This window comes from Rummeliibacillus stabekisii, from assembly GCF_007988965.1.
Taxonomy (GTDB): domain Bacteria; phylum Bacillota; class Bacilli; order Bacillales_A; family Planococcaceae; genus Rummeliibacillus; species Rummeliibacillus stabekisii.
Genome location: NZ_BJVD01000003.1, coordinates 1 through 57671, shown reverse-complemented (window position 1 = coordinate 57671; position 57671 = coordinate 1). Strand labels below are relative to the sequence as shown.

The following is a 57671-nucleotide window of genomic DNA, read 5'->3' as shown; positions in this document are numbered from 1 at the left end:
AGCTTTACATCAAATATTATCTGTCTTCGCGTGGCGCCAAATTAATTTGAGCAAAATCGAATCACGTCCATTAAAAACAGGCTTAGGTGATTACTTCTTTACTTTAGATGTATTGGAAGACGAAAATGCGCCAATGATGAGAGGTGCAATGGAGGAACTGGCTGCGCTAGATTGCACTGTGAAAACTTTAGGCAGCTACTTTACATATAAAAAGTAACAAAAAAAGTGTCCAGACATGATGGACACTTTTTTGTATCTCTAATTATTACTTAGAAGATAATTTTTTTGTTGTAAAAGGCTTTCGGCCAGGTCTAATTGCTCTTCTGTAGGAGCAGATATTGTATGCAGATGTGAACCGCCTGTTAATGCCGATAAGGGTGTAGCATTGGTCTCACGTGATTTTTGAAGGAATTGTTGCACCTCAAAACGATTTTTAACCATTATAGCCGCGGTGATTTCACCATATAATGGATGTTCTACTGTCACATCTTTCACAGTAATGCCTGCATCCACTAGCGTGTTCAACTCATCTTCTGTTTGGTCAGCTGTATGGTGAACTGCGATTTGGCGTTCAAATACTTGCTGCTTAGACTCTATGCTCATATAAAGATAGCCTTGGCTCGTAGCGATGATAGGCTCATTGCGGGCTTTTAATAAAGCAATGTCATTTACTATTACTTGCCGAGATACATTTGTTTTCTTGGCAAATTCTGTTCCAGTAATGGCTTGTCCAGTTGTTTTCAGTAAATCTAATAAATAAGCCCTGCGTTCTTCTCCTAATAATTTTTTCATACATAACACCTCAAAATAGCTTAAGTGTCTTTAGTGTACCATGAAATCAATTGTCGTATCTGTTTAATTGGCACTTGTATGTAGCAAAACTTATGTCGTCTTGCTGTGCTAAGCTCTCCTAGACACCTACTATCATAATCTTTGGTATAATAAATTTAGGAAAAGATAAAATACCTTTATTAAACTGTTAAAGGAGAAAAATGTATGTATTCAAATATTCTAAGACATCCAGGTCCAACACCTATACCGAAGAAAGTGCAGCTTGCAATGAGCCAAGATATTATTAGCCATCGAAGCGAAGAATTCGTTAAGCTATTTCGTGAGACTACTAATCGCGTAAAACCTATCTTTGGAACAAAACAAGAAATCTTACTGCTCCCATCTGGTGGTACTGCCGCATTAGAAGCAGCTGTTGTTAACACTGTTTCCCCTGGTGAGGAAGTTGTCGTAGTTAGTATCGGTGCCTTTGGTGATTATTTCGTTTCTATTTGCGAAAAACATGGGTTCCATGCGCATGTATTAAGAAAACCTTGGGGCGAAGCATGTACCGCTGAAGATCTTGCTACATTTTTAGAACCTTTATCAAATATTAAAGCTGTATTTGTCACTTATAATGAAACTTCGACAGGTATTTTAAATCCGGTTAAAGAACTGGCGAAAGTTGTACGTGAGAAATCAGATGCATTGTTTATCGTAGACGGAGTAAGCTGTATTGGCGGGGTTCCTGTCAAAATGGATCAATGGGGCATTGATATTTTAGTAACAGGATCACAAAAAGCAATGATGCTGCCGCCAGGTCTTGCCTTTGTTAGTGTCAGTGACAGAGCATGGAAAGTAATTGAAGAGAATAAAACCTCTGCTTATTACTTGAATTTATTAAGCTACCGAGAATGGGCACAAAAAGGAATGACGCCGAATACACCAGCAATTACATTGATTTATGGTCTTTCTGCAGCATGCGATTTGATTGAAGCAGAAGGCTTTGATCAAACAGTTGCTCGCCACGAACTTATGAAGGATATGGTACGTGCAGCTATGAAAGCTTTATCTATTGGGGTGTTAACTTCTGATGAATATGCTTCACCTACAATCACAGCTATTATGGCACCTGAAGGAATAAATCTTTCTCAATTCCTTGGACATTTAAAGAAACAATATCATCTTGATTTTGCTGGGGGACTAGGCGAACTACAAGGGAAAATCTTCCGTTTTGGTCATATGGGATACTGCTTCCCAAGTGATATTTTGCAAGCTATTTCTTTAATAGAAGCAGGTTTGCAAGATTTTAATTATTCTTTCGAACCGGCTGCAGGTATATCTGCAGCACAAAAAGTTTTTCTGGAAGCACAAAAAAAATAAAATAATCTTCAGCTATGAGATTATAAACCTGTTCCTGAATGTGGGAACAGGTTTTTTTGTTGTTCAGCTAAATAACTAAACTCCCTTTTTTAAGAAATTTCTTCTAGTTTGTCGATTTGTTGCATAGTGTAACATGAAAGGCCAATCAAATGACGAATTAAGTGTCCAATTCCCGATGCTTTTCATATGGTAAGGAGACGGAAGGAGGAAAAACGTGCGCGTTCATACTGTCAAAAAGGGCGATACATTGTGGAAAATTGCGAGGCAATACGGCATTTCCTTTGAAGAATTAAAACGATTAAACGCCCATCTAGCGAATCCTGACTATATTGTTCCTGGTATGGAGCTATTCCTGCCTGAACCAAAAAAAGAGGTGCCAAAAGAGCACCACACACCGCCGGTGAAAGAAATGCCGAGAGTAAAAGAGGTGCCACACCAACCAAAAGAGCTGCCGGTTGTCCCCCCGAAGGAACAAACGGTGTTGCCGCCAAAAGAGCACCATGTACCAAGACCAAAGGAACAACCAAAAGAGCATCATGTTCCAAAGCCAAAAGAACAACCGAAAGTAATGCCGCCAAAGCCGCCGATGCCTGTTAAAGAAAAAGAAGTTCCGGTTCCTATTCCAGTTCCGGTACCAGTACCTCCACCGGAGCCAGTGCCAAGGCCTCATCCACACCCGTTTGAAGAAAGTCGACCTGTAAGAGCTAGAGTGGAGATCATTGAGCAACATGAAGAACAATTCATCATTCAACCGAAAAGAGAGGTAGTGGAGTACAAACCAAGCTTACCTCCAGTACCGCCTGTAATGCCATACTTACCTCAACCCCCACTGCCTCCAAAATATGAAGGATGTAAGGAAGAGGTATATCAACCTTGCCACCCTATAATGCCAATGCCAATGCCAAAACCGTTCCCACATTTCTGCAGCAGTTGTGGTTGCGGAGGTAGCCATCCAATGATGCCAATGCCGATACAGCCGATTTGGCATGCCCCTGCACCCCATTGGATGGGCCCAATGCAGCCACAGTGGCAAATGCCGGAATCTACAAGAGAGTGTGAATCAACAACGTTTGATCAGCATGCAGTGCCAATGCCACCACAGAACATAAATGGCTGTAGCAGCTGTGGCGGAGGACAACAAGTGATGCCATGGCCAATGCCTGCACCGCAGTGGGGACCGCCAATGGCACAACCAATGCCACAGTGGCAAATGCCTGAAAAAACTCAAGAATGTGAATCATCTTCATTAGATACACCAAAACACCATGACTTCCATGGGCATGATTATTATGGTCAATTCCCGCAGCAAATGGAGCAAAGTGGCATGCCGCCAAATATGGCTCCTCAATATGACCAGCAGTGGCAGTTCGATCCTTATGCTATGCCTCAAGCCATGCCGTATTATCCAATGCCACCTCACCAATGGCATGGAGCTTGCAACTGTCCAGCTTGCTTATCGGCTCAAGGATACTCCTACCATCCATACTATGCGCCACAATTCCCGCAAGCGGGTTATGAGACCTATTAGTTGAACAATTTTCAGATAAAAAAAAGAATCAAAAAAAATGTTTGGCAATGTCAAGCGGGCAATAAAGAAGTAATGGTCAAAAAATATGAGCATATACTGGTTGCGAAAAAAGTGAAAGCGGTTCATGATACGCTTGCTGACATGGAATTTCCACATACGTTACCTAATACAAAGTTAGAAAATAATATTCTGACTCAACCATGGGTGAAAAACGCACGGCGATTTAACTATAAATCAAAAATAGATCGCAAAAAATCTCTTGAGCTCATTCACCAATTGCACAAAACGGGGAAGAATAATAATTGGTCTAAGGCTGATTATTATTTGCCCGCTTATGATTTGCAATTGAAATGGCAAGAACGCCTTCAGAAATTCATTATGCATATTCCACAAATCTCAATATACTTAGGCAACGAAAAATGTGACCAACTTGTTCTTTATGCAAGAAAAGCGCTCAAAGAACTGCAAAATGTAGAGCCTTTGACAAGCAAAAAAACAATTTTGCATGGGGACGTCGTTCACCATAACTTTTTAAAAGATGCCAAAGGGAAAGACTACATGATCGATTTTGACCTTTGTGCGTACGGCCACCCAGAAGAAGAGCTCATCATGTGGATGCATCGAGTTTTGCCGCATGTCCAATACAATTTAAAATCGCTCCTAAAAGAGCAGCCGTTATTATCAGACTTTCCTAAAAGCTATTTGCAAGCATTGCGTTATCCGAATGAGTTGTTGCGTGAATGGTTGTATGTAAAAACAGTCGAAAATGAAAAGCAACAAACGTTTGTGGAGGATTTATTACGCTTTACGGAAGTGGCGCTCTCTTCTTGGCCAAAATTATGGTATGATTGTGGTAGGTAAAATAATGATATTTTTATATTTTAAGATAGGTCTTTCAGGGCCTATCTTTTTTAAGGCGAAGGCGAACATGCATCCGCCGTTTAAAAGTGCTATAATGAATATCGTTACGCAAAAAGGAGAATGTTATGTACGACTACATAATTGGCACGGCTACACGTATTACCCCCGAATATATTGTCGTTGAACAGCAAGGGATTGGCTGGCAGTTATTTACGCCGAACCCGTTTGCTTTTCAAATGGACAAGGCCGATGTAAAGTTCTATACACATTTGCATGTTCGGGAAGATGCGCAGCTATTATTTGCCTTTCAATCACTAGAAGAGCGAGAGTTATTTCGAAAGCTGATTCAAGTGTCCGGTATTGGACCAAAAGGAGCGCTTGCCATATTAGCTAGTGGCAATCCACAACAAGTTATCCAGGCGATAGAACAAGAGGATGAGAAGTTCCTTGTTAAATTCCCTGGCGTTGGGAAGAAAACTGCTCGCCAAATGATACTTGATCTAAAAGGAAAGCTTGGCAGCCTGCTTGATAATATAGAATTAGCAAGTGCCCAAGATGAACTGCCGCTATTTGGTGTTCATCATAATAAGGATGAGTTAGAGGATGCTTTGCTAGCACTTGCAGCATTAGGTTATTCTGAAAAAGAATTAGCCAAAATTCGCATACCGCTTGAAAATAATGAGGGCTTAAATACAACAGAAGATTATATGAAACAAGCTTTGAAGTTACTGTTAAAACAACAATAACGGATAGGAGGTAAATAAAATGGAAGAACGAGTCGTATCAAGCGAAGCTACTGCGTTTGATGAAGGTTTGGAGTTGTCATTGCGCCCGCAAAATCTTGCGCAATATATTGGTCAGCAAAAGGTCAAAGACAACCTAAAAATCTTTATCGAAGCGGCAAAAATGCGAGAAGAAAGCTTAGACCATGTCTTGCTTTATGGACCTCCGGGGCTTGGGAAAACAACCTTAGCCGCTGTCATTGCGAATGAAATGGGTACAAATATCAAAATGACGAGCGGTCCAGCTATTGAACGTCCTGGCGACTTAGCAGCGATTTTGAGCTCCTTAGAACCTGGAGATGTGCTATTTATTGATGAGATTCATCGTTTGCCTCGAGCAATAGAAGAAGTTCTATATCCAGCAATGGAAGATTTTTGTTTGGATATTGTGGTCGGTAAAGGGCCAGAAGCAAGATCTATTAGGTTGGATTTGCCTCCTTTTACATTAGTTGGCGCTACCACTAGGGCAGGAGCGCTATCTGCTCCACTTAGAGACCGTTTTGGTGTATTATTACGATTAGACTACTATGATGAGTATTCTTTAGCAGAAATAGTGTGCAGAAGTGCAGAGCTCTTCGATGTCGTGATTGACCAAAATGCTGCAGGCGAATTAGCAAGGCGCTCAAGGGGTACCCCGCGAATTGCCAATCGCTTGTTAAAAAGGGTACGCGATTATGCCCAAGTGATCGGAGACGGGGTAATCTCTCACTTCCTATCACAAGATGCATTAGAACGTCTGCAAGTTGATCCACTGGGACTAGACCATATAGATCATAAATTGATTGTAACTATGATCGAAAGATTCCGTGGCGGGCCGGTCGGATTAGATACGATTGCGGCAAGTATAGGTGAGGAATCAACGACCATTGAAGACGTTTATGAACCTTATTTAATGCAGATTGGTTTTATTCAGCGTACACCAAGAGGACGAATCGTTACAGCTCTAGCCTATAGTCATTTCGGTTACGAAAAAACACAAGAATCTTAATATAAAGAAGGAAAGACAAATGAAATTAGAAGACTTTGATTATGAATTACCAGAAGAATTAATTGCCCAAGTACCACTTGAAGACCGTACTTCTAGCCGGTTGATGGTATTAGATCGTGAAACAGGCGAGGTATCACATCATCATTTCAGAGATATTGTCAATGAACTCCAAGAAGGAGACTGCTTAATCTTAAATGATACACGCGTGCTTCCTGCCCGTTTGATTGGTGTGAAAGAAGAAACAGGTGCCCATATTGAGGTATTATTGTTAAAACAAACGAGCGATGATGAGTGGGAAACATTAGTCAAACCTGCAAAACGCGTAAAAGTAGGAACTGTTCTTACTTTTGGCGAGGGTCTGTTAAAAGCTACTTGTACTGGTGAGTTGGCGCATGGTGGTCGAATGTTTAAATTTGAATATGAAGGCATTTTTATTGAAATCTTAGAAAAACTAGGAACAATGCCACTGCCGCCGTATATCCATGAAAAATTAGAAGACCAAGAGCGCTACCAAACGGTTTATTCAAAAGAGCTTGGATCAGCAGCAGCACCAACAGCAGGACTTCACTTTACAGAGGAACTATTGGAGGAAATCCGACAAAAAGGCGTGAAAGTTGCATTTTTGACATTGCATGTCGGCATAGGAACATTCCGTCCAGTAAGCGTCGAGAATATTGAGGAACACGATATGCACGCTGAATTCTATCACTTAACTGAAGAAACAGCCAGCATTATTAAGGAAACACAGGCTAATGGTGGTCGTGTAATCGCTGTCGGTACTACTTCTACTAGAACACTTGAAACAATCGCGCATCGCAATAATGGAAATATAGTCGCTGAGTCTGGTTGGACTACCATATTCATTTATCCAGGGTTTGAATATCTAGCTGTTGATGGTATGGTGACGAATTTTCATTTGCCAAAGTCTACATTGGTAATGATGATAAGTGCCCTTGCAGGGAGAGAAAATGTTCTGAACGCTTATAAAACTGCTGTAGAAAACAAATATCGTTTCTTCAGCTTTGGCGATGCCATGTTCATCCGACCTAAAAGAAAGAAAGAAAGGAAATTAAATTATGTCTCAAGCAATTCGATATGAGCTTATTAAAACAGATAAGCAAACAGGAGCACGTCTCGGCATCGTGCATACACCGCATGGTTCTTTTGAAACACCAGCATTTATGCCAGTAGGTACACAAGCGTCTGTCAAAACGATGGCGCCAGAAGAAGTAAAAGAAATGGGTGCCGGTATTATTTTGAGCAACACGTATCATTTATGGCTGCGTCCTGGCCATGAAATCATTCGTGAGGCTGGTGGCTTGCACAAATTTATGAATTGGGATCGCGCTATATTAACAGATTCTGGCGGCTTCCAAGTATTTAGCTTAAGCGATATCCGCCGCATTGAAGAAGAAGGCGTTCATTTCCGTAATCACTTAAATGGTGATAAGCTGTTCCTAAGTCCAGAAAAAGCAATGGAAATCCAAAATGCTCTAGGTTCTGATATTATGATGGCATTTGATGAATGTCCTCCGTATCCTGCAACTTTTGAGTATATGAAGAAATCTGTTGAACGTACATCACGTTGGGCTGAAAGATGTTTAGAAGCGCATGCAAGACCACAAGATCAGGGTTTATTCGGTATTGTTCAAGGTGGGGAATTTGAAGAACTTCGTAAGCAGTCTGCAAAGGATCTTGTGTCGCTTGATTTCCCTGGCTATGCAATTGGTGGATTATCCGTTGGGGAGCCAAAGGATATTATGAACCGCATGTTGGAATATACAACTCCGCTCTTACCAACAAACAAGCCGCGCTACCTAATGGGCGTGGGTTCTCCTGACTCATTGATAGATGGAGCTATTCGTGGGATTGATATGTTTGACTGTGTACTGCCAACACGTATTGCCCGTAATGGTACATGCATGACAAGCCAAGGAAGACTGGTCATAAAAAATGCTAAATTTGCTCGTGATTTTGGACCGCTTGATCCTAACTGTGATTGCTATACTTGCAAAAACTACTCACGTGCATATATACGGCATCTAATTAAAGCGGATGAGACATTCGGCATTCGTTTGACAAGTTACCACAATCTGTATTTCTTGCAAGATTTAATGCGCCAAGTGCGCCAAGCAATCCGTGAAGATCGCTTAGGCGATTTCCGTGAAGAATTCTTCGAACAATATGGTTTTAATAAACCAAATGCGAAAAACTTCTAAACCTAGTATAATGAAACAGAGAGACAAAAGGGGGATTTTTGGACATGCAATTACAAGCTTTTCTACCAATGATTATTATCTTCGTGCTTATGTATTTAATGTTGATTCGTCCTGCTCAAAAGCAGCGTAAAAACACTCAAAACATGCAAAGCAACTTGGCAAAAGGAAACAAAGTTGTAACAATTGGTGGGCTTCATGGTATCGTTGAAGCCATCGATGATGCTTCAGTCGTTCTAAAAGTAGAAGATGGCACAAAAATGCGTTTTGAACGTGCGGCCATCGGCAAAGTTTTAGATGATGCAGCTGCTGTAAAGTAGTCTCGTGTATAAAACGCGTAGCTATTGGAATGCTAATAATGTAAAAAAAAAGCCTTTATTTCTTTAGAAATAAAGGCTTTTTTATTTTATACGTCGAATAATAAACATATTCATCTTTTTTAAAGGAAGCGATTATTTGCCTAAAAAACAATGGAATACTAAAAAGAAAGCACAGCAAATGGGCTATGATGATACAATTCACGAAAGATTAGCAGCTAAGCAACGAATGGCCCAAAATAGATTTGGCAATAGAAAGCCGAAAATGCCGACTAAGCCAAAGTGGGTTCGCTCTTTAGGATATATTATTTTTATTATCTTGATAGCCGCTCTCATAGTGATAGCCTTCTATATATTTTTGAATGAATAATTTTACGGGGAATGCAAAGTATAAAGAATAAAAGGGGTCATAAGATTGAACGATTTAATGGTTGTTTCTTTTCGTATGTTCCTTCTTTACTTTATTCTTATCATTATAATTAAGCTAATGGGAAAACGTGAAGTTGGCGAATTAAGTATGATTGATTTAGTCGTATTTATATTATTAACAGAAGTAGCTGCATTTGCAGTGGAGGATAAGAAGAGAAACTTTTTCGAGTCGTTGCTGCCTATGATCGTTTTGCTTGTGCTGCAGGTGGTCATTTCCTTTATCTCTCTGAAGTTTAAAAATGTTCGAGATATCATTGATGGAGATCCCACTCTCATTATTCGAGATGGGGTGCTTCAGGAAAAGGAAATGAAAAAGCAGCGGTATAATTTAGATGATTTATTTCAGCAATTGCGAGAACAGCAAATAGGATCGATCCAGAGTGTGGCCTATGCCTTTTTAGAGTCATCAGGAAATTTAGCTGTATTTAAAAAAGGTGAGATGCATCCTATATTGCCGCTCATCGTTGATGGCGAAATACAGACAAAGCACCTCATCCTTATACAGAAAGATAAATTATGGCTTATAAAAAAATTAGAGGAAGCTGGATACAAAAATCCAAAGGATATATTCTATTGCTGTTTTGAAGATGATTCCCTTCATGTTCAATTAAAATCATAGTCTTCTGCGTATTGTTTTCGTTAAGTAGCGGAAATCGTTGACGCGGATTTGGTCAGCGAGCATTAAGACAACAAAAACTAAACCAAGCGTAATAGAACAATTCATCCAAAGATTCAATTGGTCTGTCGGCAGGATGTATTCTCGGAAAATAACTATCAACACAGATGCCCAATAAGGGATAATGACTAGCTTAAAACCTGTATCCACAAATTTCTTTTTTCGAATTGTTGCAATATGCAAAAATGAAGTAATGAGTACACCAAACCCAATGGCAATAATGGCGCCGGTTTCGGCTATTTGCGGCTGGGAAGCAAGCGCGAGCATGACAACCAGCTTTCCGATACCGCCATACACAGAGTTCATCATCGCTGCTTTAGCTTCATCTAAAGCCTGCAAGATAGAATTCAGTGGGCTTTGTATATAGTAAAAGAAAAAAATAGGTGCTAAAATTTTCATATAGCCTCTGTCTTCAGATAAATTAAAAAGTTTCACGGCTAAAGCATCTCCATAAAGATAAAAGAAAACAGCGCTAAAACAACCGACGATGGTCGACAACCTAAGCGCGATATGGACTCGTTCTCTCAATAGAGAATTCTTTCCTCTTGCTACAGCATCGCTGACAGCTGGAATCAGCACAACAGCTAAGGCTGCAGGAATAAAGGCAGGGAATAATAGTAATGGTATATGAACACCTGAAATAATGCCATATTGCTTCGTGGCAGCAGCAGCTGTTAAACCAGCTATTGTAAGGGCCTTTAAAAAGACAATTGGTTCTAAAAACCAAGTAAATGAACCAAAAAGGCGACTGCCTGTAGAAGGCAATGCAATGCCAAGTATTGGTTTTGGAGAAGAGTAGCCTTTCGATCCAACAATAATTCCTTTTCTCTTCGCATGGAGGTATTTCCAGTATAAGTAAAGTAATGCTACCGCCTCAGCAAGTCCAGTAATGACCATTGCGTAAGTGGCTGTGAGCGCAGGAGATTCTTGGTTTACCCCGTAAGGCAAAAGCCATGTGATCATGGCGATGCGGATAATTTGCTCAAGTGTTTGGCTCCATGCAGTTTCACCTATGCGAGCAAGTCCTTGGAATAAACCTTTTAAAAGTGCAGACGCCATAGATAGCGGCACGGTAAATAAAGAGACATATAATAGCATGGCCACTTTTGGGTCATGCAATAAATCTTTAGCGATATAAGGTACTGCAAACATGATGATGGGGAAGAAAAGCAAAATAGATAAATAACTTAACAGCCTAGAAGTACGCATCAACTTGCTGATTTCCAAACGCTTTCCCTTTGCTTCTAATTCAGCGACAATTTTAGCGATGGCAATGGGGATGCCGAGCTGTACTAGGGATAAGAAAAAGATAAATGCGGGATAGGCGGTCATATAAACGCCGACAGCTTCTTCGCCTGCAACGCGCATAAATTGCATACGATACAAAAAACCTAATAGTTTAGATAGTAGTACGGCGCCCATCAATAAAAAGGTGCCATGAAAAAATGATGTCATAAGTTCCCTTCTTTCTATCAATACATTCTGCAAAATAGTAAATTTAAACTTGTACGTTTAAAACTTGAAAGGGCGTGAGTAGTTTGGTAGTTCAATATGAAAAACTATTTAATAAAGTAATGCCTGTGTTAGCTATGAGGAAAGCTGATTTTCGTATGGAAGGTTTAAAAAGTATTACAGAGCAAGATATATGGCGTTATTTAGTATTGAAAAAGTGGAAAAAATATAGCGAAGCAGATTTAGCTTTGCATAAGGTAATTGCAGATATTTTTTCTTTAACTGCTGCTCAGTATATGACCTTTAGCCAAGTGGAAGAACTAAAAACCTCAAATTGGTTTGCCCCAATTAATGAGGATGAATTAAAACTATTAATTGGAAGATAGATAAATGGGGTTTTATGGTTTTTATGTTTCATTTATAATGTAGAAACAAAAAATTTTATTGATGATATTTTTCCTTTATCTGTATGTCAAAATAACATGGATATTGATAAAACTCCTTCTAAAATGACAGAAAGTATCGAAGATTGATTTGACAGGTAGGCAATCGTGTTTCATAATAAACGTGTTATACATTCAAATTGAGAAAACGAAACAATAGAAGGAAAATTACAGAGAATGCTGCTTAAGTGGCGAATCAATCGCGTAATTGTGCATTTGTTTTGAACTAGGACAAACTTTTATACAAAGTAGTAATGAACAATTTACACAACCATACATAACTTATGATTCGTTTACTTTGGTCAGTAATTTTACTGCAAGTGTTTCCGCATGACTGGGTACTTTGTGCCTTTCTCAAAACAGTAAATATAAGAGTTTTGTCAAAGAAAGTGGCCCACTCATGCCCGATTGGTTCAACTAATCAATCAGTAGAGATTAAACCTTTGCTGATTAAAGTTTCACTTTATTAGGAGGAAGTTTTAATGAAATTGAAAAGCCGAATCGTCGCGTTTCTACTGATTGTCGTTGTAATCGGCTCTCTTATGGGAACGACCGTAAAAGGCGTACTAAGTAACATTAACTTAGGCCTAGACTTGCAAGGTGGATTCGAGGTGCTTTATCAAGTTGAGCCGCTGAAAAAAGGACAAAAAATCACTGAAAGTGATGTAAAAGCAACTGCTGATGCGATCAGCAGACGTGTCAATGTCCTCGGCGTAAGTGAACCGAGCATCCAAATAGAAAGCGGCGACCGAATCCGCGTTCAATTAGCGGGCGTCAAGGACCAAGAGTCAGCGAGAGATGTTTTGTCAAATCAGGCAAACCTTACTTTCCGTGACGTGAATGATAAAGTATTGCTTGATGGGAATGACCTTCAACAAGGCGGAGCTAAGCCATCTTTTGATGAACAGGGCCGTCCAATGGTTACCCTAAAACTGAAAGATCCGGATAAATTCGGACAAGTGACAAGCAAAATTGCAGCAATGGGCACACCAAATAACTTATTAGTCATTTGGCTAGACTTTGAAGAAGGCAAATCTTCTTATAAGAAAGAAGCTGTCAAAGCAGATCCTCAATTCGTTTCTGCTCCACAAGTAACAAAGGAAATCAACTCTAAAGATGTCCAAATTACAGGGAGCTTTACTGTACAAGAAACGAAAGACTTAGCAGGTATTTTGAATGCCGGTGCTCTTCCAGCGAAGCTGAAAGAAATGTACTCCACTTCTGTGGGAGCACAGTTCGGTGATGAAGCGCTAAAAAGCACGGTAATGGCTAGTATCATTGGTGTAGCAGTTATCTTTATCTTTATGCTATTAGTTTACCGTTTACCAGGTTTAGTAGCAGACATAACGCTACTGATCTTTACATTTATCACATTAGTTATTTTTGATTGGATCAATGCTGTATTGACATTGCCGGGTATCGCAGCGTTAGTGCTCGGGATAGGTATGGCAGTTGATGCTAATATCCTTATGTATGAGCGGATTAAAGAAGAACTGCGTGTCGGCAAAACAGTCAAAGCCGCATTTAAATCAGGCTCTAAATCTTCATTTACAGCTATTTTCGATGCCAATATTACGACATTGCTTGCGGCCGGCGTATTATTCGTCTTAGGTGTAAGCTCTGTAAAAGGTTTTGCGACAACATTAATCATTTCTATTCTAGTCAGCTTCTTGACTGCAGTATGGGGGACACGTGTCCTCTTAGGACTACTGGTGAATAGTGGCTACTTAGATGGAAAAGTTCGATGGTTCGGCGTCAATCCAAAACGCGTCCATAAAATTGAAGAAGGCGTGGATACACTTGATTTAACAACACGTTTTGATCGTCTCGATTTTGTGCACAACCGCAATAAATTCTTTGCTTTGTCAGCAGTTTTAATCATCGCAGGGATGATTGTGTTAGGCATTTTCCGTTTGAATCTAGGTATTGACTTCTCTAGTGGTTCCCGTGTAGAAGTTCAATCAGAACATTCTCTCACAACGGATGGTGTGGAGTCTTATCTTAAAAAGGCTGGTTTTAAATCAGATGATGTCGTAATTTCCGGTAACAAAGATCGGGCTGTCATCCGTTATAAAGATGACTTCACAAAAGATGAAGTGAAACAGATGAAAGCGGACTTCAAGAAAGAATTTGGTCATGAGCCAGCAATCAGTACCGTGTCCCCTACAATCGGACAAGAACTGATTAAAAATGCGATCAAAGCATTAATTTATGCAGCGATTGGCATAATAATCTACGTTGCATTCCGATTTGAATGGCGAATGGGTGTTGGTGCGATTGTCTCGCTATTGCATGATGTATTCTTTATGGTGGCGATCTTTAGTTTATTCCGTATAGAAGTAGATATTACATTTATCGCAGCTGTACTGACTATTGTCGGTTATTCGATTAATGACACCATCGTTACATTTGACCGGATTCGTGAAAACTTACACCGTGTGAATAAAATTAAGAGTCCAGATGAGTTGGCGCATATTGTAAACAAATCACTTCGCCAAACATTAGGACGTTCTGTAAATACAGTATTAACTGTGATTATCGTTGTAGTTGCGTTAATGATTTTCGGCGCAAGCTCTATCACTACGTTCTCGATCGCTTTATTGATCGGTTTAATTACAGGTATTTACTCTTCCATCTACATCGCTGCACAAGTTTGGTATGTATTGAAAGTGCGTGAGATGAAGAAAAAAGGTAATGTAGATGTAGGCAAAAAGAAAAAACAATGGGGCACAGACGAGCCTGTTGTGTAAAATTTTAATCCATCCACTTGATGATGATCGTGTGGATGGATTTTTTTATATTTCTAAAAAATTTTTATAACGTTTTTACTGGAGTTGATTTATAATCGAGCTTGACGCTATACCTAAAACAGGAGACTACATAATGAAGAATAATAGATTGCTCATCAGTTTATTGACTACATTCGCGCTTTTAATTCTATGCTTTCCTTATTTAGCAAAGGCAAGCAATCCTACAACTCAACAAGCTATGATTATTTATCGCAACTCAGTTGGAGAAAAACAGGTTTTAACTGCAGCAAAACATGTAGAACAAAATTATCATCACTTACAGACAATTGCTGGCACTTTTAATAAAGCAGATATTAGGAGACTCAAAAAGAGCTCCTCAATTGTAAAAGTTGAAACAATAAAAAAAGATACACATCTCTTTTCAATGCCTGAGAAAAAACAAGGCAGTGAGATACCATCAGCACTTAATTGGAATATGTCTTTAATCCATGCAAGCAATGCATGGACGAATGGGCTTAGTGGCAAAAGTGTAAAGGTTGCACTCATAGATACAGGAGTGACTTCCAAAGTCAATTGGCCAAATGTTTACCGCTATTCATTCGTTCAGGATGTACGTTCAACTTTAATAGACGAAAGTTCTCCTTATGATAACGATGGCCATGGTACCTTCATCGCAGGCATTCTATTAGGTAATGCAAGAAATAACTTATTAGGTGTTGCGCCGGATATGTCACTATACAGTTTAAAGGTTTTTAAACCTGATGGAGCGCCCATTCAGGCAATATTAAAAGCGCTTGATTGGTCAATTGCACATAAAATAGATATTGTAAATCTATCACTTGGTATGAAAATGGATGATGCTATTTTAAGGAATGCTATTGCAAAAACATCAAAAGCAGGTATCATCTTAGTGGCAGCAGCGGGGAATGATGGCAATGGGGAAAATGTTGAATATCCCGCACGTTATAGCCAAGTTATTGCCGTCTCATCCATAGACAAGCAAAGCCGTATTTCATCTTTTTCGAACACGGGTACGCAGATAGAGTTTGCAGCACCTGGTAACAGTGTTTATTCTACTGATCTTCAAGGAAATAGAAGATTAGGTTCAGGCACATCATTTGCCACGCCACATGTGACTGGTTTTCTCGCATTACTGAAGCAACAATATCCCCGCGCGACCAGTAGTCAATTAAGGAAAGCTCTACGGGACTATACGATTGATTTGGGTGTAAAGGGGAAGGATCCTTTATATGGCTATGGATTGATTGATTTCAGTCATCCTCTGCCGAATGACGTACAGGATATACAGATAAGCAATATTACCAGCTCTTCTGCAGTAGCTGTAATTAAAGCAACTAAAAGTCTGAATAGCCAAAGTGGAAACTACCGTATTTACTTAAACGGAAGCTATGTAAAAACTATCAATACAGATCGCTATAAATTCACTAATTTGAAGAAAAAAACGACGTATAAAGTGGAAATCAAGACAAGAGGGAAAGATGGAAGGCTGTCGCCTGGAGTTGAAAAGACATTCCGTACGCAATCCTAACAAGTAATTTTGGTATTGGTATAAGAGCGGTAACTCTAGCATGTAGAGGTCTTATTTTGGCCATTCTGCTTTCAATCTATAAGCTTACTTCTGTATAATAGAATGATAGGGAGTGACGAAATGACAGCAACAGAGAAGAGATGGCGTATCAATCGCCCTGATGAACGACTTGTGGAAATGCTAGAAAAAGAGCTTCGTTTATCACCTATCTCAGCTAAAATATTAGTCGCACGCGGTTTTGACACTGTTGAATCTGCGCGTGCTTTTTTAATGGTCGATGAACATTCAGTACACGATCCTTACGATTTGTATGGTATGCACGATGCAGTAGATCGTATAAAACAAGCGATACAAAATAAAGAAAAAGTTTTAATATATGGAGACTATGACGCCGATGGCATTACAAGCACTACTGTTCTAAAAACGGCTTTAGTAGATTTGGGAGCTGATGTCCATCACATTATTCCTAATCGTTTTATTGATGGATATGGACCAAGTGAGCGATTGTTTCGACAAGCATATGAAGATGGATTTCAGCTGATTATTACTGTCGATAATGGAATCGCTGGCAATCATGAAGTGCAAGTCGCTAAAGAGTTGGGGATGGATATCATAGTGACAGATCACCATGAGCCTGGTGAAGAGTTGCCTAATGCAGATGTGATTATCCATCCGAGACATCCGGATGGCCATTATCCTTTTGGAGAGCTTGCTGGTGTTGGGGTAGCATTTAAAGTAGCACATGCTCTCTACGGTGAGTTGCCGCAACATCTCCTCCCCTTTGTCGCGATTGGTACAGTTGCCGATTTGGTGCCATTATTGGATGAAAATCGTTATTTAGTAAAAGCGGGAATAGAAGCGCTTCAACAATCTAAACAACCTGCTATTCAAGCACTTTGCCAAATTGCTGGTGTTAAAGCACAAGATATTGATGAAGAGACAATTGGTTTTGGTTTTGCACCACGGCTAAATGCATTAGGCAGACTCGGAGATGCTGCACCGGGGGTCGACTTCTTAATGACGCAGGATAAAGAAGAAGCGCAGTCTATGGCGAACTATTTAAATGAACAAAATAAAGAACGACAAGCAATCGTGGCGAACATTACCGAGCAGGCAATTGAAATGGTGGAGAATGATCCTGAGATTGGCGATGCAAAAGTACTAGTCCTAGCTGATGAAGGATGGAACCCAGGTGTTGTTGGTATAGTCGCATCAATGCTTGTAGAAAGATACTATAAACCGGCAATCATACTCTCAATAGATCTCGAAAAAGGGACTGCTAAAGGTTCTGCCCGCAGTATTGAAGGCTTCCATATGTATAAGGAGCTTGCGAAAAATAGCGAAATATTGCTAGCATTTGGCGGTCATCCAATGGCAGCAGGAATGACACTTGCTGTAGAAGAAATTGACGAGCTCCGCATCCGCCTTGATGAACAAGCGAGGGCAGGTTTAACAGATGAAGACTTTACTCCAGTCCTAAATATTGATATTCCGCTTGCTGTAGAGGAAATTGACGTTACTTCTATTGAAGATGTACGTCGTTTGTCTCCATTTGGTACTAGTTTTGCAAAGCCTGTCTATGCGATTGAAAATGCGACAATCCAGTCAATGCGCAAAATTGGAGCAGACGAGAATCATATCAAACTCCAAATCGCATCCAGGAATGGCGATTTAGATGCAGTTGGTTTTCATAAAGGATATTTGGCTGATGAATTGACGTATGGCATTAAAATAAATTTTGCAGGCGATTTGCAGATCAACGAGTGGAATGGCCGGAAAAAACCCCAGCTTATGCTTGCAGATGTCCAAACAGATGAATGGCAATTATTTGATCTACGGGGCATCCGCCAAGTTTCGAGATGGCTTCAAAGTATTCCTTTAGAAAAAGTTACATTTATCGCTTTTCAAAACAGAACCCTGCAGTATTTTGATTCCTTCATACCTGCTGAAATAATGATTTATGAAGAAAAAATGACTCCGCAGCAAATAGAAAGCTATGTTGTGCTGCTCGATTTACCAACAAACGCTTCACTGCTCGAAAAATTATTAGAAGAAGCAAATCCAAGACGTGTTTATGCCCATTTTTATATTCCAGAGTCACATTACTTTGATGCTATGCCAACAAGAGAACAATTTGTTTGGTACTATTCCTTCTTAAAGAAAAGGCGTACATTCCATCTGAGAGAGCATTTAATGGAATTGGCAAAACATAAAGGCTGGAGCCGTGATTCGTTAATTTTTATGACACAGGTGTTTTTTGAACTAGGATTTGTTACAATAGAAAATGGTCTCGCTCAAATTGTGGACAATCCACCGAAAAAGGATTTAACAAGCGCGAACATTTATCAAGAACGGCAGCAGCAAATGGAATTGGAACAAACTTTATTGTATGCGCCTTATAAGGATTTAAGAGAGTGGTTTGACTCGCGGATGAAGAGTCAAACAGTTTCTGAGGAGGAACATAGCAAATGGATTTAAAACAATATGTGACAATCGTAGAGAATTGGCCAAAAGAAGGCATCTCTTTTAAAGATATCACTACAATTATGGATAATGGTAAAGCATATAAATATGCAACTGACCAAATTGTCGACTATGCTAAAAAAGTGGGCGCTGAATTAATCGTAGGTCCAGAAGCTCGTGGCTTTATTACAGGATGCCCTGTTGCTTATGCACTTGAGATTGGTTTTGCTCCAGTTCGTAAACCGGGCAAATTGCCACGTGAAGTCATTTCAGCTGATTATGGCTTAGAGTATGGCAAGGATACTTTAACTATGCATAGCGATGCTGTAAAACCAGGCCAAAAAGTGCTGATTGTCGATGATTTATTAGCGACTGGCGGAACAGTGGAAGCTGCAATTCGCTTAGTAGAAGAATTAGGCGGCGTTGTGGTAGGCTGCGCATTCCTTATTGAACTAGAAGAACTTCATGGTCGCGATAAAATTGAAGGGTATGACGTCTTCACTTTAATGCAATATTAATTTTTTATTATAGCGAGTCTGTGGTCAAGTAGATTATAGACTCGCGAAATTTGTCGAAATATCAATATTTCGGGACTAATAGCCTTTACAAACAGGCTATTTTTTTTATACAATTAACTTTATACTCAATCGGCAAATTTATGAAATAAGGTGGGCAATCATGGCGAAAGATCAAGTGATGACAGTCGAAGAAGTTTTCGCAATACTCTCATCATATATGAATGATGAACATGTAGCATTTGTAAAAAAAGCATACGAAGTGGCAAAAGAAGCGCATAAAGAGCAATTTAGAAGCTCTGGTGAGCCATATATCCTGCACCCTGTGCAAGTTGCGGGCATTTTAGCTGATCTCCAAATGGATCCAGAGACGGTTGCAGCGGGCTTTTTACACGATGTCGTAGAAGATACATCTGTTACGCGCGAAAACCTTGTGGAAGAATTCAATGAAGAAGTCGCCATGCTTGTAGATGGCGTGACGAAATTAGGGAAAATCAAATATAAATCTAAAGCAGAACAGCAAGCTGAAAACCATCGCAAAATGTTTGTCGCTATGGCCCAAGATATCCGAGTAATTTTGATTAAATTAGCGGACAGACTACATAATATGAGAACGTTAAAACACTTACCTGTAGAGAAACAGCGCCGTATTTCAAAAGAAACACTCGAAATATTCGCTCCACTAGCACATCGCTTAGGGATTAGTGCGATTAAATGGGAGTTAGAGGATACAGCTTTGCGCTACTTGAATCCTCAGCAATATTATCGAATTGTCAACTTGATGAAAAGAAAACGCGTAGAACGTGAGAACTATTTACAATCAGTCATGGATGAAATCAACGATCAGTTAGGTGAAATCCATATCCATGCAGAACTTTCGGGCAGACCAAAGCATATTTACAGTATTTACCGGAAAATGTCTATGCAAAATAAACAATTCAATGAAATATACGATCTTTTAGCCGTGAGGGTAATTGTAGATAGTATTAAAGATTGTTACGCTGTCCTTGGTACAGTCCATACTCTCTGGAAACCTATGCCAGGAAGATTTAAAGATTATATAGCTATGCCAAAACAAAATCTTTATCAGTCGTTGCATACCACTGTGATTGGTCCATATGGCGATCCTCTTGAAGTCCAAATTCGCACGAAAGAAATGCATAAGATCGCAGAATTTGGGGTAGCTGCACACTGGGCTTACAAAGAAGGTAAAAATGTTGATCAAAGCAAATCGAATATTGACAATAAATTAACATGGTTCAGAGAAATTCTTGAATTCCAAAATGAATCATCGAACGCTGAAGAATTTATGGAATCGCTAAAATTTGATTTGTTTTCTGACATGGTTTATGTATTCTCGCCTAAGGGTGATGTAATCGAATTGCCTGCAGGTTCTGTTCCTATCGACTTTGCTTACCGTGTCCATTCAGAGATCGGTAATAAAACCATTGGTTCAAAAGTGAATGGTAAGATGGTGCCCCTAGATACGAAGTTGAATACAGGCGATATTGTTGAGATTATGACTTCAAAACAATCGTTTGGTCCAAGCCGTGACTGGTTGAACATAGCCCAATCATCTCAAGCGAAACATAAAATTAAGCAGTTCTTCAAAAAGCAATTACGCGAGGACAATGTGACTAAAGGGCGCGAAATGATTGAAAAAGAGATTGCTGAGCAAGACTATGATCCAAAAGAAATATTAACACCTGAAAACTTTAAACGCGTATGTGAAAGATTAAATTATGCCAGTGCAGAAGAGATATTTGCGGCAGTTGGATTCAATGGAATGACGGCTGTACAAGTAGTCAACCGCTTATCTGAACCATTGAGAAAGCAACGTAGTCAAGAAGAAACGCTGGAAAAAATCACAAAAGAAATGAAAGTGCCTCAAAAAGAAAAAGTAACCGAAACAGGTGTTATGGTAAAAGGTTTGGAAAATTTATTGATCCGTTTGTCTCGATGCTGCAATCCGGTGCCGGGTGATGATATTGTCGGTTTTATTACTAAAGGGCGAGGTGTTTCTGTGCATCGTGCAGATTGTCCTAATATTAAAGCTGAGGATCAAGAACGGTTGATTGATGTTGAATGGAGCAAAAACCTAGAATCAGAACAAAAACTATTTGATGTAGATATTGAAATATCAGGTTTTGATCGTGAAGGTTTACTGAATACAGTGATTCAAGTAGTTACTGAAACCAAAACGCCAATTATTGCTATTAGCGCACGTACTGATCGGAATAAGATTGCAACAATCAATATGACGTTGAAAATTCGCCATATCCATAACCTGTATAAAGTGGTAGAACGCATTAAACAAATTCCAGATATTTATCTAGTGCAACGTGTCATACATTAAAATTGGAGTGACGATTACATGAGAGTAGTAGTTCAACGAAGCAAAGAAGCCTCTGTTACAGTGGACGGAAAAGTAACAGGAAGCATCGAACAGGGCTTTGTTTTGTTAGTCGGCATTACACATGGAGATACGAAAGAGGATGCAGACTTTATTGCTAAAAAAATCGCTAAAATGCGCATTTTTGAAGATGAAAACGGCAAAATGAATCTTTCGATAAAAGAGTATGGTGGAGCAATTCTTTCCATTTCGCAATTTACTTTATATGCGGATACAAAGAAAGGAAATCGTCCAAGCTTTACAGATGCTGCCCGGCCTGAAGAAGCTCATCTTTTATGGGAGTATTTCAACAGCACTCTATTTGCTCTTGGCCTACATGTCGAAACTGGCATCTTCGGTGCTATGATGGATGTGAAGCTGACCAACAGTGGACCAACAACTATAATTATTGATTCAAAAACCCGATGATTTAAAATCCTCGGGTTTTTTTCTCTCTTCGGATAATGGTAGGTAGAGGAGGTGTAAAATACTTATTTAAAGTGAAAATGATGTTGAGATAGAACAATATTAGCCCCTAATTGAACCTCATCGAATCGATTAACTTCATAAAATGGTGTTTCTTCCTGGACAGTGATTCCCACGGAAAACATCGTCTGAAGCATAAAAAACTAAATGTTGTAAGCAAGTTCTTCATTCATTTTTTCATTTACTAAAATACTACAATCCTAGCAACTACTTTTTTGCTAAAAATCAACGAATAAAACCTAACACCAGAGTCAGCTAAACTGGCTTAAATATGATAAAATCTTGTATATACCATTACGGAAAGTTGTGAAGAAGATTGGAAAGCCAAACGTATGCAATTGTAGATTTAGAAACAACAGGTCATTCCTCACAACAAGGGGACCGAATCATTCAAATTGCCATAGTCTTGATGAAAGACTGGGAAATACTATCAACCTATACGACCTTCATCAATCCTGAGCAAAGAATTCCTTATTTTATTCAGGATTTGACACATATATCTGAAAAAGAAGTGAAAAATGCCCCTACTTTCGAAGAAAAAGCAGAAGAAATATATGAAATACTACAGGATACAGTGTTTGTTGCTCATAACACCGATTTTGATTTGCCTTTTTTACAAGCTGAGTTTAAAAGAGCAGGATTGCCAAATTGGGTTGGAAAGCATTTAGATACAGTAGAGCTGGCTAAAATTTTATTCCCAACAGCCTATAGCTTTAAACTTCAAGATTTAGCACTAGAGCTCGGGATAAGATTAGCTAATGCACATAGAGCGGATGATGATGCAGCCGCGACAGCATATTTATTAAAGGCATGTTGGCACAGGCTTTTAGCACTGCCTTTATTGACTCTTGAACAGCTTCATGAGCGTTCTTTTCAACTTAAATCTAATATTTCAAGATTGTTGTTAGATGCTATTCATATAAAAAGAACTCAACAGAGTGCTACTTCGGATCATCATTTTTATTATCGGCGTTTAGCGTTAAAGCAGCCGCCTAATGATGGAGAAGATAGACAGGAAATCATTGAATATCCAGTAACCTTTCAAGAAAAGAAGCAGCTTTTTGAAAAAGCATTTCAACACTTTGAAGTGAGAGAAGATCAGTTCAAAATGATGGATGAGGTGTGGGAAGCCCTCCTGAATAAAGAGGAAATTATGACAGAAGCCTCTACAGGAATTGGCAAAACACTCGCATATTTGATACCTTCCATTATTTATGCAAAAAAATATCATTGTACGATGGCAATTAGTACATACACATCTCATTTACTTGATCAATTATTGCAAGAAGAATTGCCGAAGGCCGAGTCAATATTACAGAATAAGGTGTCAGCTGTTATCGTAAAAGGGATGGATAATTATATTGATTTAGATCGTTTTTGCGATTTGCTTGAGGTAAAGGATGTTTCTTACGATGAGAATTTCACCAAATTACAATTGATTGTCTGGCTCCAAGACACAGAAACAGGAGATTTAGGAGAAGTAACACTAACAGGTGGCGGAAAATATTTCGTCGATAAAATAAGGCGGATGGAAACAACAGCGGAAAACAGGAGAAGAAAACCGTCTTTTGATTTTTATTTGCAAACACTCCATGCGTGCAAAAAAGCAGATTTAATCATTACAAATCATGCTATGGTGCTTGCTGATTTAAATCGGCCTGACCCAGTTTTTAAAAATGTGAATGGATGGATTTTGGATGAAGGCCATCAATTTATCCAAGCGGCGACAAATCGTGCGGAAAAAGTCTTTTCATACTCTAAATGGAAGCATTTATTTGGCCAGTTAGGTTCATCCGAATCAAGCGGTATTGAACATCCATTCTATCTTAATTTAGTGAGTAGTCATACAATATCAACAAGACAGCTAACAGCATTGGATGAGCAATTTAAAGATTTAACTTCGTTGTTTGATAAGTCGATTATGGCCATGTTAAGAGGGCTACCTTCAGAAAAAACAAAAAAAAGCCATCATAAACAAAGCTACTTACTATCACAGCTTAATTTACAGACGACTGTATTTAAAGAGTATAGCTATCGGTTGAATCAATGGCTTTCACTTGCCAACTACATGACCAATGCTTATTTGCGTTATCCTGATGAATTATCGACAAAGCAAAAGGTACATCTTGCTGATTGGCAATACCAATTGAATGAACTGCAAGTCTATCTAGCTGAATGGGACTCAATTTTCTTGCAACAGATTGAAAATGATGCTGCTTGGATGGAGCTAGACCTAAGAAACCTTCCCGGCAGTGTACATGTCTATAAAAGACCAGCAGAAGTGGAAGAGTCAGTAGCGGGAATTTTCCAATCCTTCCGCCAGACTGCTGGCATCATATGGGCATCAGGGACGTTAACGGTACCTAAAAATCCACGTTTTATTGCAGAGCAATTGGGTCTTGAAAAGACGGTTCCGCTACACCAATTCCAAGCTCCATCGTCTTATTATAGCGGTGCAAGTGTCTATGTTGTAGAGGATATGCCAGACATACAGAATGTATCTCAAACTGTTTATATTGAATCTGTAGCAGAAGCGATAGTCCAGACGGTGCTAGCAACAAATGGCAGATGTTTTGTATTATTTACATCACAAGACATGCTTCGAAAAACAGTTGACCTTATACAAGAAACTGGTACTCTGGATGACTATATGTTGTTTGCACAAGGTATGTCTTCGGGCAGCAGGATGCGACTTCTAAAGATGTTCCAGCGTTTCGAGCATTCAGTGCTGTTTGGAACTAATAGCTTCTGGGAAGGTGTAGATGTCCCTGGTGACGCACTTTCTGCTGTCATCGTTGTGCGGTTGCCTTTTTCTTCACCTGAAGATCCTTACTTTAAAGCGCGTGCCGCAAGAATTACCCAAAAAGGTGATAATTCGTTCTATAAATTATCACTCCCAGAAGCAATATTACGCTTCAAACAGGGTTTTGGAAGATTAATCCGATCATCTGAGGATAAAGGTGTTTTAATAGTGCTCGACAGGCGTATAGAAACCAAATCCTACGGTAAAGAATTTACAAATGCATTGCCAAATGTGCCTGTGAAAAAAGTAACGCTCGATGCTATGGTTTTAGAGTTGGAAAATTGGTATAATAGCTAGTTTGAAGTGGGTTTCTTGGAGCTGAAGGCTATGATTCATCTCCAAGAAGCAAGCTCGATATCCAAAATAAAATAAACAAAGAAATATAAGGTGATTGTATGAAAAATTGGATAAAATTCTTCGCTATATTTTTACCGCTATTAGCTCTCACAATTCTGGTGATTGTTGGATGGAAAGCATTTTCGCCTTTTTATCAAACAGAGAAAACTGCGAAAGCGGCAGTTTTGCATAAACAAGAACTGTCATCCGTCACGGAGTCGTATGTATACCATGGAAAAGAATCTTATGTGACGGTAATTGGTAAAGATAGCTCAGGAAAAAGAAAAGCACTGATTGTGTCACAAGAGAATAAGAAGGAAAAACCAACAGGAATTTATTTGAAAGATGGGATTTCCAAAAAAGACGCAATAGCTGAAGCATCTAAAAAAGGAGATGTGAAAGAAATTCTTCACGCCAAACTAGGTATCGAAAAGCCTGGAGTTGTTTGGGAAATTACCTACAAAAATAAGAAGGGTCAATTGAATTATGTGTATATCCTCTTTGAAGATGGTCGTTGGTGGAAACGTTTAACGAATCTATAGAAAAAATATAGATGATTAATATAATTGGACCTTTGATTGGGTAAAAAACAGGAGTTCTTAAAGAATTTATCCTTTTTACACGAAATTTGCTGAGAATTTGTATATAATGGTGTTATAGTATTGACGCTTCACATTTCCTTTGAGAATTCAAGGTGACAGAAACCGTAGGTAATGAATTAGTCCATTGTGATTACTAACTTAGGTAACGGCTGATTCATATCACCAATCGTTTCGGCTTAATGAATTGCGGCTCAGCCTTTACTTCAATTAGAATTGTGAGTGTAAGAATTTCGTCGCTTATGTGATGAGAAGTTCAATGAAGTTGCTTATTATGATTTTTAAAATTATCATAATAGATATTTAGCATGCTGGAGGACAATATGAAAAAAATTTCTATTCAAGACATGCCAAAACATGTCGGCGAAACAGTAAAAATCGGCGCTTGGCTAGCAAATAAAAGATCAAGCGGAAAAATCGCTTTCTTGCAATTGCGTGATGGCTCTGGCTTTGTGCAAGGAGTTGTTGTAAAAGCGAATGTGAGTGAAGAAACTTTTGCTGCGGCAAAATCTATTTCACAAGAAAGCTCTTTATATGTGATTGGTGAAGTAACTGAAGATACTCGTTCTTCTTTCGGTTATGAGCTACAAATACAAGAAATTCAAGTAGTTTCAGAAGCTCATGATTATCCTATTACACCTAAAGAACATGGTGTTGAATTTTTAATGGACCACCGTCATATTTGGTTGCGTTCAAAAAAACAACATGCCATTATGGTAGTGCGAAATGAAATCATTCGTGCAACGTACGAGTTCTTTAATGGAGAAGGATTTAAAAAAGTGGATCCGCCTATCCTAACAGGTTCTGCTCCTGAAGGAACTTCAGAATTATTCCATACAAAATATTTTGATCAAGATGCATTCCTTTCACAATCTGGGCAACTATACTTAGAAGCTGCAGCTATGGCGTTAGGGAAAGTATTCTCATTCGGCCCAACTTTCCGAGCTGAAAAATCAAAAACACGTCGCCATTTAATTGAGTTCTGGATGATTGAAGGCGAAATGGCATTCTATGAGCATGATGAATCGCTAGAAGTACAGGAACAATATGTTGCATATATCGTGCAATCTGTTCTTAAAAATTGCAAACTAGAATTAGAATTACTTGGACGCGATACAACCAAGTTAGAGAATATACAAGCTCCATTCCCACGTATCTCATACGATGAAGCAATTGAATTATTGCATGAAAAAGGATTTGACGATATTCAATGGGGTGAAGATTTTGGTGCTCCGCATGAAACAGCAATTGCTGAACACTATGATAAACCTGTATTTATCACATGTTACCCAGTAGGAATTAAGCCGTTCTATATGCAACCTCACCCAGAACGCAATGATGTTGTATTATGTGCTGACTTAATTGCCCCAGAGGGTTATGGAGAGATCATTGGCGGTTCAGAACGTATCTATGATTATGAACTAATGAAACAACGTATAGCGGAACATGGTTTGGATGAAGAAGCTTATGCATGGTATTTAGATTTAAGTAAGTACGGTGCTGTTCCTCACTCGGGCTTTGGATTAGGCTTAGAGCGCACAGTTGCTTGGATTACTGGCGTTGAGCATGTTCGTGAGACAATTCCGTTCCCACGTCTACTTAACCGTATTTATCCTTAATAAATTTTAATTTTCAAGGCATGGCAAGAAGAATCGCATTTGCGCTTCTTCTTGTTCTATTTAGTGACTAAAAGGGAGGAGTTCTTGAAATGAAAGAAACGGAACGGCTCCAAGTATGGATTGAGCAGGGAAATGTAACCATTTCTCAGCTTTTTTTTCAATTCTACAAATTGCTTCAGATTTCGGATGAAGAAGCCATGCTGATCATGCATTTAAATGCATTTCAAGAAAGCGGCAATTCATTTCCAACACCAGCTAATATTGCGGAACGTATGACTATGAGTGAAGATATGGTCGCTACAAATATGCAACGGCTTATGCAAAAAGGGTATATGGAAATACATCAAAAGTTGGACGAGCAAGGTGTTTTATATGAAGTAATAAGTCTGATGCCACTTTGGAAGAGAATACTTGATTATATGACCACTCAAAATCAAAAAGATGAAACTACAAATGAAAAGTTAAAAGAGGGACAATTATTTCAACTTTTTGAGCAGGAGTTTGGACGTTTTTTATCGCCAATGGAAACAGAAATGATTTCTATGTGGCTAGATCAAGATCGTCATACACCAGAGGTTATCCGAAAAGCTTTAATGGAAGCAGTACTTTCTCAAAAGCTAAGTCTACGCTATATCGATCGCATTTTATTTGAATGGAAGAAAAATCATGTTAAAACGATTGAAGATGCAGAGAAACATTCGAAGAACTTTCGTAAAAATACTGTAAAAACAACCAAGGATTATCAAGCCCCTAAAGAATCAGACATAAAGAAACCAAATAATAATATACCTTTTTACAATTGGCTTGATCAACAAAAGTAAAAGGGGAGGGTTAGAATGTTATCAAAAAAACAATGGACATACTGTTTAGAAGAAATGGATAAGATGTTTCCAGAAGCACATTGTGAACTAATTCATAGTAATCCTTTCGAGCTTACTATCGCTACGTTGCTTTCTGCTCAATGTACAGATGCTCTTGTCAATAAAGTCACACCATCTCTATTTCAAAAGTATAAAAGACCAGAGGATTATTTAGCGGTCCCAGTAGAAGAGCTTGAACAGGATATCCGTTCTATAGGTTTATTTCGCAGTAAAGCTAAAAATATCCAAAAGCTATGTCAAAGACTTTTAGAGGTCTATCAGGGAGAGATCCCAGATACACGCGAGGAATTAGTGACGTTACCTGGGGTAGGGAGAAAGACAGCAAATGTTGTATTGTCAGTTGCTTTTATGCAACCGGCATTTGCAGTTGATACACATGTAGAAAGAGTGACGAAACGTCTAGGATTGTGCAAATGGAAAGATAGTGTGCTACAAGTGGAAGAGACGGTCATGAAGAAGACCCCACCGGAAAGGTGGTCTAAAGCACATCATCAACTTATATTCTTTGGTCGTTATCATTGTAAAGCGCAAAGACCACAATGCCACATTTGTCCATTACTTGAGCTTTGCCGCGAAGGACAAAAGCGATTAAAGAAAGGTCTTGTCAAAAATGATTGAATGTAAGAAAGAAGCAATAGAGAAAGATCGTGTAGACGAATGGTTTCAGCAATGGCTGACATTAGAAAAAAAAATCCATGCAACACATTCAAAACGGGAAGACGCAAAAGCTTATATGTTAGAAGCAATTCTTTTGTATGAAGGATTCATCATTCAAGCTTCTAAAACATCGGAGCAACAATTGATCAATGAAACATATGAAGTATTGCCGATTAATGGGTTAGAAAGATTGGCCTTTATTAAAAATAGGCCAGGTCAATATGCTTGCTATCGTCAACTGGCTGAATTGTTTGGTGAAACGAAGAAAAGGTGTGCTAGGTTAAGGCTTAAATATGCTAAGTGAAAAGTGTATTATAATCCACTATTTTATATTTATGAACAATTAAAAAAGCGTGAGAGATTTGATCTCTCACGCTTTTTTTATACATTTAATGATCTTGATCATTTTGAGAGTTACCCCTGTTACCTCTGTTATTGTTTGGATTATTCTCCTGACCATTGTTGCTATTTTCATTCCTATTACCGTTACCATGGCCATTTCCCACACTATTTGTATGAGCATTTACCTGTTCGTCATTTGCGTTACCATCATCTTGCCCATTGTTGTCACCAGGTTCCTGTTCCTGAGCTGGAGGCTCGTTTTCATTCCCATCTCCTGGCTGTTCTTCTTCAGTTGGTGGGGTAGGCTGTTCAACCTCACCCGGTTGCTCTGGTGACTCATTTTCATCTGTCTTAGGTTCTTCCGGCTCTTTTTCAGGAGCTTTTATTTGAATCGATGTTGTAGCAGCATCACTTGTTTTGCCATCCATTACTGCGACTACAGAAAATACATAGGTTTTGCCATCTTCTGGACCACCATATGTGTAAGATGTATTCGATGTTTCTGTTAAAGACTGGCTGCCTCCGCCATCTACCGAAACAGATACCTTATACCTTACTGATTGATCTTCTGGATGATCATGTGACCAAGATAAATTAACTGCCTTTGCATTTTCATCATAAGTTGCTTTTAAACCAGAAGGTGCATGAAGCTCTTCGTCTTCTTTTTTCTCTTCTTCTGGGTCTTTATTCTCAGCAACCGGTTGTTGACCTTTTACATAAAGCTCATTGCCTACTCTTACGACAGAATTAGGCTGCTTGAAATTAGGCGTTTCTTTATTGGCTGATATCTGAGACATAATCGTTTTAAATAGTTTTTGAGGAAGCAATTTCTCCTCGTTTGTCGTAATTGGTGATTTATAGTCGGTATAACCGCCCCAAACAGCGATTGAATAATTGGTTGTATAACCTGCAAACCATGAATCTGGCACGGCGGAAGCAGGAAGTCCATATTCACTGAATTGAGCAGTACTATAGTTGGTTGTACCCGTTTTCCCTGCTACATCAAGGCCCGGAATTCCAGCTGCTGAACCACTCGCACCGTATTTAGAACTTACCACATCACGGAGCATGTCAGTTACCATGAATGCTGTATAGTCGCTCATAGCAGGTACAGGGTCAGGTGTATACGATTTGGATGTTTTGCCGTCTCTGTATACAATTTTCTTAATTGCATGCGGTGCTGTGTAAATACCATTATTACCAAATGCAGCGTAGGCACTTGCCATTTCAATAGGAGTTAAGCTAATCTTCCCACCGCCAATTGCATCTGCTTCATATAATTCGTTCGTGTTAATGCCAAGGTTTTTAACAAATGCTTTGGCTTTATCTGCACCAACTTCTTTGAAAGTTTTTACTGCAGGTATATTTCGAGAGTTATATAGTGCTTGTCGAATGGTAACAGATCCTTTATATTGATGGTCGAAGTTGTTAATTGGTTGGCTTGAGCCCGTATAATTCATTGGTTCATCCACAATTGTTTTGCCAGTTGACCATTTTAAATTCTCAATAGCAGGACCATAATCTACTAACGGCTTCATCGTAGAACCTGGTTGACGTTTGTTCAATGCCTCTGCATAGTTGAAGCCACGTTCAGGACCGTAGTTGCGACCGCCACCAACAGCGACAATTGCACCTGTTTTAGTATCAATAACAGATAGGCCAGCTTGAATATCTTTAGTAGGGAAGTTAGCGCTATTATTCATTGTGCTTTCAACTACTTTTTGTGCGTTTGTATCAAGTGTCGTATAGACGCTAACACCTTCCTCTAACGCTTTTTCATCTTTATTTTCACTTAGTTCTTTTAGTACAACATCAATGAAGGCATCGTATTTAGACGCAGTAGTCTGTCTCTTGCTTTCAGGGAGAAGACCTTTTTTGATGTCTACTTTTCGTGCTTTTTCCATCTGTTCTTTAGTAATGACTTTATGTTGATACATTAAGCCTAAAACAATATTACGACGTTTTTCTGCTCGATCCGGATTTTTAAACGGATTGTAGGCGTTTGGTGCTTGTGGCATGCCGGCAAGCAAGGCCTTCTCATCTAATGTTAGATCTTTTAAATTTTTTCCATAAAATTTCTTGGCTGCTGTCCCAAAGCCAAATGTTTGCCCGGACATCAACACCTTATTGAAGTACATTTCAAAAATCTCTTCTTTTGAATACTCGCGTTCCAATTGGATTGCAAGGTAAGCTTCTTGGGCTTTACGTTTAAGTGTTTTGCCGTTATTTAAGAAAGAGTTTTTGATCACTTGTTGAGTTAAAGTACTGCCGCCTTGTGCGCCAAAACCAAACCTAAAGTTGGCAAGCACGGCCCCTCCAAGACGAACAAAGTCGATTCCGTGGTGTTTGAAGAATCGAGAATCCTCTGTTGCTAAAATGGCATCGCGCATATCTTTTGGAATATTGTCATAATCGACATGTTCGCGTTCTTGATTCCCCATTGTATAGAAGACCTTACCATTTGAATCAAAGAATTTAGTTGAAACAGGGTCTTTTAGCAACTCTTCATCTAATTTAGGCGCTTGCGCCGCATAAATGGCAAAAATAGATGCGCCAATTACAAATAATGCTATACCTAACGCTAAAACAGCGATTATAATCTTTTTGAACAAAGAACGATTTGGTTTTTTACCGTTGCTTTTTTGTTTGTTGCCCCTTCTTTTTTGTTCTTCTAGTTGCTTTCGCTGTTTCCGTGAATTAACTTGTTGATCCACAGTATTTCCTCACTTTCTCATAACTTAAATTCAAGCTATGGTAGCAATGTTGTGATTGCCTTTAAATAATCTAATCGAGGAGTAAGCCCAAGGTGTATTTCGGTAGCTTGCTCCTCAAAATCAGATAACGGAATGGATTTTCTTCCGCCATCCAACATTCGTTTCCATGCTGCTAACAGCATGTCACATGGTACTATAAAATAACGATCTAAGGAAGTAAAGCGTACAATTAAGAAACTGATTCCTTGTTGATTCGCTATGCCCTCCATATGTTTGACCTGATGAGCATGGACGTTTTTTAAAGGGAAAGAAGTCTTATTTTCTGTCTCTTTTGCATCAAAGTCAATATAGGCCCCATTAAAAACACCATTATAATCCGTTGTAGATGGTGTGCGAAAATAGGCTTCGCGTATAACAGCAGCGCTTCTGGATGGATACTCTACTTTGACGATTTGGACAGGAACAGGTTTCTTATGAATTACCGCAATGTTTCTCTGCAGATAATACACGTTGGTTTCATCAATATAATCTTCCAATGATTTACCCCGGTTACTATAAGAGATGTTTTTCTCTTCCCTCGTTTTTTTGCTTTCGTCTGGCGTAGGAGCCGTGTATTTTTTTCCATTCGGATATCGAATTGCCATAATACCACCTCGTCTGCCATCTATCATACCACAAACACGAACATAAACATTTGACAAATACATTGTCGGAATTTAAAAAATTAAACTTTAATCGTCGAATGAACACTTGTTTTGTCCACTTCCCCGAATTTAGTAATCAACATGGTAATGTAATAGCAAGGGGGCGATAATATGCGGAAAATTGATCACTTATTGAATCTAATTGAAATGGTAGATGAACTTTTACGGAATAGGGTGAACCACGAAGAAGAGATGTATACCAAAACGCATGAAAAAAATATAGCACTTGTAGCAAACCGCCTTGATATGATAGAAGAACAGAAAGAATATTTGTTCGCTGTTAAGTAGTAAAAGACAAATATATTTGTTAAAATAAAAACAGCTAGAAAAGAAAACCTTGTTAAACAGGTTGAAGAAAATTAATAAATTAATTAGTTCATATAAATTAAACGGAGATGTGAATGATGATTGAAAAGATGACAGAAGAATTACTAAATGAATGTAAAGAAAGCTGGCAACGGTTTTTAAATATGCGAGAAACAAACACATCTCCGGACTTTTTTAAGGAAGTTAAGCCATATGCTGACGCATACCATGCAAAATTAGCCATTTGGCAAGCAGAAGTAGAGAAATGGATTGATCTCCATAAACCAAAACATGTCCATAAAATTCAAATAAAAAATGCAGTCGATGCGATGGACCAATTTATTGTCCAATCTTTTTATCAGCAAACCAGCAGGAAAAGGCTCTATCAATCTATTCAATCTGTTACCTATACATTGGAAACATTGCAGCGAGCGTTAAAAAAGGATGATACAGATGCTTAATAAGAAAAAAAACATTCAAGAATTGCTTGAAGAATGGCAACGAACTAAAGAAATGCAAGACCGAATTGAATATGTACACACAATTCCAGCAAAGCAAGCAGATTTAGTCAAACTGCCAAGCAATTTGCATCCATCATTGAAAAAAGCGTTAGAAAAAAGAGGAATAGACCAATTGTATGCTCATCAACGGCAAGCATTTGATTATGCGATGAAGAACGAATCCTTTACTGCCGTAACGCCTACAGCTTCAGGAAAATCATTATGCTACCATTTACCCGTGCTGCAATCAATCATGGAAGATCGAACAGCAAGAGCCCTCTATTTATTCCCTACCAAAGCTTTGGCACAAGACCAAAAAAGCGATTTAAACAAGTTAATAGAAGACAGTGAAGAAGAAATATTAAGTTATACATACGATGGAGATACAGCGCCTGGTATCCGGCAAAAAGTCCGAAAAGCAGGCCATATTGTGATGACGAATCCAGATATGTTGCATTCAGGGATACTGCCGCATCATACAAAATGGGTTTCATTATTTGAGAATTTGCAGTATATCGTTGTAGACGAATTGCATACGTATAAAGGGGTCTTTGGTTCACATGTCGCTCATGTGCTAAGGCGCCTTTTACGTATTTGCCATTTCTATGGTAGCCATCCGACTTTTATTTGCACTTCGGCTACTATCAAAAATCCGCGAGAACTTGCTGAAAACCTAACCAATACAGAACATAAACTGATTGCAAAAAATGGTGCGCCTGCAGGCAAAAAAACTTTTTTGTTTTATAACCCGCCCATTATCCATCCGACATTTGGTGTGAGAAGAAGCGCAATACTTGAAGTGCGAGACTTGGCAAGGGAATTATATAATGCAAGAATACAAACAATCATCTTTGCTAAGAGCAGAGTGCGTGTTGAGATGCTAGTCACCTATATGAAATCCTTAACCGTAAAAAAAATTCACGATGAAAGTATTAGGGGATATAGAGGGGGCTATTTGCCATCTGAACGTAGGGCAATAGAGAAAGGGCTTAGAGATGGTACCATCCAATGTGTTGTATCGACGAATGCTTTAGAGCTAGGTGTAGATATTGGTCAGTTGCAGGCATGTATCATGACTGGGTATCCAGGCAATATCGCCAGTGCTTGGCAACAAGCAGGCCGTGCTGGCAGACGACAGGATGATGCGTTAATCATATATGTAGCGCAATCAACTGCCTTAGACCAATACATTATCAAAAATCCATCTTATTTATTTGAAAGCTCGCCAGAGGAAGCGCGCATCTATCCAGAGAATATACTTATATTAATGGACCATCTAAAATGTGCAGCATTCGAGTTACCTTTTCAAGAAGGTGAAAAATACGCTGAGTTCGAAATAGATGATTTTCTAGACTACCTTTGCGAAGAAGGCATTCTAGTGAAATCTTCGGATAAATGGCATTGGATGAGCGACAGTTTTCCCGCACATGATATTAGTTTGCGCTCTGCCTCTCAGGAAAATGTAGTCATTATTGACCAAACTATTCCTGCCCATACAAAAGTGATTGGAGAGATGGATAGATACAGTGCAATGACATTACTGCATGAAGAGGCGATATACCTTCACCAAGGCATTCAATATCAAGTTGAAAAATTGGATTGGGAAGAAAAGAAGGCTTACGTTACAGAAGTGGATGTAGATTATTTTACAGATGCAAATTTAGCGGTAGAATTAAAGGTAATAAGTGAAGATAAAGAACGAACAATAGGCCATCTACAAGTCGGTTTCGGGGATATAATGACACTTGCCACTGCAACCATCTTTAAAAAAATTCGTTTTGGTACACATGATAATATCGGTAGCGGTCCCATTCATTTGCCTCCTGAAGAATTGCATACAAGCAGTACATGGCTGTCGTTTGACCAACCAGAAAGCTGGAAGGAAGATGACTTAACAAATGCTATGACTGGTGTTGCCTACGCAATGAATAGTTTTATTCCTTTATTTTTGCAAAGCGATATTAGCGATGTACATGTTGTTCCGCAAGTAAAAGCGACGCATATTGGCAAACCAGCATTCTTCGTCTATGATAGATATCCAGGCGGAATAGGGCTTAGTGAACGGGTTTTTGATTTATGGGAAGAGTTGATTGAACATGTTTACAGTCATGTCGCAAGCTGTCCTTGCAAAAATGGTTGTCCTTCGTGTATTGGAGCCCAAGACTTAGAAGGCGAAGGCAAGAAACAAGTACTCTCATTTTTACAAATGATCACACATGCAGAAATGGATGATTAATCTTGTCATACGAAAATAAAATACTCCAGATGAAAAAAATGATTAAAAAATCCTCTTCAAAAGCGGAAGAGAAAAAAACGCCATTCGCAAAACCAAGTGACCCTGCATATACAAAAGACTGGGAAATGGCAGGACTGAAAAGAATAGAAAATCAATTTGGAATGGTTTTTTTGCTTGAAACCCATTATCCACTTGAGACGAAACATGGAGATTTCCTCCTGGGAGATCTATATAATGCATTCCGATTATGGAGCATGCCTGATAATTCACATCCAATAGAACTTACAAAAGACGATCAACTTATTTTTTATGATACTGAAACAACAGGATTGCGTGGCGTTGGAACACAGATCTTCCTCAACGGAATATTAGAAGTATCACAAGCCGGATTTATACTAAAGCAATATGTTTTAGCTGAACCAAGCCATGAAACAGCATTTTTATATGAATCTAAGCTTTGGGAACCCAATAAAACGCTTGTCACTTACAATGGCAAGAGCTTTGATTGGCCTCAACTCCAAACGCGTTTTACGTTGCATAAAAAAGATTTGCCGAACTTGCCTGAACAAAGGCATATTGATCTTTTACATGGTTCCAAAAGAATTTGGAAAAATGATCTTTCGCGTATGAAATTAACGCAAATAGAAGAGGAAAAATTAGGCTTCAAACGGGTTGGAGATATCCCTGGGTATCTGGCACCAATCATTTATTTAGATGCAATTAAAAGCGGTAATCCTGATGCCTTGCTGAAGGTGTTAGATCATAATAAATATGATTTATTATCATTGGTTACCCTATACATCCATGCAACAAATTTATTGTGTGAAAGTGAAGAGGATGAATCATCTACTACTATTACAAATATCGGTAAGTGGTATGGTGATCTTTCTGACTATGAAAAAGGTAGCAGAGTATTAGAAAAGGTAACAAACCAATTTAATAGTAATGAAGCAGGCTATGCCCATTATCATTTGGCGTTTCAGAGAAAAAAACAACATCTCTATGAAGAGGCGTACCAATCTTTTATGAATGCAGTTCCTTTTCTCAATGAAAGTGAACAGCTTATTGCATATATAGAGCTCGCAAAAATAGATGAGCATAGGCGTAAAGATTACCAATCAGCTCTCTATTACGCCTATAAAGCAGAGCGGACCCTAAATAATATGCAAAGTCTGGATAGAGATAAAAAATTGAAAAAGTTTAATGAAATTAGCCATAGGCAACTGCGGCTAAAAAAGAAGCAATCATTGCACGGGAAATAAAAGGAACGTCGAATGAATTATGCTATAATGTTGAGACAGACGTTTATATGGAAGGAAGATGAATATGGATATGAAACTATCTGCGAAAGCTATTTTAGATAAAGACTTTAAAACGGGAATCAGAGGATATAGCCAAGACGAAGTAGATCAATTTTTAGATATTATCATTCAAGATTATGAAAAATTTGAAAAAGCTTTGGCAAAAAAACAAGAAGAGGTGGATGCGTTAAAGGATGAGTTAAAAAATGCGCAGTCACAAGCTTCTACTGATGGAAGAAGACAAACTTCTTCATCTTCGTATGCAACAAACACTAATTTTGATATTTTAAAAAGAATTGCCAATTTAGAAAAACACGTTTTTGGCGATAAATTATATGATTAATCTTATTCAACTAAATAGGTCTTGAAAAATTATAACAATACCTGTATAATAGTTGACGTCATCATAAAAGAACAAGTAATCGCTGCAATGTTAAACATTGTTGAGGAAAGTCCATGCTCGCACGGCTCTGAGATGAACGTAGTGTTCGCGCTTAGCGAATCAATAAGCTAAGGCAGTCTATAGGCTGACGGCAGGAGGAAAACCTAAGTCCTTTATGGATATGGTTGAAACTCCTTGAAAGTGCCACAGTGACGAAGCTGCATCGGAAACGTTGCAGGTGGAACGAGGTAAACCCCGCGAGCGAGCAACCCAAATTATGGTAGGGGCATTCTCCAAAAAGAAATGAATGGATGGAGAGACGGAAATTTATTTCCGTAGATAGATGATTACTACCCATTAGTACAAGGCATAGCGCCGTTATAGTACTCGGGCACAAAACATGGCTTACGTTCTTTTAATGATGCTTTATATTTTATATGAATATTTGGCTCTCCAGTTATTGGAGAGCCTTTCTTTTAGGAGATGGTGTATAAAATGGATCAGCATATTGCAAAAAATACTATTCATACAGAACATCTCGCCAAACTTTGTCAATACATAACACCTAAAATTCTGGATTCTATATCAGAAGGAATCATGATTACAAATTTAAAATCTCAAATAATTGATGTAAACCCTGCTTTTGAGTTTGTAACGGGTTATAAAAAAGAAGAAGTTATAGGTAAAAAACCTGATGTACTTCAATCAGGAAACCATAAAAAAGACTTCTATCAAAAGATGTGGGCTAGTATCGCCAGTGAAGGCGAATGGCAGGGAGAAATATGGAATCGTCGCAAAACAGGAGACGTATATCCAGAATGGTTGAAAATCACTAAAATAACCAACGATGAAGATACTATCATTGGGTATTGCGGCATTTTCTCAGATTTATCAGATGAGAAAAATGTGGAGAGCGAGCTGAAAAAACGTGCTACAACTGATATGCTGACAGGCGTCTCAAACCGCTTCGCTTTTACTGAACGTATGAATGTATTGCTAAGTACATCTAAAACGCATAATTATCAGCACGCTGTATTATTTTTAGATTTAGATCGTTTTAAACAAGTTAATGATACACTAGGCCATGCAATTGGAGATCAATTACTGGTTGAGGTTACAAGACGTATAAAGACATTACTTAAAAATAAAGATATATTTGCACGATATGGCGGTGATGAGTTTGTTTTAACATTTACAGACATTCACCATCCAAGAGAAGCGTTACATTTGGGCGAGAAGATCATTCAATTGCTCGAAAGTCCATTTTATATCCATACCCACGAATTATTTATCACAGCTAGCATCGGTATAAGTGTTTATCCCCATGATGGAGATGATACAGAAACATTGCTCAACAAAGCAGACATTGCCATGTACTATGCAAAAGATCATGGGAAAAATCAATTTTCATTTTACTTTGATGATTTGAAAACAGACGCAAAGAGAACGTTTACGCTGGATAGTGAACTGAGAAAAGCGATTAGCAATAAAAATGAGTTTGAGATATATTACCAGCCTAAAGTCAATTATCAAAAACAGCAGATTATTGGAATGGAAGCATTGGTCCGTTGGCATAATGAGATATTAGGAAATGTGTCTCCAGGTGAATTTATCCCTTACGCAGAGGAGACAGGACTGATTATTCCTCTTAGCGAAATTATTTTAGAAAAAGTATGCCTGGATGCTCATGAGCTAATAGGGTATGGCTACAAAATGCCAATTGCCATTAATATATCGAGTATCCATTTTCATCAACCGAATTTTATTACTTCGATACAGCAAATATTAGAAAGAAATAATTTGCCAGCAAATCATTTTGAATTAGAATTGACTGAAAGAACAATCATGAATAATGAAAAAGAAACAACGCGTAAATTAATTCTGCTAAAACATATGGGTTTTAAATTATCTCTTGATGATTTTGGTACAGGTTATTCTTCTCTTAGCTATCTAGTCGAATTTCCGCTTGATTGCTTAAAGATTGACCAAAGCTTTATCAAACAAATTTGCAGTGTTAGTGATAAGCAAGCGATTGTGCATGCGATAATCCAGATGGCGCACAGATTACAAATGAGCGTCATTGCAGAAGGTGTTGAGCAGCGTGATCAAGTTAAATTGCTCGGTGAAATGGATTGTGATATGATTCAAGGATATTATTATTCAAAACCGGTTCCATTAGATGAGATAATGGAGTTCCTTGAATTTTGGGAACTAGAAATAGAAGGGAAGTAAGTATGACTAAATATCAACTAGTAGCGACAGCAGCCATGGGGCTTGAGTCGATTGTGGCCGATGAACTAAAAGCCTTGGGCTATCATACAAGAACAGATAACGGGAAAGTTTATTTCGAAGGCGATGAGAGAGATATCGCTAAAACCAATTTATGGTTGCGCGTAGCGGACCGCGTAAAAATTGTAGCTGGAACCTTCCCAGCTAAAACTTTTGAGCAATTGTTTGAGGGAGTAAAAGCGATTGAATGGGAAAAGTATTTGCCTGTTGATGCCGAATTTCCGGTTACAGGAAAATCTGTAAAGTCTAAATTATTCAGCGTTCCTGACTGCCAAGCGATTACAAAAAAAGCCATTGTGGAACGGTTGAAGGGCCACTATATGCGTTTAGGCTTTTTGGAAGAAACCGGCGCTAAGTTTAAAATTGAGGTTTCTATCCTAAAAGACATTGCAACATTGACAATAGATACTAGCGGAGCAGGGTTACATAAAAGAGGCTATCGTCTTGATCAAGGTGAAGCCCCTTTGAAAGAAACGCTTGCTGCTGCTTTAGTATATATATCAAAGTGGAATCCGAATCGACCATTTGCAGACCCATTTTGCGGTTCAGGAACGATTGCTCTTGAGGCTGCTATGATTGGACAAAACATGGCTCCTGGTTACAACCGTGACTTTATTAGTGAAGAATGGCCGTGGATAAAATCTAGTATATGGAACGATGTGCGTATGGAAGTTGAGGATGTAGCCAACTACGATCAACCACTTCAAATCTTTGGTTCTGATATTGATCATAGAATGGTTGAGATTGCACAATCAAATGCACGAGAAGCTGGGTTTGCTGACTTGGTATCATTTAAGCAAATGCAAGTAACGGATTTTACAACAATCTTATCGGATGGTGTAATGATAGGAAACCCGCCGTATGGTGAACGTATCGGTGAAAAAGAGACTATTGAAAAAATGGTTCAGGAAATGGGTAAGATGATGAATAAATATCCAACTTGGTCTGTTTATATGCTCTCTTCCATGGAGAATTTTGAAGAATTATATGGTAAGAGAGCTACAAAGAAACGTAAGCTTTTCAATGGTTTCATTAAGACGGATTACTATCAGTTTTGGGGTAAAAAATCTTGAAAACAGTGACTAAATAGTAGAGCTATAACATATTTTAAATTTAGATAAAGTTGTCTATAATAGGATTATTAAAGATTTGAGTGCGTATGTAGCGGATGGGGAAACCTATCCGTTTCGTTGTCTAGTCGAGAGGGGAATAAGAATGAGACAGTCAATACCATTTGCCTTATCCAAAGATAAGTCTTTCTTTGATTCATTAGGAGACTGGATAGGCGATATTTTGTATGACGAGCTTCCTGAAAAAGGATTCGAATGTCGTGATGAACAAATTTTTATGGCTTACCAAATTGAAAAAGTGCTTCGTGAGAAAGCGGTGCTCTTTGCTGAAGCAGGAGTGGGTACCGGTAAGACAATCGCTTATTTATTGCCTGCGATTGCCTATGCACGCTATACGGGAAAGCCTGCTTTAATTGCATGTGCTGATGAAACGTTAATCGATCAACTGGTTAAAGCTGGTGGCGATTTATATAAATTACAGGATACACTTGATATGAATATAGATGTTCGCCTGGCAAAGTCAAGAGATCAATATCTATGCATCAAACGCTTTGAAGAGGCTGAAAAGTATGCTGATGGCCCTTATCTGGACGACATTGCAGAAACAATGCCTGAAGGTGTTTTCGGCCAAGGAAAATTAAATCTCTATGGCCAACACAGCGATTACCCAAATATAAGCGATGAAGAATGGAATCTTGTGAATTACAATTCTATTCAACAATGTTCTGTTTGCGAATTGCGCAATAGATGTGGCCAGACACTGCATCGGGCACATTACCGAGAATCTACAGACCTAATCATTTGTTCGCAAGACTTTTTAATGGAGCATATTGCCACAAAAGAATCCCGTGAACGAGAAGGACAATTGTCGCTGTTACCTGAAGTATCGATGATTGTACTTGATGAAGGACATTTGCTTGAGTATGCTGCACAAAAAGCGCTGACATATAAAGTGCAAGATTATACCATTGTTCAATTAATTGACCGTTTAATGGTTGACGGTCTACGCGAAAAAACGTTATACACAATGGAACAATTGCAAGAGGGGCATGAATTGTTTTTTGATCAATTGCGAGATGATGTTATTGAATCAGCCGATGAACGTAAAAGAATTAATAAATCTCCTCAACTATTAGCGTTAGGAAAAAAAGTAATCAATATTATTGAGGTGCTTTTAGAAGAATTTGTATTTGAATCAGAACTATATGTTATTCCGGAATATGAATTAAGAATGGCTGAAGAATTTTTAGAACAATATCAATCAGCAATGAAGATTTTTGCAACTAGCAATGATGCAGTCAATTGGCTAGAAGAAACGGATGGCAAAGAAACACTAGTCATTATGCCGAGATTGATTACTGAAGTTTTAGAAGAGAAATTATTCACCAAAAAAGTTCCTTATGTCTTCTCTTCTGCCACTCTGTCAGTTAACAAGGATTTTAGTTATATAGCAGGAAGCTTAGGTATTAAAAATTATCACTCTTTCTCTGTACCTTCTCCATTTGATTATGAAGAAGTGATGAAAATTTTCTTGCACCAGAGTCCACAGCAGGAAAAAGCTCAAAAAGTAGAAGAACTATTAATGGACAAACAGCAAACACTTATACTATTTAAATCTCAAAAAGCTATGCTCGAATTTAAAGAAAAACTGCCGGATGAGTTCAAGTCAACAATTGGCTTTGAAGGAGATCGTGAATTATCGTCCATTGTTCGGGACTTCCAAGAAGGCAAGCTCAATGTTTTATGTTCTTATCATCTTTGGGAAGGGTTAGACTTGCCGAAACAAGCATTAACGCGAGTAATTATTTTTGATTTGCCATTCCCGCCGCACGATCCATTATTTGATGCTAAACGGGCTTTTGCAAAAGATCCTTTCCAAGAAGTAGATTTACCTTTTATGTTACTTCGTTTACAGCAGGGGATGGGACGCTTGATTAGAACATCAGAAGATTACGGTGAAATCCATTTGTTATTTAATGAAGAAGAAGTAAAATATCAAGAAGAATTGATTCCAATCTTGCCGGCTAAACCAGCAGAATACAAATAACCATGACCCTTAAAGTATGCTCTTAGCATACTTTTGGGGCTTTTTTCGTTTTTTTCGTAATCCGGAACATTTTTTAGCATAAACTATCGAATAGTGATAGAATATATTAAGTATACTATTCTTTACTACTAGAATTATTTACAAATTTTTATATAAATCAATATTAAGAAAGGCGGGAGATTATATGGATTATAAGAAAAGGCAATGGATTGGCTTTGGATTAATTATCGTTTTCCTATTGATTCTGTTATCAACGATGATTTCCAACTTAAATTCATTAAGAAAGAATATGACCGAGATTGTCGATGATCGCTATGAAAAGGTGAAAGTTGTCTTAGACATGAGACAGCTCTTTTCCCAATCAGACCGAGAAATCTTGTATGCTGCGCTAAATGAAGGTAAGAATAAAGCTGAAAAAAGCGTTGAAATATTAGAGAAAAACCAAACAGCTATTATGAAGGATATATCTCAGTTAAGCTCGGTAGTTAATACTGCAGATGGAAAAAGATTGTCACAGCAACTAAATGATCAGTATCAATCTTATACTGCAACTGAAACTAAGATTATTCAAGCGGTGACTAATAAAGACAACAATGCAAATCTCGAGTCTTTGATGAATGACCAAATGGCTAAACGTAGTGAAGTAACGAAGACGCTCAATGATTTTAAAACGTATCAAGAAAAGTTAATGGATACAAAAGTAGATGAATCTCAAAAAAGTTATGAGAGTACTTTATTCTTAAGCATTATAGGATCAGTGATTGGAATTATCTTCGTTTCAGCAATCCTGCTATGGATGCTCCGCAAACTTTCTCAAGATTTGTCATCTATTGCTGGTGTCATTAAAGATATTGATTATCATAATTTATCTAGTATCCCACGGATCAATATCAACACAAAAGATGAGATTGGTGATATTGCTCATTCATTTAATGCAATGGCAGAATCATTAGAGCAATATAATTTGAATGAGAAAAAATATACACAAGAAATGAATGACCAAAACTGGATTCAAACCGGTTTAGCAGAAATCGGTACAATGTATCAACGCATTGAAGATATTCAAGTTTTAGCAAATCGACTTTTAACAAAATTAGCGCCAATGATAAATGCTTCATTCGGAGTCTTTTACCTTCGAAAAGGTGATGGAAAAGATACTCGATTTATCAAGCTTGCTGATATCGCGGGAGACGGAGAAAATATTGGCCGGGAAGCTTTCCGGGTCGGAGAAGGTATTATTGGCCAATGTGTGTCTGAACAAAAATCACAAGTTATTACACATATACCCGATAACTATCAATTAGTAACCACAGGGCTTGGTCAAGTTAGCCCAAAAAGTATTTTAATTGCACCAGTTATCTTTGAAGAACAAGTAGTAGCAGTCATTGAAATGGCAAGCTTAGAAACATTTACACCAGTTCAAGAAAAATTCATCCAAAAAGTGCTTGAAACATTAGGCATTACGATTAATAGCGTTGAAGGACGTATGGAAATTGAACGTCTCTTGAAAGAGTCACAAGCACAAACGGAAGAGCTTCAAGCCCAATCAGAAGAATTGCAAGCTCAATCAGAAGAATTGCAAACACAAGCTGAAGAATTGCGAATGATTAATGAACAGCTATCAGAAAGAACATATGAAGCTGAAGAAAAATCGCATCAGCTAGAAGAGACGAAGAAAGAGTTAGAAGAGCAAGCTTTAGAGCTACAGCGCAGTTCGCAATATAAATCCGAATTTATGGCGAATATGTCTCATGAGCTTAGAACGCCTCTTAACAGCATTATTATTTTGTCTGAGATGCTTCAAGATCCTAAAGACAGCAGTACAGCCGAAGAAAAACGTGAATTCGCCCAAATTATTGGTTCATCCGGTCAAGACTTATTAACCTTGATCAACGATATATTAGACTTGTCAAAAGTTGAAGTCGGAAAATTAGTAGTGGAATTTGAAGAAATGAATGTTAGTGAGATTCCTGATCTTCTTTACCAAAACTTTAAGCATATTGCGAAAAATAAAGGTATATCCTTTGAAGTGAAAATGGAGGACAATATTCCAGCGCTATTCTATACTGACCATCAACGATTCCAACAAATTATGAAGAATTTACTTTCAAATGCCTTTAAATTTACGGATGATGGTTCTGTAGATGTTCATTTCAAAAAAGCAGATATGGAACGGGTTTACAAACATGTTCAAGGTGCAAATCCAACTATTGATTGGATTGAGATCAATATATCAGATACAGGTATTGGTATCCCGAAAGATAAACAAGAATTAATTTTTGAGGCATTCCAACAAGCGGATGGTGCAACTATTCGCAGATATGGGGGCACTGGATTAGGTTTATCTATCAGTAGAGAGTTTGCAAAATTGCTTGGCGGGAATATAATTTGTGAAAGTGTTGAAGGGCAAGGAAGTACCTTTACATTATTCCTTCCAAATTTACCTGAAGGCGTAAATGTAATGGAAGAAAGCGATGTTACGGATCTTATTGCAGCTACAGTAGAAGCAGAACGATGCCAAGAACAAGATAAAACATTGGACACTTTAGTAAGCTTCAGCGAAGAACAGCAGAAAGAACAAGCAAACTCAAATAAATTAACAGATAAAAAGATACTAATCGTTGATGATGACAACCGAAACATCTTTGCCTTACGTAAAGTATTAGAAGCAGAAGGCATGAATATAATCACTGCGCAAAATGGCTATGAATGCTTAGACATCCTTCATGAAGAAAATACAATTGATGCCGTCCTAATGGATATCATGATGCCAGGCATGGATGGTTACGAAACAATGCAGCTGATTCGCCAGCAAGAACAGTATCAAGAATTGCCAATTATAGCCTTGACAGCAAAAGCAATGAAGGGTGACCGTGCTAAATGTCTAAAAGCCGGTGCATCTGACTATGTAAGCAAACCATTAAAAGTAGATCAATTATTGTCTGTGCTTCGTGTATGGCTCACATCAACGGTGGTAACCAGATAGCGGTGAAAACTATGAAAGATTCTATTACACAAGAAGAAAGAGAAGAAATTGAAATAAAGTTATTGTTGCAGGCGATTTTTGATGTTTCGGGTTTTGATTACCGTGATTATATGCGCTCATCTATTAAGCGAAGAATAGAGAATCGAGCTCGCATAGAAAATGTAAGGACGATTAGTTATTTAATCGAAAAGGTTTTATATGAAAAAGGGTTTGTAGAAAAATTAATTGATGATTTCTCCATCAATGTAACAGAAATGTTTCGAGATCCTGAGTTTTTTGAAGCGTTTCGTTTACAGGTAATTCCGCATTTGAGAAACCTTCCTGAAATCAGGATTTGGCATGCAGGCTGTTCAACAGGCGAAGAAGCCTTTTCCATGGCTATCTTATTAGAAGAAGAAGGCCTTTACGATCGAGCAAAGATCTATGCGACGGATATAAGTGAGAAAGTTTTATCTACTGCAAAAAAAGGCATTCTTCCGTTGAACCGCATGCAAACCTATACTCGGAATTATTTAAATGCTGGTGGGAAACATGAGTTTTCTAAATACTATACTACAGATTATGATTATGCTTATTTAGACGAAAATCTAAGAAAAAACATTGTTTTCTTTCAACATAATTTAGTAACAGATGGGTCATTTAACGAATTTCATATCATAATTTGCAGAAATGTAATGATTTATTTTACAAGTGATCTTCAACTAAGTGTGAACCAATTATTCTATGAAAGCCTCTGTAAAGGGGGCTTTATGGGAATTGGTAGCAAGGAGTCTCTGCGGTCAACTCAGTTTTCAGATAAATATGCTGTTATTTCAGCTAAAGAGAATATATACAGTAAGATCTAACAGAAGGAGATGCTTATGCATTTCCTTTCCTTGTTTTATTTAGAGTGATGCTTTACATTTTTTTATTTAATGATGTTTAATTTTCTACTATTAGGGAATTACATTATCAGTAAGGGGGAGAAGAATGACAATATTAATAGTAGATGATAATCAAATCAATCTCTTTTTAATAGAGAATATACTTAAACGTGCAGGTTATACAGACTATTCCTCTCTTACATCTGCCAAAGCCATGTTCGATTATTTAGAAACAGAAGTAAAAGAATCAACAAACACATCTGTTGATTTGATTCTTCTGGATATTATGATGCCTGAAATGGACGGAATTGAAGCATGTAAGATACTACAAGATAACCCTAAGTTTAAAGATATACCAATTATTTTTGTGACAGCTATTGAAGATTCAAAAAAAGTTGCCGAAGCGTTAGATGTCGGCGGCATTGACTATATTACAAAACCAATTAACAAAACAGATTTGCTAGCCAGAATTCGTGTAGGCCTTCGATTAAAATACGAAAAAGATTGGCATAAAAAACATGAAAAGAAAATACAAGATGAACTTGAATTATCCATGCAAGTGCAAAGAGGGCTTCTTAGCAAACCTTTAATAGAAGAAAGATTTAATGTCAATGCATCCTATTTGCCTGCAAATCAATTAGCCGGAGATATGTACTATTGGCAAAAGATAGATGAAGATCGATATGGTGTAATCTTATTGGATGTAATGGGCCACGGCATTACATCATCTTTAGTGTGTATGTATATATCTTCTGCATTACGAGATGCTATTCGCAAAAACCCCGACCCTGTGGCACTAATTGAAGAACTAAATAGATGGATGAATATACTGAATCAAGAAAAAAATACGTTCCATTATTATTTTACTGCCATATATTTAGTTATTGATACGAAGAATAATACTATTGAATATGTGAATGCTGGCCATCCACCAGGGTTTTTATTAGTCGAAGATCAAAGAATTATTACCTTATCGACCAATTGTTGCCCTGTAGGATTGTTTAGAGAAATGAAAGTGAAAAAAACAACCATTGAATTTAAAGAAAAAATTCAAGTTCTTATTTATACGGATGGGGTAATGGAAGCATTAGATGATATCAATCATGATGGGCTAGAAGAATTGAAGAAATTAGTGATTAACCAGAAGTTTGATAATATTCAAATGCAGGAACCTATTGAGTATGTATTACCTAAAGAACTGCAAATTGATCAACCTGATGATATGTGTGTAATTATGATTCAAGCGGGAAATATATCGTAGATACATATACAGGAAAAAAACGTTCTATTTCAATTAAGAAATAGAACGTTTTTTATTTGCTAGATTACCAAAGCTTAAAGCCTTTAGAACCTAGTGGAGCATTTTGTATAATATCATAGATAGGGAATGTGTAAGCAATCAATATTAATGCTGCTAGAATTACAAGCCATACTTTGAAATTTTCCAAAATAGCAGGTGTTTTCTCTGCTTGTGGAGAAATTTCAGCGATTGGGAATTCTTCTTCACCTTTAGGTGCAAACCAGCAAAGTTTTACAAAGATATACAAGAAGATGATAATACCAATGAACAATAATGTGCCACCAACAGCTTGAGCAACTTGGTAAGATGCCCATGTCTTAGCAATTTCTGCACCGCCATAATCAGAGAAAGCAGAACGGCGAGGTGCACCCAGTAAACCTTCAATATGCATGGAGCTAGACATAATGGCCATACCAACAACCCAAACGATTGTTTGGATAATACCAAGGCGATTTAACTCTTTTGTAAACACTCTCCCTCTTAAGTGAGGAACCAGCCAATAAGCCGCACCGAAAAATGTTAGAATAACGGTAGTTGCCACTGTTAAGTGGAAATGTCCTGTTACCCAAATGGTATTATGGATAAGTTGGTTCATTTGGTTAGATGCATTGACAATACCACCAGCGCCTGCTGGGATAAAGATTAACATACCCATAAACGGAGCGAAGAATCTTGCATCTCCCCAAGGTAATTTTTTTAGCCAACCAAACAGTCCTTTAGCACCTTTTGAACGTCCGGCTAATTCAAACGTTGCAAACATTGAAAATGCTGTCAATAAAGAAGGAATAGATACCATCATAGTTAGAACTACTTGAACATATTTCCATGATGGGTCAATACCAGGTTCAGTCAATTGGTGATGAACTCCGACTGGGATAGAGAATAATACGAATAAGATAAATGCAAGGCGAGCAAGAGAATCTGAGAAAATTTTCCCGCCAATAATTTTTGGAATGATGGTATACCATACCATGTAAGCTGGTAATAACCAGAAATACACAAGTGCATGCCCGAAATACCAGAATAAAGTACGTGATAAAAGAATATCAACTCGTTCTACTAGGCCAAGTGACCAAGGTAACAATTGGAATAATACTTCAGCAGCTACCCCGAGAGTTGCAACAAACCACATTAAGTTATTGCAAACGACCATGAATGAAAGTAAAGGTGAAGTTTGTTTTGGATTTTCTTTGCGCCATTGTATCCAACGCATTGCTTGTGCAAGTCCTCCGATCCAAGAACCAACAATAACAAGTGTTAGGCCTAAATAGTAAATCCAGTGTGCTTGTAATGGGGCATAGAAAGTATAGAGAACAGATGCTTCATTTAAAAGAACCATCGCAGCTGCCATTGCAGTACCTGCTGTCATGACCCAAAATCCAATCCAACCTAGTAATCTTTGTTTATTTGATAGGGTACCAGATGTACGGCTAACAGCTGCAATTTGAAAACCATAGATAAAGAATGTAGTAAGTATTAAACCTAGCAAAACACCATGTACAGTTAAAACTTGATAATAGCCAATGCCAAAGGGTAATTCAAAATGCCCTGAACGAACTAAAACTTGCAATAGACCTGCAGTTCCACCCAAGAATAGAGCTATGAATGCAACATAAATATGAGCCATAGAAAGTTTAGCATCTTTAGGATTTACTTTAAGAAGCTCAGCTGTTTTTCTATTAACCTTACTTGCAACGCTTAGACTATCATTTTTGACTTTTGATTGATCGATGACTGTTTGACTCATTTTTTATCCACCACCTTAAGCATAGAATGCATTTGCGCATGGCCAACTCCGCAATATTCGTTACATACAATTAAATACTCGCCAGCTTTATCAACTGTTGTCACATATTCAGAAACATAGCCTGGTTCTAACATCATGTTGACATTCGTACCGGATATTTCAAAGCCATGTACAACATCTTTAGAAGTAGCTATAAACTTAACCTTAGATCCTACAGGTACTTCTAGTTCTGGTGGGTTATAGTAAAAGGCAGAAGCGAGTACTACTATTTCATAATCCCAATCTTTACCGGAAACTTTGTGAACACCAGGTTTGTTAAATGGTGCAATTTGATCTACCTTTTCATGATTTATTGTGTTTTTGGCACTCGGTGGATGACTGCCGTTATGAAATGCCATGATTCCTGTAATTAATAAAAATACGATTAAAGATCCGCCACCAAATAAAAGCCAATACTTTTCATATTTATGCAGATGCATTTTTTTCCCTTCTTTCCTTTATTTAAAAACGTTCTAAAAATAGGCCAAAGCATGCAGCCCACGTAATTACTATAAAAGCGCCTAACGCAAATACTAAATAGAGTGTTCCTTTTAGGTTTTCTTCTTCTTCATGTTTCTTGGGTGCCATCGAAATCGCTCCTTTCAATTAAATCAAAACATTTATTCTGCAAAAGTTTGCAAGAGAGGAGCTTCTTCAATAAATAATCTAGAACGAGATGAATTAAGTTTTCACTTCATCCCTAAGAGTGGGCTGTGACTAACCGAAGAAAGAAGGCTTCTCTGAATAAAGTTTTGTTTTATTGTTTGAGTAAATGATATAAAAAAAATATAGGTTTAGATGTGATAAAAATCACACCTTCTTACAAAAAGTGTGAAAGAAGTGTGAATAGGAATGTGTGTTTTAGAAGGTTAACTAGCTGAGATGATAAAAATCTAGGAAGAATAGTGATATGAGGAGGGGGTGTGAATGGGAGCACCTTTGGAGAGTGATTAAAAACTCCCAGATTTGTCTTTAACAAATTATGAGTAATCTGGATATAAAAAAAGAAGCTTTGAAAAAAGCTTCTTTTTTCTAACTCGGATCCATCGCTAGCAATATGGTTAACTTTCCGATGGCATCTATTTCAACAGGAAGTATGATTGCTTGATTATAGCCAAGCAGTTTTGTATGGCCCACCATAACAGTTGGTGGTGTAATATCTAATACTAATTGTTGTGCAGCAACATATGTACAAAGATTGCCAGCAATCATATTGCCAAACTCTCCTGTAAAAGATTCCAGCATTTCACCTTCAAGCTTCATTCCGAACATGGCTTCACTAATAGTACTGAAAGTTTCTGGAGAGGAATCTATAATAATTCTTCCCTTTAAATCTCCCACCATGCCGATTAAAACTCCGATTTCGGATTGTTCGTAAGGTTCTTTAGAAATGGATGGAGCTGAGACATGGACGTCGTTCGGTAATACAGTTTTAAGTGATTGAATCATGCTATTGAGTATAGTTTGTACTTGTATCGATGTGCTCATTGAGAACTCCTTATGTTATGACCTTTTTAATATAGTATCACGCAGCAAAAGAATTGAATAGTTGTTGACGTCACATAGTTTTTTTATTATGATGAAATTAACAAATGAGAATGATTTTCATATTCACTGATTATTTTCTTTAAAAGGAGCGTTTCAGATGGTTTATGCATTCATTGGTGCAACTCTTATTATTTATGGGGCAATAGGCAAATATATTTTTAATCAAACCTCTACGCATTTAAAATAATTTTTTTAATCCTTCTAATAATAGAAGGATTTTTTTATTATAGGCATGGTAAAATAGCGTTAAGGCAAAAAAGGAGGAAATGATTTTCATGAGTCATTTTGAAGAACAACTACATCTGCTGCTAAAACAGACTGCAATGCAATATTTAATCTATCAACATAACGAAGACCAGGAAAGGCTTCAAAAAACGAAATTATTTGCTGAAAAGCTAATTAATAAAGAATATATGATTGCCTTTGCAGGTCATTTCTCTGCAGGTAAATCTACTATGATTAATGCGCTGACAGGGGATGATCTCCTTCCTTCTTCTCCTATACCAACAAGCGCAAACGTTGTAAAAGTACATAAATCGGATGAGAACTATGCCATTGCATACCTAGTAGATCAAGATCCTATCAAATTTGATGACGGATATGATATTAAAACAGTAAAAGAATTCGCTAAGAACGGTGCCTTGGTTTCTCAAATTGAAATTGGCCATAAAGATTCTGTTTTGCCAAAAGGCATAACAGTAATGGATACACCAGGTGTGGATTCGACTGATGATGCGCATCGTTTATCTACGGAAACAACACTGCATTTGGCTGATATTGTTTTTTATGTAATGGACTATAATCATGTCCAATCAGAATTAAACTTCCAATTTACAAAGAATTTAATGAAGCATAATCCTAATGTTTATCTTATTGTGAACCAAATTGATAAACATAAGGAGAGTGAACTAACCTTTCAGGAATTTTCCGATTCGGTGTATCAATCGTTCTCAAATTGGGGCGTAGAACCCAAAGGGATTTACTTTACCTCATTAAGAGACTTTAATCTTCCTTACAATGATTATAATAAAGTAAAAGAAATAGTCATGAATAGTATGGAAGGTTGGCAAGATCATTTAATTGCTGGAGGTAAGACAGCCCTTGAGCAGCTTCAAATAGAACATGCACAATATTTAGAAACTAATAAAAAACAGCTATTAGAAAATAATGAAGCCATTTTATCGCAAGAAGAGTGGGAAAATAACGAAGAGATTACAGCAGACTTTGAAGTTGTACTTCAACAGTTGAAATTGTATTCAGCATCAAATTGGCAAAAGAATTTTGATCACAGCCGTGATGAATTATTAGAAAATGCTGCAATAATGCCTTTCGAATTACGAGAAAAATTGAAATGTTATTTGGAAAGTGTACAGCCAGATTTCAAAGTTGGTATGCTTTTTTCTGGTAAAAAAACGCAAGCAGAAAAGGATCAGCGCAAGGAATCTCTGTATTCACTTTATAAAGAAATAGCGTTCTCCCAAATTTCTGGTCATATGCGCTCTTTAATGAAGAGCTCATTGAAATTAGTTAATGCTTTAACCGATGATTTTTCTCATGAAATCGATGATTTTGATTTGCAGCCACCATTTTCCGTAATTGAAGAACAAGTGAAACTTGATTCTGGTATTACAGGGGATGCGCTTTTAAACTTCGCCAATCGTGTAGCAAGTGCCACAAAGAGGTGGTATAAGCAAGACACGGATCAATGGAAGTTTGAAAAAAGCGCTTATATTGAAGAGTTGTCCTTTACGACAGTTGAGCCCTTAAAGAAAAAATGTGCAGTCTTGAAAAACAAAGTAGAAGTAATTGATGGCGCAAAAGCAATTGAAGAACAGGAAAAATATTTTGCTATCCAAAAAACGGTCTCGATTCAGACAATGAATCCTGAAGCAGAACAATGTGTATCTGAGTGGGAGCAAGAACATGAAAAGGCAATGGGCAATATCCGGCCGTTTGATCCATCTATGCTCGTAAAAAAAGAGGAGCAGGATCAAGAAGAGGAATTGGAGGATAAAATTTCATCTCCATCTATACACTCGACAACTGCTCTTCAAAACGCTGTAAGGACAGCAAGCGCTATTGAACCAATTCAAGGATTTTCAGAGGTTGCAAATTATTTAAAAAATAAAGTGAACCGCTTAAAGCAAAAAGACTTTACAATTGCACTTTTTGGAGCATTTAGTGCAGGGAAATCTTCTTTTTCAAACGCATTGATGGGGCAAAAAGTGCTTCCAGTGTCACCAAATCCTACGACAGCTGCTATTAATAAAATTCGTCCTATTTCAGAAGGCCATCCGCATGAAACGGCAGATGTCCACTTAAAGACTATTGGACAATTAGAAAATGACATTATTGCAAGTTATGAAGCAATTGGTATTACGATTCGTTCGCTAAATGAAGCATATGATCGGGCAGAAGAGGCTTTAGCTAAACCACTCGACGATGAAAGACTGCATGTTCATAAATCCTTTGTGCGTGCCTTCAAAGAAGGCTACCCTACATTTAAAGAAAAATTGGGCAATACTATCAGGACAAACCGCGAAGAGTTTGAAAAGTTCGTAGCCGAAGAAAGCAGAAGCTGCTTTGTCGATAGTATTGATTTCTATTACGATTGTGAATTAACCCGTTTAGGTGTGACATTAGTAGATACACCAGGAGCAGACTCTATAAATGCACGGCATACGGGGGTTGCGTTTGAGTATATTCGTAATGCGGATGCTATATTATTTATCACGTATTACAATCACGCATTTGCAAAAGCCGATCGAGAATTTTTAATTCAACTTGGGCGCGTGAAGGATGCATTTGAACTAGATAAGATGTTCTTTATCGTTAATGCAATTGATCTTGCAAAGGATGCAGAGGAAGCAGAAGACGTAAAAGATTATGTGAAACAAGAACTCCAACGTTTCGGCATTCGCCATCCAAGACTATTTGGTGTTTCGAGTTTATTAGCATTGCAAGAAAAATTAGAAAGTCAGGATTTACACTCTGGTTTGCCAGTGTTTGAAGAGAATTTCCATCATTTCTTATCAGAAGAATTGACAGCACTAGCAGTTCAAGCACTAGCTGAAGAAACGGAAAAAGCTCAAGAAAGACTTCGGATATTGATCCAGCAAACTGAAGACAATATGAAGCGAAAAGATGAACGTCTTGCTGAACTAGCTAAGTTAGAACAGTATATCCACACAAGATATATGCACTCTGCATCTCAAACGATAACAAAAGATACAAAACAGGAACTGGATGAACTGCTCTACTTTGTATTACAGCGAGTTTACTATCGATACCCGGATTTCTTTAAAGAAGGCTATAACCCTACAACCTTCGCATCAAAATCATCTTCAGTTGCATTAGCCATTGCTTTGAAAGAAGTCCTAGCAAGTTTAGGGTTTGATTTTGAACAAGAAATGCGTGTTACTAACTTTAGAATTGCGAAATTTATCATGAAAAAAATTCACGAACGAGACCAAGATGATATGAAACAGCTCAAAGACATTAATGCTAGTTTTTCATTTATGCCATTTGAGGCAGAAGAACCTAATATTTTAGAATTCGTTGGTCCTTTTTCTGATAGCAAACCATATGAATCCGTTAATAAATATTTTAAAAATAATAAGTCCTTTTTTGAAAAAGGCGATAATTTGAAGTTGCGTGAAGCACTTGAAGAGCTAACTAAACCAGATGCCAAAAAGTATTTAGATGAACAATCAGCACGCATGAAAAAATGGCTTGAAGACATTATTGGAAAACTTGCTGAAGAATTGCGTCTACACATCTCTAGACAAGCTATTAACCAAATTGATATCGAAAAAACGTTGCTTCATGAAGGTACGAAGCTTGAAGAATGGAAACACATTTACAACACACTAATGAATGGGGTGGAGAAGTGATGGGTGAAGTTTTTCTTTCAGTAAAGGATATTCCTCTTGACTCTCAAGAAAAATATAAATGGATTGATGCTCGTTTTAATCTCCAGAATTCTGCCGAAGGATCGACTGTTTATCAAAAACAGCACATTGCAGAAGCTGTTTACTGGGATTTGGAGAAGGACTTATCAGACATGGAGCAACATGCAGGACGCCACCCAATGCCAACGAAAGATAAACTACAGGCTCTATTTGAACAAAGTGGATTGCAAATGGACGATTCTATACTAGTCTATGATCAAGGCGGAACACCATTTGCAGCAAGAGCGTGGTGGTTACTAAAGTATGGCGGGTTTCAGAAAGTACAGATTGTCCAAGAAGGTTATAATGCTTTAGTTAATGAAGGCTTTAAAACGTCGACCGAATTGCCTGTTGTCCAACAGACAAGCTTAAACTTAAAATGGCAGGAACACCTATATGCAGACCGCATAGCAGTAAAGGAAATCGTAGATGGTCATGTGGATAGAACATTGCTTGATGCCCGATCGAACGCCCGCTATAAAGGAGAGATAGAGCCGATAGATCAAATTGCCGGCCACATCCCAGGAGCAATAAATTATGATTGGGAGCAATTATTACAAGATGGTAAACTTTGTCCTAATGAATCATTGTTGGAATTAGTATCTAAGAAAGAACCGATTACGGTTTATTGTGGAAGTGGCGTTACTGCTGCCCCGTTATTCGCTATGCTAAAGGAAATGGAATATGAAGACATACAGTTATATACTGGAAGCTACAGCGATTGGATTCAACACTTTGATATAGAGAAAGTTTAATATAAACATCCGCATTTTAGGAATGCGGATGTTTTTTATTTCAAATTACAAGGGATTTCTTTTTTTATGTCGAATGTTCTCGTTAAGAGTGTTGGAAGCGGGGGGATTAGTATAATTACTAGAGATCATGCATTAGAGATGATTACTGAAAATTTTAATGAGTTCTTTGATGAGTTAGAAAATATGACCCAATTAGAAACAGAAGCATTAAAAAATGAAATTCAAGGACGAAATATGTATATTCAGCAGCTGAAAAGTGAAAAAGAACTATTGTTAAAAGAAATAGGCATCATCAAGAAGGTAAATAACAATCTTTTAGAAGAAAGGAAGAAATTACGAAAGGAAATAGATGCGAAAAATAAAATCATGGACTTCACGGATGGCATGATCGTTCTACTTAATAAAAAATGTACCCTAGAGGAAAAGCAAAAAGTAATTGAACATCTATTTAGAATAGGCATTGACGATGAAAATTCAAAGTTATATATAGAAGAATTTATTGACGTTCTTTCCAATTGTTTAAGTTTATTAGATGTGAATCAAAGCAAAAGAATAAAAAGTCTATTAAAGAAAAATATTGATTTTTATCATGAGCTTTTTTCAAATACAACTCCTCAAGCTCAATTAAAAATCTTACACATGTACAAAGTGAAAAATTGGAGTGAGCTGCTAGAAAATTTCTTAGAAAGAACTGTGCAATCTAATAGCTTAAAGCGCTTTTCTGATATAGAAGGTCTAAATCTACTTTTATACATAATTTATTATAAGAAATTAAGCAAACTTGAACAAAATAAAACGTTTAAACTTTATTATCATGATCAGAATAAACCACTTTCTGCGAAGCTATATAAAAGTTATCATGACTATTCGCTAAGCAAAACTTTACGAGAGCTAAACAAATTTATTTCTATCATTAGTGAAGAACAAAAAAATATAGACTTGTTAAAAGGAGAAATTATACAATATTTCCTTGAGAAAGTTTTTACTGCAAAGGAAGTAGAAAATTATAGAATGTTTAAGAAGTACAATATTCAAACTGCGGAGAAGAAAACTAAACAATTCGGTATAAACTTTAGTGAATTAAGAAAATATGGTTATCAAATATCTGGTCGGACAGATGAACAACGTTGGCAAGCTTTAAATGATTTTGTAGAAGAATACGGTTTAGAGGTAACTGTAGCAGAGTTATCAAAGAGAATTAAACTTAAATCCAGAGAAGAAGACCAAAAAAAGTATTCCAATGCACTTTGTAAATGGAACAGCGATTTGGAAAAGTTAAAAATACAATATTATCGTGGAGATTTTCCTTGGCCGAATTTTGAAAAAAAAAATTAGTGTTATCGGTGTGTGAAAATAGACTGTCTTACGCTATCCAACCCATTTATATTTATATTGATTTTTTGAAGCTTAGCTTGTAGACTTATTAAGGTAGTGCTTCTGAAAGAAATGGTATAAACAAGATTGTTTATAATTTTTTTAAGAAAAGTATTGCATTTATAAAAATGTCGGTATATAATTAATCTTGTCTTTAACGCGGAAGTAGTTCAGTGGTAGAACATCACCTTGCCAAGGTGGGGGTCGCGGGTTCGAACCCCGTCTTCCGCTTAATAGTAGAATGGTCTGGATTACTAGTAGGACATACATAATTTTCGGCTTTTAGCTTGAAATTCTATTTCTAACAAGCGCCCATAGCTCAATT

General features: G+C 37.7%; 46 protein-coding genes, 1 tRNA gene and 1 other RNA gene (1 of these 48 running past the window's edge). 40 read left to right on the top strand and 8 right to left on the bottom strand.

Annotation, left to right across the window (positions count from 1 at the left end; genetic code table 11):
• Positions 1-217: the final stretch of a prephenate dehydratase gene (gene pheA / locus RST01_RS07900; RefSeq protein ID WP_184117456.1), read on the top strand. It extends 641 nt beyond the left edge of the window; only the last 217 of its 858 coding nucleotides appear in the window; its start codon lies off the left edge, out of view; it ends in the stop codon at positions 215-217.
• 41 nt (positions 218-258) lie between these two features.
• Here the strand turns inward: pheA and RST01_RS07895 are convergent, their stop codons facing one another.
• A complete protein-coding gene (locus RST01_RS07895; RefSeq protein WP_184117457.1) occupies positions 259-792 on the bottom strand; it encodes a transcription repressor NadR in 534 nt (177 codons plus the stop codon).
• 204 nt (positions 793-996) lie between these two features.
• On the opposite strand from RST01_RS07895, the gene RST01_RS07890 reads away from it, so the two are divergent.
• The 10 genes from RST01_RS07890 (at position 997) to RST01_RS07845 (ending at position 9891) form a co-directional block, all read left to right on the top strand.
• Positions 997-2151: a pyridoxal-phosphate-dependent aminotransferase family protein gene (locus RST01_RS07890; RefSeq protein WP_147195792.1), complete on the top strand. Its 1155-nt coding sequence runs from the start codon at positions 997-999 to the stop codon at positions 2149-2151.
• 214 nt (positions 2152-2365) lie between these two features.
• Positions 2366-3679, top strand: a complete 1314-nt coding sequence (locus RST01_RS07885; RefSeq protein ID WP_147195790.1) for a LysM peptidoglycan-binding domain-containing protein — start codon at positions 2366-2368, stop codon at positions 3677-3679.
• On the top strand, positions 3680-4540 hold the full coding sequence (locus RST01_RS07880; protein ID WP_066788485.1) for a phosphotransferase: 861 nt from the start codon (positions 3680-3682) through the stop codon (positions 4538-4540). It abuts the gene before it with no gap.
• Between the two features lie 125 nt (positions 4541-4665).
• Positions 4666-5286 (top strand): Holliday junction branch migration protein RuvA, encoded by a 621-nt coding sequence (ruvA, locus tag RST01_RS07875; protein ID WP_066788483.1) that lies wholly within the window; start codon positions 4666-4668, stop codon positions 5284-5286.
• A 19-nt stretch (positions 5287-5305) separates the two neighbouring features.
• Positions 5306-6310, top strand: coding sequence for a Holliday junction branch migration DNA helicase RuvB (gene ruvB / locus RST01_RS07870; RefSeq protein WP_147195788.1), 1005 nt, complete (start codon positions 5306-5308; stop codon positions 6308-6310).
• 19 nt (positions 6311-6329) lie between these two features.
• Positions 6330-7409, top strand: coding sequence for a tRNA preQ1(34) S-adenosylmethionine ribosyltransferase-isomerase QueA (gene queA / locus RST01_RS07865; RefSeq protein WP_147195786.1), 1080 nt, complete (start codon positions 6330-6332; stop codon positions 7407-7409).
• Entirely contained in the window at positions 7387-8529 is a 1143-nt protein-coding gene (tgt, locus tag RST01_RS07860) for a tRNA guanosine(34) transglycosylase Tgt (RefSeq protein ID WP_147195784.1), read from the top strand. The genes queA and tgt overlap by 23 nt, the downstream gene beginning before the upstream one ends.
• Positions 8530-8573: 44 nt before the next feature.
• Entirely contained in the window at positions 8574-8846 is a 273-nt protein-coding gene (gene yajC / locus RST01_RS07855) for a preprotein translocase subunit YajC (protein ID WP_066788467.1), read from the top strand.
• A gap of 136 nt (positions 8847-8982) precedes the next feature.
• Entirely contained in the window at positions 8983-9213 is a 231-nt protein-coding gene (locus RST01_RS07850; protein ID WP_147195782.1) for a hypothetical protein, read from the top strand.
• 45 nt (positions 9214-9258) lie between these two features.
• A complete protein-coding gene (locus RST01_RS07845; protein ID WP_066788463.1) occupies positions 9259-9891 on the top strand; it encodes a DUF421 domain-containing protein in 633 nt (210 codons plus the stop codon).
• On the opposite strand, the gene RST01_RS07840 is transcribed toward RST01_RS07845, so the two are convergent.
• The gene (locus tag RST01_RS07840; protein ID WP_147195780.1) at positions 9886-11403 is read right to left on the bottom strand and encodes a putative polysaccharide biosynthesis protein; all 1518 of its coding nucleotides are present in this window, start codon (positions 11401-11403) and stop codon (positions 9886-9888) included. The two genes, RST01_RS07845 and RST01_RS07840, sit on opposite strands and share 6 nt — an antisense overlap.
• A gap of 83 nt (positions 11404-11486) precedes the next feature.
• Here RST01_RS07840 and RST01_RS07835 point away from each other — a divergent pair, with 83 nt between their 5' ends.
• From RST01_RS07835 to RST01_RS07775, 13 genes are all read left to right on the top strand, one after another.
• On the top strand, positions 11487-11786 hold the full coding sequence (locus tag RST01_RS07835) for a post-transcriptional regulator (RefSeq protein ID WP_066788457.1): 300 nt from the start codon (positions 11487-11489) through the stop codon (positions 11784-11786).
• Positions 11787-12325: 539 nt separating this feature from the next.
• Positions 12326-14593 carry a protein translocase subunit SecDF gene (secDF, locus tag RST01_RS07830; RefSeq protein WP_147195778.1) on the top strand — a complete coding sequence of 756 codons (2268 nt, stop codon included), beginning with the start codon at positions 12326-12328 and terminating at the stop codon, positions 14591-14593.
• A gap of 133 nt (positions 14594-14726) precedes the next feature.
• The gene (locus tag RST01_RS07825; protein ID WP_147195776.1) at positions 14727-16142 is read left to right on the top strand and encodes a S8 family serine peptidase; all 1416 of its coding nucleotides are present in this window, start codon (positions 14727-14729) and stop codon (positions 16140-16142) included.
• A 120-nt stretch (positions 16143-16262) separates the two neighbouring features.
• A complete protein-coding gene (recJ, locus tag RST01_RS07820; protein WP_147195774.1) occupies positions 16263-18620 on the top strand; it encodes a single-stranded-DNA-specific exonuclease RecJ in 2358 nt (785 codons plus the stop codon).
• A complete protein-coding gene (locus RST01_RS07815) occupies positions 18611-19123 on the top strand; it encodes an adenine phosphoribosyltransferase (RefSeq protein ID WP_066788449.1) in 513 nt (170 codons plus the stop codon). The genes recJ and RST01_RS07815 overlap by 10 nt, the downstream gene beginning before the upstream one ends.
• Before the next feature lie 160 nt (positions 19124-19283).
• On the top strand, positions 19284-21476 hold the full coding sequence (locus RST01_RS07810; RefSeq protein WP_147195772.1) for a RelA/SpoT family protein: 2193 nt from the start codon (positions 19284-19286) through the stop codon (positions 21474-21476).
• Between the two features lie 18 nt (positions 21477-21494).
• Positions 21495-21941, top strand: coding sequence for a D-aminoacyl-tRNA deacylase (dtd, locus tag RST01_RS07805; protein ID WP_066788445.1), 447 nt, complete (start codon positions 21495-21497; stop codon positions 21939-21941).
• Positions 21942-22314: 373 nt separating this feature from the next.
• Positions 22315-25098, top strand: coding sequence for an ATP-dependent DNA helicase DinG (gene dinG, locus RST01_RS07800; protein ID WP_147195770.1), 2784 nt, complete (start codon positions 22315-22317; stop codon positions 25096-25098).
• Positions 25099-25196: 98 nt separating this feature from the next.
• Positions 25197-25679, top strand: a complete 483-nt coding sequence (locus RST01_RS07795; RefSeq protein WP_147195768.1) for a cell wall elongation regulator TseB-like domain-containing protein — start codon at positions 25197-25199, stop codon at positions 25677-25679.
• A gap of 380 nt (positions 25680-26059) precedes the next feature.
• Entirely contained in the window at positions 26060-27355 is a 1296-nt protein-coding gene (asnS, locus tag RST01_RS07790) for an asparagine--tRNA ligase (protein ID WP_066788436.1), read from the top strand.
• Positions 27356-27444: 89 nt separating this feature from the next.
• Positions 27445-28176, top strand: coding sequence for a DnaD domain-containing protein (locus RST01_RS07785; RefSeq protein ID WP_147195766.1), 732 nt, complete (start codon positions 27445-27447; stop codon positions 28174-28176).
• Positions 28177-28191: 15 nt separating this feature from the next.
• Complete coding sequence (gene nth / locus RST01_RS07780; RefSeq protein WP_147195764.1) at positions 28192-28854, top strand: endonuclease III; 663 nt, start codon at positions 28192-28194, stop codon at positions 28852-28854.
• Complete coding sequence (locus tag RST01_RS07775; RefSeq protein ID WP_147195762.1) at positions 28847-29197, top strand: YpoC family protein; 351 nt, start codon at positions 28847-28849, stop codon at positions 29195-29197. Before nth ends, RST01_RS07775 begins: the two co-directional genes overlap by 8 nt.
• Positions 29198-29282: 85 nt before the next feature.
• Here the strand turns inward: RST01_RS07775 and RST01_RS07770 are convergent, their stop codons facing one another.
• Together RST01_RS07770 and recU are read right to left on the bottom strand one after the other, a co-directional pair.
• Positions 29283-31949 carry a penicillin-binding protein 1A gene (locus RST01_RS07770; RefSeq protein WP_147195760.1) on the bottom strand — a complete coding sequence of 889 codons (2667 nt, stop codon included), beginning with the start codon at positions 31947-31949 and terminating at the stop codon, positions 29283-29285.
• A gap of 35 nt (positions 31950-31984) precedes the next feature.
• Positions 31985-32593 (bottom strand): Holliday junction resolvase RecU, encoded by a 609-nt coding sequence (recU, locus tag RST01_RS07765; RefSeq protein WP_147195758.1) that lies wholly within the window; start codon positions 32591-32593, stop codon positions 31985-31987.
• Between the two features lie 171 nt (positions 32594-32764).
• On the opposite strand from recU, the gene RST01_RS15980 reads away from it, so the two are divergent.
• The 12 genes from RST01_RS15980 to RST01_RS07710 all read left to right on the top strand — a co-directional run bounded on the left by RST01_RS15980 (position 32765) and on the right by RST01_RS07710 (position 47894).
• Positions 32765-32941 carry a hypothetical protein gene (locus RST01_RS15980; protein ID WP_184117458.1) on the top strand — a complete coding sequence of 59 codons (177 nt, stop codon included), beginning with the start codon at positions 32765-32767 and terminating at the stop codon, positions 32939-32941.
• 113 nt (positions 32942-33054) lie between these two features.
• The gene (locus RST01_RS07760) at positions 33055-33420 is read left to right on the top strand and encodes a YppE family protein (RefSeq protein ID WP_244946676.1); all 366 of its coding nucleotides are present in this window, start codon (positions 33055-33057) and stop codon (positions 33418-33420) included.
• Positions 33413-35695, top strand: coding sequence for a DEAD/DEAH box helicase (locus RST01_RS07755; RefSeq protein ID WP_147195756.1), 2283 nt, complete (start codon positions 33413-33415; stop codon positions 35693-35695). The genes RST01_RS07760 and RST01_RS07755 overlap by 8 nt, the downstream gene beginning before the upstream one ends.
• Positions 35696-35697: 2 nt before the next feature.
• The gene (locus RST01_RS07750) at positions 35698-36957 is read left to right on the top strand and encodes a ribonuclease H-like domain-containing protein (protein WP_147195754.1); all 1260 of its coding nucleotides are present in this window, start codon (positions 35698-35700) and stop codon (positions 36955-36957) included.
• A gap of 58 nt (positions 36958-37015) precedes the next feature.
• Positions 37016-37339, top strand: a complete 324-nt coding sequence (gene gpsB, locus RST01_RS07745; RefSeq protein ID WP_066788409.1) for a cell division regulator GpsB — start codon at positions 37016-37018, stop codon at positions 37337-37339.
• Between the two features lie 67 nt (positions 37340-37406).
• Positions 37407-37790, top strand: an RNA gene (gene rnpB, locus RST01_RS07740) — RNase P RNA component class B.
• A gap of 83 nt (positions 37791-37873) precedes the next feature.
• Entirely contained in the window at positions 37874-39610 is a 1737-nt protein-coding gene (locus RST01_RS07735; RefSeq protein ID WP_147195752.1) for an EAL domain-containing protein, read from the top strand.
• A 2-nt stretch (positions 39611-39612) separates the two neighbouring features.
• Positions 39613-40740, top strand: coding sequence for a THUMP domain-containing class I SAM-dependent RNA methyltransferase (locus tag RST01_RS07730; RefSeq protein ID WP_147195750.1), 1128 nt, complete (start codon positions 39613-39615; stop codon positions 40738-40740).
• Positions 40741-40882: 142 nt separating this feature from the next.
• The gene (locus RST01_RS07725; protein WP_147195748.1) at positions 40883-42784 is read left to right on the top strand and encodes an ATP-dependent DNA helicase; all 1902 of its coding nucleotides are present in this window, start codon (positions 40883-40885) and stop codon (positions 42782-42784) included.
• 184 nt (positions 42785-42968) lie between these two features.
• Entirely contained in the window at positions 42969-45770 is a 2802-nt protein-coding gene (locus tag RST01_RS07720; RefSeq protein ID WP_147195746.1) for a response regulator, read from the top strand.
• 11 nt (positions 45771-45781) lie between these two features.
• Positions 45782-46615, top strand: coding sequence for a CheR family methyltransferase (locus tag RST01_RS07715; protein WP_147195744.1), 834 nt, complete (start codon positions 45782-45784; stop codon positions 46613-46615).
• Positions 46616-46739: 124 nt separating this feature from the next.
• Positions 46740-47894 (top strand): fused response regulator/phosphatase, encoded by a 1155-nt coding sequence (locus tag RST01_RS07710; RefSeq protein WP_147195743.1) that lies wholly within the window; start codon positions 46740-46742, stop codon positions 47892-47894.
• A 64-nt stretch (positions 47895-47958) separates the two neighbouring features.
• Here the strand turns inward: RST01_RS07710 and RST01_RS07705 are convergent, their stop codons facing one another.
• The 4 genes from RST01_RS07705 to RST01_RS07690 all read right to left on the bottom strand — a co-directional run bounded on the left by RST01_RS07705 (position 47959) and on the right by RST01_RS07690 (position 51207).
• Entirely contained in the window at positions 47959-49560 is a 1602-nt protein-coding gene (locus tag RST01_RS07705; protein WP_244946685.1) for a b(o/a)3-type cytochrome-c oxidase subunit 1, read from the bottom strand.
• A 116-nt stretch (positions 49561-49676) separates the two neighbouring features.
• Positions 49677-50159: a cytochrome c oxidase subunit II gene (locus tag RST01_RS07700; RefSeq protein WP_066788389.1), complete on the bottom strand. Its 483-nt coding sequence runs from the start codon at positions 50157-50159 to the stop codon at positions 49677-49679.
• Positions 50160-50181: 22 nt separating this feature from the next.
• Complete coding sequence (locus RST01_RS07695) at positions 50182-50307, bottom strand: cytochrome c oxidase subunit 2A (protein ID WP_147195739.1); 126 nt, start codon at positions 50305-50307, stop codon at positions 50182-50184.
• A gap of 444 nt (positions 50308-50751) precedes the next feature.
• Positions 50752-51207 (bottom strand): chemotaxis protein CheX, encoded by a 456-nt coding sequence (locus tag RST01_RS07690; RefSeq protein ID WP_147195737.1) that lies wholly within the window; start codon positions 51205-51207, stop codon positions 50752-50754.
• 335 nt (positions 51208-51542) lie between these two features.
• Here RST01_RS07690 and RST01_RS07685 point away from each other — a divergent pair, with 335 nt between their 5' ends.
• From RST01_RS07685 to RST01_RS07670, 4 genes are all read left to right on the top strand, one after another.
• Positions 51543-55160 (top strand): dynamin family protein, encoded by a 3618-nt coding sequence (locus RST01_RS07685; protein WP_147195735.1) that lies wholly within the window; start codon positions 51543-51545, stop codon positions 55158-55160.
• Complete coding sequence (locus RST01_RS07680; RefSeq protein WP_307723580.1) at positions 55115-55972, top strand: sulfurtransferase; 858 nt, start codon at positions 55115-55117, stop codon at positions 55970-55972. The genes RST01_RS07685 and RST01_RS07680 overlap by 46 nt, the downstream gene beginning before the upstream one ends.
• A 66-nt stretch (positions 55973-56038) precedes the next feature.
• A complete protein-coding gene (locus RST01_RS07675; RefSeq protein WP_147195733.1) occupies positions 56039-57307 on the top strand; it encodes a hypothetical protein in 1269 nt (422 codons plus the stop codon).
• A 198-nt stretch (positions 57308-57505) separates the two neighbouring features.
• Positions 57506-57577 (top strand) — tRNA-Gly (locus RST01_RS07670).
• The last annotated feature ends 94 nt before the right edge of the window (positions 57578-57671 follow it).

Coding starts and splice junctions, on each gene's coding strand:
- secDF (WP_147195778.1), top strand. CDS start 12,326: ATGAAATTGAAAAGCCGAATCGTCGCGTTTCTACTGATTGTCGTTGTA.
- recU (WP_147195758.1), bottom strand. CDS start 32,593: ATGGCAATTCGATATCCGAATGGAAAAAAATACACGGCTCCTACGCCA.
- RST01_RS07700 (WP_066788389.1), bottom strand. CDS start 50,159: ATGCATCTGCATAAATATGAAAAGTATTGGCTTTTATTTGGTGGCGGA.
- nth (WP_147195764.1), top strand. CDS start 28,192: ATGTTATCAAAAAAACAATGGACATACTGTTTAGAAGAAATGGATAAG.
- tgt (WP_147195784.1), top strand. CDS start 7,387: ATGTCTCAAGCAATTCGATATGAGCTTATTAAAACAGATAAGCAAACA.
- dtd (WP_066788445.1), top strand. CDS start 21,495: ATGAGAGTAGTAGTTCAACGAAGCAAAGAAGCCTCTGTTACAGTGGAC.
- gpsB (WP_066788409.1), top strand. CDS start 37,016: ATGAATATGGATATGAAACTATCTGCGAAAGCTATTTTAGATAAAGAC.
- yajC (WP_066788467.1), top strand. CDS start 8,574: ATGCAATTACAAGCTTTTCTACCAATGATTATTATCTTCGTGCTTATG.
- RST01_RS07840 (WP_147195780.1), bottom strand. CDS start 11,403: ATGACATCATTTTTTCATGGCACCTTTTTATTGATGGGCGCCGTACTA.
- ruvB (WP_147195788.1), top strand. CDS start 5,306: ATGGAAGAACGAGTCGTATCAAGCGAAGCTACTGCGTTTGATGAAGGT.
- RST01_RS07815 (WP_066788449.1), top strand. CDS start 18,611: ATGGATTTAAAACAATATGTGACAATCGTAGAGAATTGGCCAAAAGAA.
- RST01_RS07680 (WP_307723580.1), top strand. CDS start 55,115: ATGGAAACACATTTACAACACACTAATGAATGGGGTGGAGAAGTGATG.
- RST01_RS07730 (WP_147195750.1), top strand. CDS start 39,613: ATGACTAAATATCAACTAGTAGCGACAGCAGCCATGGGGCTTGAGTCG.
- RST01_RS07785 (WP_147195766.1), top strand. CDS start 27,445: ATGAAAGAAACGGAACGGCTCCAAGTATGGATTGAGCAGGGAAATGTA.
- queA (WP_147195786.1), top strand. CDS start 6,330: ATGAAATTAGAAGACTTTGATTATGAATTACCAGAAGAATTAATTGCC.
- RST01_RS07735 (WP_147195752.1), top strand. CDS start 37,874: ATGGATCAGCATATTGCAAAAAATACTATTCATACAGAACATCTCGCC.
- RST01_RS07685 (WP_147195735.1), top strand. CDS start 51,543: ATGAGTCATTTTGAAGAACAACTACATCTGCTGCTAAAACAGACTGCA.
- RST01_RS07720 (WP_147195746.1), top strand. CDS start 42,969: ATGGATTATAAGAAAAGGCAATGGATTGGCTTTGGATTAATTATCGTT.
- RST01_RS07695 (WP_147195739.1), bottom strand. CDS start 50,307: ATGGCACCCAAGAAACATGAAGAAGAAGAAAACCTAAAAGGAACACTC.
- RST01_RS07760 (WP_244946676.1), top strand. CDS start 33,055: ATGATGATTGAAAAGATGACAGAAGAATTACTAAATGAATGTAAAGAA.
- RST01_RS07690 (WP_147195737.1), bottom strand. CDS start 51,207: ATGAGCACATCGATACAAGTACAAACTATACTCAATAGCATGATTCAA.
- RST01_RS07775 (WP_147195762.1), top strand. CDS start 28,847: ATGATTGAATGTAAGAAAGAAGCAATAGAGAAAGATCGTGTAGACGAA.
- RST01_RS07705 (WP_244946685.1), bottom strand. CDS start 49,560: ATGGCTCATATTTATGTTGCATTCATAGCTCTATTCTTGGGTGGAACT.
- RST01_RS07825 (WP_147195776.1), top strand. CDS start 14,727: ATGAAGAATAATAGATTGCTCATCAGTTTATTGACTACATTCGCGCTT.
- asnS (WP_066788436.1), top strand. CDS start 26,060: ATGAAAAAAATTTCTATTCAAGACATGCCAAAACATGTCGGCGAAACA.
- RST01_RS07890 (WP_147195792.1), top strand. CDS start 997: ATGTATTCAAATATTCTAAGACATCCAGGTCCAACACCTATACCGAAG.
- RST01_RS07725 (WP_147195748.1), top strand. CDS start 40,883: ATGAGACAGTCAATACCATTTGCCTTATCCAAAGATAAGTCTTTCTTT.
- ruvA (WP_066788483.1), top strand. CDS start 4,666: ATGTACGACTACATAATTGGCACGGCTACACGTATTACCCCCGAATAT.
- RST01_RS07755 (WP_147195756.1), top strand. CDS start 33,413: ATGCTTAATAAGAAAAAAAACATTCAAGAATTGCTTGAAGAATGGCAA.
- recJ (WP_147195774.1), top strand. CDS start 16,263: ATGACAGCAACAGAGAAGAGATGGCGTATCAATCGCCCTGATGAACGA.
- RST01_RS07715 (WP_147195744.1), top strand. CDS start 45,782: ATGAAAGATTCTATTACACAAGAAGAAAGAGAAGAAATTGAAATAAAG.
- RST01_RS07795 (WP_147195768.1), top strand. CDS start 25,197: ATGAAAAATTGGATAAAATTCTTCGCTATATTTTTACCGCTATTAGCT.
- RST01_RS07675 (WP_147195733.1), top strand. CDS start 56,039: ATGTCGAATGTTCTCGTTAAGAGTGTTGGAAGCGGGGGGATTAGTATA.
- RST01_RS07810 (WP_147195772.1), top strand. CDS start 19,284: ATGGCGAAAGATCAAGTGATGACAGTCGAAGAAGTTTTCGCAATACTC.
- RST01_RS07710 (WP_147195743.1), top strand. CDS start 46,740: ATGACAATATTAATAGTAGATGATAATCAAATCAATCTCTTTTTAATA.
- RST01_RS07895 (WP_184117457.1), bottom strand. CDS start 792: ATGAAAAAATTATTAGGAGAAGAACGCAGGGCTTATTTATTAGATTTA.
- RST01_RS15980 (WP_184117458.1), top strand. CDS start 32,765: ATGCGGAAAATTGATCACTTATTGAATCTAATTGAAATGGTAGATGAA.